Genomic DNA, 57,671 nt, shown 5'->3' with positions numbered 1-57,671 from the left:
GTGTGGATCAAAAACACGTCGAGCAAGACGGTCGCCGTCACCGGATGGACGCTCGCCGACACCTCCCGCCACCGCTACACCTTCCCCGCGTTCTCCATTCCCGCCGGGAAGACCATCACCATCCGCACGGGCTCGGGCAAGAGCGGCACCAGCACCCGCTACTGGGGAATGGGCAACTACGTGTGGAACAACGACAAGGACACCGCCTCCCTGCGCAACGCCGGCGGCAAGCTCATCGACTCCTGCTCGTACAACTCCACCAAGGTCAGCTACAAGATCTGCTGACGAGGCTCGCCCCGCAGGATGGGCGGAGATCAGCTCGGGGGCACGATTTTCAAAGCCTGCCGAAGCGCCTCCGCCTCCGCGGGGGTGAGCTCGGCGAGGAAGTGCACGAACGCCGCCGCCTGATTGTTGCTCGTCGCCAGCGCTCCGCGCATCAAACGCGCCGTGTACGCCTCGCGCGAGGCCACAGCCTCGTAACTGTAGGCGCGACCCTCCAACCGGCGGCGCAGCCAGCCCTTGCCGTGCAGGGTGTCCATCACCGTCATCACCGTGGTGTAGGCGATGTCGCGGCTCTTCCGGAGCTCGGTCAGCACCTCGCGTACGGACACAGGCCGGCCGATAGCCCAGACGCGGTCCATCACGGCCGCCTCGAGCTTGCCGAACTCGCGCACGTCTCCTCCGCCTTGGTCCTTCCTAGGTAACGTAGTAGGTCAGGCCCGGCCCGACAAAGCGGTCATCGATGCCGGACTCCTGTCACAGGCGTCGCGACGGTCGGTCAGGCGACGGGATCAGCGGGCGTCCCCCCAGCAGCTCTTACGACTTCACGGCCAGCCCCCATCACGATCACTAGTACGGGTAGTAGTAAGTGCTTAGGAAGGCATTGCGAGGCGATGCGGGAAGCGCGCGTATCCGTGGGTAACGTGTCCACTGTGACTACGGGCGGTGCGGCGCGCAGGCTCGCTCCATTGAGCGGGCTGCTCCTGCTTGCCGCCGTCCTGTGCGGTCTACTGGCCATGCACGGACTGCAGCCCTCACCTGGGCCCCTACCCACTCCGAGCGTTCTGGCCCTGCACTCCGCTCAGACCGGTGATTCGGCGATGCCGATGGCGGGGCCCCACGACCGGCACGGCGACGGACCCGGCTCTCCCCACCCGGGGCACGGTGGCGGCCAGGTCTGTCTCGCCCTCCTCCTGGCCGGGTCGGTCCTACTACTTTTCCTCGTCATGGTGGCTGCCGGCCGCATCTTCGCCCCGCCGATCCGGCTGTTCCTGCGGGCGCTCCTCCCCCGCGGCCCGACCGCCCGCCCCCGAGGGCCGACTCTCGCGCAACTCTGTGTGATCCGGGTGTAGAAGGCGCACTCGACGGTCTGCCTGCCGTCGAGCTCCAGCTACCTGCCTGCACCTACACACGGAGAGTGTTCATCCATGAAGCGTCTTGCCATTCCCGCCGCTCTGCTCTCGGCCGGTCTGCTCGTCAGTGCCTGCGGCTCCACGGACACCGCCACCGGCGACATGTCCGCCACTTCGTCGATGTCCGCGACGCCTGCCGAATCGCCGGCTCCTGCCACCAGCCCGGCCGCGGACCACAACAACCGGGACATCTGGTTCGCAAAGATGATGATCCCGCACCACCGCCAGGCCCTTGACATGGCGAAGCTGGCCGAGGACCGCGCCGGCAGCAGCAAGGTCAAGGAACTGGCCAAGCAGATCGAAGCCGCCCAGGATCCCGAGATCCAGACGATGACCGGCTGGCTCGAAAGCTGGGGCGTTCAGGCCCCCGGCGAGGACGGCATGCCGATGGACCATATGGACCACGGCATGCCCGGCATGATGTCCGGCGCGGACATGAAGAAGCTCGAAGGCCTCAAGGGCGCGGCTTTCGACAAGGCGTTCCTGACGATGATGATCCAGCACCACGAGGGCGCCATCACCATGGCCGAGGAGGAGCAGGAAGCCGGCGTCTACGAACCGGCCAAGCAGATGGCCGACTCCATCATCACCAGCCAGTCCGCGGAGATCAGCACCATGAAGAAGCTCCTGCGGTAGGACTCCCGGCGGGTGGGCGACGGGTCCCTGTCGCCCACCGCCGCCACCGCCGTCGGCGTCCCCGCCGTACTGGTGACACTCGGCGTGATGATGCCTGCCGCTTCCTTACTGAGAGTGCTCTGTCGTCCCTCAGCCGAATCCAGCGCATGGTCAGCCGCTGCGCGACCTCTCATCTGAGGAACGGGTAGCGCCGGACCAGCGCCGTGTTCCCCCACCACCTGCCGAATCCGAGGGTGTCCCCGGCGTTCACCAGGGCCAGTCCCACTATGACGAGTGCGTAGACGAGGCGATAGTCCATGAACGGGTTGTGCTCGGGCGGCAGCTCGGCCGCCCACATGAGAAGCAGCAGCAACCCGCCCGACACCGCCGTCAGGCGCAATCCGACCCCCAGGATCAGCGCCACGCCGACGCCCAGCAGGCCGAGCATGAACAGCCAGTCCGCCCACGCGTGCCCGGCCAGGGGAGAGAACACCGCACCCAGGGGCTTCCTCGCTGTGCCCTTGAGGTACCCCGTCGTCGGGCTCGCTCCCCCGACCCAGGCACGGTCGGCGGGAGTGCCGAACCCCCAGCCGAAGGTCTTGTCCAGGAACGCCCAGAGAAACACCCAGCCGATCGAGATCCGGACCAGCGCCCAGATGTAGTCGCTCGGACGAGTGGCCGCACCACCCGCACCGTGCTCGGCGACGTGACCGGCCGCGGCGCCGCCCCTGTGTCCAGAACCGGCCATCACCACCGCCCCTGAGGAGTGTTACCGAGGAGTCCCGCCTCCACAGCGGGGAGTGTCAGCTCGACGTGGGGCACTGCTTGCCGAGCTTGGACACTTGACCGGAGAAGGCCTTCGCGTGCTTCAGCTCGTCTTTCGCGGTGCCGTTGAGCACATCGGCCGCCTCGGTGTCACCGGCCGCCGAGGCCTGGCGGGCGTAATCGGGATACATCCGCGTACCCTCGTACGTCTCCCCCTTGATCGTCGCGCACAGGTTGGTCCCGGTGTCGCGGACCGCGCCGGCGAGATTCGCGTGCTCGGCGAAGTGCTCGGTGCGCTCGACGGCGGCCGTTCGGTGAAACAGCCGGGCCAGTCTCGGTTGCCCGGTCTCCCGTGCCTTGTCTCCGTACAGCGTGTATTTGGCGTAGGCGAAGGCCTCGCCCTTCATCGCCGTCCGCAGGTTCTCCAGCGTCCGGGAGGAGGAAACCTTGGGCGCACCGGCCTGGATTTCCACCGGCTTGGCCCGCACGTCGGTCGGGATCGTCGCCCCGGACGACGGGTCGGTGATGGCCTTCTGCGCCTGGAGGAACTTCTCTCGGTGCTTGGCCTCGTCCTGGCCGACTTCTGAGAAGACCCTGGCGGCCTCCTGGTCGCCGTCCGCCTTGGCCTGCTCGGCGAACTTCTTGTACATCGTCGTCGCCTCGTAGGACTCACCGCCGATGCTGTCGCGTAGGTTCGCCGCGTTGTCGCCGACCAGGCCGAGCAGCTTCGCCTGCTCGGTGAGGTGTTCACGCAGTTCCGTGTGCGCGGTGCGCCGGTACAGCGCGGCGACGTCGGGCAGGTTCTCCTTGTCGGCCTGCTTCGCGTACGCGCGGTAGGTGACGTTCGCCAACGCCTCACCCTTCATGGAATTGGTGACGTTGGTACGCGTGGACGGGTCTACATCGTCCGGATGAGGAGCGGACGCGGCCATCGCGCTCCCGGCTCCTACAGAGAGAAGGGCGACCGTGCCCGCGGTCGTAAGACAGGATCTCCAGCAGACGAGACCTCGGGTTCTCATGCGACCCCCCGATGTGCGTGCGGTGCGGCACAAGCAGAGTGGTTTCTTGCCCAGCCGCCGAAGTTCCGACGGATTGACGCATTCTCTGACCGTGGTACCCCCACGCTCCAGCCGAACCTCCCGAAGCACACTGGGCTAGGGCGGGATTGGGCAAAGTGGCAACGCCTCCGGCAGGGCCTGCGCCGGGGGTGATCGCCCGCGCACGGCGGACGGAAGCTCTACATCGCCGGCTACTTCGGCCTGATCCAGGCCAGAGCGACGGAGATCGCCATCAACCGCGGGACCAGCCTCATGGTGTGTGCCGATGCCTGCGAGTATTGCGCGGAACGCGTGTTCACCGCCCTGCATCGGACAAGGCAGGAGGCCCCATGACCTCGGCGGAGCAGACCTCGGCGAAGATTGCGCAGGCGGCACCGCGGCGGCAGATGTGGCCGCTGTACGCGGCGGGGTTCACCACCGCGTTCGGGGCTCACGGCATCGCCGCCAACCTTGGAGGCTTTTCCGAAAACGCGGTCACCTCGTTGATGGTGCTGGGGGGCCTGCTGGCCCTGTACGACGGAGCCGAGGTGCTGCTCAAGCCGTTGTTCGGCACGCTCGCGGACCGGGTCGGCGCCCGTCCGGTGCTGCTCGGCGGGCTGGCCGCCTTCGCCGTCGCATCGGCGGTGTACGCCCTGGCGGGCAGCCCTGCCTGGTTGTGGGCGGCCCGCCTGGGGCAGGGCGCCGCCGCGTCCGCGTTCTCCCCCGCGGCCTCCGCGCTGGTCGCCCGGCTGAATCCGGCGACCGGGCACGGCCGGGCGTTCGGCTCCTACGGCTTCTACAAGTCCATCGGCTACACCCTCGGCCCACTGCTTGGCGGGGCACTGGTGTGGGCGGAAGGACTGCGGGTGCTGTTCGGCGTGCTGGCTGTGCTGGGCGCTGCGGTCGCCATGTGGGGAGCGCTCACGGTGCCGGCCGTGCCCCCACTGCCCAAGGCCCGGCAGACGGTGCTGGACCTGGCCCGCCGGCTGGTCGACCCGGCCTTCCTGGCCCCGACGGCGGCGCTGGCCGCGGCGACCGCCGCGCTGTCGGCAGGGGTCGGCTTCCTTCCCGTTTCCGGCGCGGCGGCCGGGCTGGGCACGGTGGCCACCGGCGCCGCGGTGTCGGTGCTCGCCGGCTGCGCCGCCCTCGTCCAGCCCAGGGCCGGGCGTGCGCTGGACGCCGGGCGCATCACCTCGCGTGGCGGCATCACGGCAGGACTGCTGCTCACGGCGGCGGGCCTGGGATGCGCGCTGCTGCCGGGCCTGGCCGGTGTGCTGTGTGCCGCCGCGTTGATCGGTGCAGGAACCGGCCTGATCACTCCACTCGGCTTCGCCGTCCTGGCCGCCGCCGCCCCCGTCGAACGGCTCGGCCAGACCATGGGCGCCGCCGAACTGGGGCGCGAACTCGGCGACGCGGGCGGCCCGCTGCTGGTCGGTGCCGTCGCCACCCTCGCCACCCTCACTTACGGCTACGCCGCACTCGCCCTCCTGCTGGTCCTCGGCTCGGTGCTCATCCGTCTCGCGTCGCGCCGCAGTACGGCTACGGCGCAGTAGACGAATCGTGCTTGTGCTCATGCTCAGGGGACCGGGGGCTTCGCGGGTGCAGGTGGAGGGAGGTAGGCGGTGTAGCCGGTGCCTCGAAGCCGGTGGGCGGCCCAGGCGTGGGCGTAGCCGGGAGGTCCGGAGGGTGGTTTGGCGAGGGCTGCGGTGAGTTCGGTTGCGGCGCGGCGCAGCAGGGCGGCTTCGGTGATGTTGCGGTTGTTGCCGCTGACGTCTGCGGAGGCGCAGCCGGCGTAGTAGCCGATCGGCTGGGAGTGGCTGCCGGTGACCAGGCAGGGCGCGTGCAGGCCGAGGCGGCGCAGGTCCTCGGCGACTGCCTGGTAGCGGTCGGTGGTGGCTCGTGCGTCGGCGTCCATCTCCTGGAGAACCGTGTACTGCATTGTCAGGTGTACGACGAGCAGCGCGGCGAGGACGCCGGCGACGGCGGTACGCGCGGGGACCGGGCGGACGGCTCGCACCGTACGGCCGGCCAGGGTGGCGACGGGCAGGGCCAGCAGGGCGTAGACGGGAAGGAAGAAGCGTGGCGCGGAGTAGTCGATGAGGACGAGGTAGGGGACGCTCAGCGCGGCGGCGCAACCGGCGGACAGCACGGTCTCCGCCGTCCGCCCGGTGCGCAGGGCCACCACGCATGCCGTCAGCGCGAGCGCGGGAAGGGTCAGCCACCACAGCGTGAGTTCCGGGTGGGTCAGGGGGACGGCGCAGGGGCGGCACAACAGGGGTCCGTTGAGGCTGCGCCAGGCGTCTCCGCCGGCCCAGTGCAGGCCCATGCCGCCTTCGGTGGCGCTGGAGGCGTGCAGGCGGGCGCCGATGCCGCCCCATCGCACGTACGCCTCGGCGATCCACTGGGCGCCGCCCGCGGCGAGCCCGCCCGCGATGGCGAGGGCGGGGGCCGAGCGCCGCCAGGCGGGCACCATGCCGCAGGCGGCCAGCAGCGGCGCCGCGAGCCAGACGCCGTCGGAGAAGCGGAAAAGTGTGGCTGCCGCGACGGCGCCGCCCAGGCCGAGGAGCACCGCCCTGGACGCGCCGGGCTCATGGGCGCGCAGGAACCAGCCGACCGCCGCCACCGCTGACAGTGCCACCCACAGGTTGGGCATGGCCTGAGGCCCGTACAGGACGGTGGTCCACAGTCCTGCGAACAGCAGGGCGGCAAGCGTGGTCCGGCCGGGCCCGAGCAGCGGGCGCCAGACGCGGTACGCGGCATAGAGCGCGGCGGCCGACAGCAGCGCCAGCACGGTCCTGAGCACGGGGGCGGAACCGGTGACGGCCAGCACGGGGGCCGCCAGGAAGCTGATGCCCCGCGAACGCGGCGCGCTGAAGTAGGCGGCCGGATTGCGTGGGTCGACCTGGGACAGGTACACCGTCTCGTCCCAGCCGAGCCCGAGGTGCGGCGCGGCGAGAGCCAGCTGGGCCGCCGCGTAGCCGGCGGCCACCAGGGCCAGCCACGGGAACCGTACGCTCGGCCGGCCATGCGCCCCCTTCCACGGCCGGGCAGCGACCCGGGTGGTCATGCGTTGACCACTCCGGCGCCCAGCAGCGCGAACAGCAGCACCCCGACGACGATCCGGTAGATCACGAAGGCGTTGAACGAGTGCCGGGCGACGTACCGAAGCAGCCAGGCGATGGAGGCGTAGGCGACGACGAAGGACACCGCGGTGCCCACCACCAGTGGCGCCAGGCCGACCCCCGCGCCGACGGCGTCCTTGAGCTCATACAGACCGGCTCCCGTCAGGGCGGGGATCCCGAGAAGGAACGACAGCCGGGTGGCCGCGACCCGGTCCAGATCCAGGAGAAGTGCGGTGGACATCGTGGCTCCGGAGCGGGAGAAGCCGGGGAACAGCAGGGCGAGAATCTGAGAGGAGCCCACCAGCATGGCGTCCTTCAGACCGGTGTCGGCCTCGCCGCGCTTGTGACGGCCCATCCGGTCGGCGAGCCACATCACCGCGCTGCCGGCCGGCAGCGAGCCGGCCACCACCCACAGCGAGGCGAGCGGGCCCTCGATGAGCGGTTTGGCGGCAAGTCCCACGACCACGATCGGGATCGTGGCGTAGACGACCCACCAGGCGAAGGCGTAGTCGTGGTTCTGCCGCTCCGGGGGCCGGAACAGGCCGCGGAACCAGGCGGAGACGATACGGACGATGTCGGGAAAGAAGTAGACCAGCGCGGCGGCGATCGCCCCGACCTGGATCACCGCGGTGAAGGCGACCACCGCGGCGTCGCTCACAGGGACACTCATCAGGCCCTCGGCGATCTTCAGGTGGCCCGTGGAGGAGACCGGCAGGAACTCGGTCACCCCCTCGACGACACCGAGCACCACGGCCTGCAGGACACTGATATCACTCATCGGCGGTCCGACTCTTTCTCAAGGGCAGGGACAAGGTGAGACGGCTTGAGCTCACTCAGTGAGTGCCGTCGTGTCGCGGAGCTCGTGTGTATGCTGCCGGGCCCCGGGATGGCGGGGGCGTCAGCAGACAACGTCACGGGACGTGCTTGCGGATCGACTGCGTCCTGGGGCGGGTACGGCGGCGGGCCCGTAAGGCCTCCAGAGCGAGTGGCAGCAGGGAGACGGCAACGATCACGCCGATCATGGGCAACAGGTAGCGGTCGACGTTGGGAACGCCGGCCCCCAACGCGTATCCGGCGAGTACGAGGCCGACCGTCCACACGAGGCCGCCGAGAACCTGCCAGAGCGTGAAGGTGCGCACCGGCACGGCGACCACCCCGGCGAGCGGGTTGAGCACGGTTCGCACCAGGGGGATGAACCGGGCCAGGAAAACGGCCTTGCCGTGCCCGTACCGGGCGAGCAGGTCCTCGGCCCGTGCCGCGCCGCGTAGCAGGTGCGAGTTGCGGGTACGGCCCAGCAGAGCCGGGCCCACCCGGCGGCCGATCAGGTAGCCGGTCTGCGCGCCGAGCAGCGCCCCCAAGGCTGCGGCGGCCAGCACCGCGGGCAGGGAAAGGCGGACGCCGCCGACCGTGGTGGCGCACAGCAGACCCGCGGTGAACAGCAGCGAGTCTCCGGGCAGGAAGAACCCGATCAGCAGGCCGGTCTCGGCGAACAGCACCACGAACACGCCCGCGGCGCCGAATGCCGTCAGCAGCGAGGTGGCATCCAGCGGATTGAACGCCTGCGACATTCAGCGGTCCTTTCCTGGCCTGCCCCTGTCGGTCGGCGCAGGGCACATGGCACACTCGGAACACAGCGACTTTTACACCGCCGTAGAAGTTCTACACGACTGTAAAAGATGGGCAAGGGGAACGACAACCCATGAGCGCCACTCCACAAGGGCGAGGCCCCAAGCGCGCCAACGGCGAGCGGGAGGCCGAAATCCTCGACGTACTGCTGCGAGCGGACACCGCGCTGACCCCTGGGGAGGTCGCCGAGCGGCTCGGTGGCGAGTTGACCTACAGCACCGTGGTGACCATCCTCACCCGGTTGTACGCAAAGCAGCTGCTCGTCCGGCACCCGCGCGGCCGGGCCTACGCCTACGCCCCTGTCACGGACGAAGACGGGTTCGCCGCCCGCCGCATGCGCAGCGTTCTCGAGGAACGGCCCGACCGTCAGGCCGTGCTCAGCCGCTTCGCCGACGGCCTGTCCCCCTCTGACGCCGCCCTCCTGCGTCGGCTGCTCGGGCCCGAACAACACCACGGGCGGTAGAGCACCCCGATGCGCATCGCCGTCTACCTTCCGCTGCTGCTGTCGCTGCTGGCCCCGCTCAGCGCGCGAGTCCTATCAGAACGGTGCGAACCCCGCGTTGCCACCTGGCTGCTCACCGTCTCGGCACTGGTGCTGGGCGCGGCGAGCACCCTGTCGCTGGGCCTGCTTGCCATCACCGGACTGATCCGCATCCCCCTGCTGGCCAGCCTCGGGCACTGGTCCGTCAACACCGTCCAGCGGGACGATCCCACCCAGTTGTCGGTCGCTGTGGTCGCAGGCCTTCTGCTCGGCGGTGCCGTAATCGCCGCCGGCCGCATGCTGTGGACCCGCGCCCGCTCACTGGCCGCCGCGGCCCAGCAGGCCGCCTGCCTGCCCGCCCACGACGGCCTGGTCGTCATCGAGGACGAGACGCCTGACGCTTTCGCGGTGCCCGGACTGCCTGGACGCATCGTGGTGTCCACCGGCATGCTGCACCTGCTGGACGACGGCGAGCACGACATCCTGCTCGCCCATGAGCGCGCCCATCTCGAGGCGCATCACTACCTCTTCGTCGCCCTCGCCGCGCTGGGCGCCGCCGTCAACCCGCTTCTGCGCCCGCTCGCCACGGCCGTCACCTACACCGTCGAACGCTGGGCCGACGAACGCGCCGCCGCCGCGACCGGTGACCGCGCCCGGGTCGCCCACACCCTGGGCAAAGCCGCCCTGGCCGCCCCCCGCACCGCCGGGAAGCGTCCTCCGGGCTACGCCTTGGGCGTCTTCGGCCATGGCGCGTTGCCGCGGGGCGCAGGCCCCGTGCCCCGCCGGGTCGCCGCCTTGCTCGCGCCGCCCCTGCACCACCGTCCCGTAATCACCCTCGCCGCGGGCGCGGTCCTCGTCGCCGCCGGCTGCTCCATCGCCGAAGCCACTCACGACCTGCACCTGCTGCTGGAGCTCATCGGCGCCTGATGGTCCCGGCGGCGGCCCGCCGCCAGGCGGTGCCGCGTAGCAGGCGCAGCCCGTTGAGGCCGACGATGACGGTGGAGCCTTCGTGCCCGGCCACGCCGAGCGGCAGCGGCAGGTCGCCGAGCAGGTCCCAGGCCACCAGCGCGGCGATGAAGGTGGCGGCGATGGCGAGGTTGGCGATGACGAGGCGGCGGGCGCGGCGGGCGAGGGCGATCACGGTGGGAACGGTGTCGAGCTCGTCGCGGGTGACGACCGCGTCGGCGGCATCCAGGGTCAGGTCGGCACCGGTATGGCCCATGGCGATGCCGCTGTGCGCGGTGGCCAGTGCGGGGGCGTCGTTGACGCCGTCGCCGATCAGCGCAACCTGTGCCCCCTGCTGCTGCAGGTCGCGTACGGCGTCGACCTTGTGCTCGGGAAGCAGGCCGGCGCGGACGTCGGTGATGCCGGTCTGGGCGGCCAGCCGTGCGGCGGTGCGGGGGTTGTCCCCGGTCAGCAGCACCGGCGCGGCGTGGGTGAGGGCGGTCAGGCGGGCCACGGCGTCTGGTGCGCCGGGCCGGATGCGGTCGGCCAGTGCCAGCACCGCGGCTGGGCGGCCGTCCAGCAGCATCACCACCGCGGTGTGCCCGCCGTCTTCGAGCTCGGCCACCAAGGCGGTGGCCGGGCCGGCAACGGCGTGTCCCTCGGGGAGCAGGTGGGCGGGGCTACCGATCTGCACCAGGTGACCGGCGACGTGGGCGCGCACGCCCCGTCCGGGGACCGCCGTGAATCGTGCGGCCGGGGGCAGGTGCAGGCCCTTGTCGTGGGCCGCGGCGGTGACGGCCCGGCCCAGCGGGTGTTCCGAGCCGTCCTCGGCCGCGGCGGCGAGCGTGAGCAGCTCGTCCTCGCCGAGCGCGGTGCCGGGCAGGGCGCGGATGTGGGTCAGGTGGGGGCGGCCCTCGGTGAGGGTGCCGGTCTTGTCGAAGGCCACCTGGGTGACGTCGGCGAGTTGTTCCATGACCACGGCGGACTTGACGAGCACGCCGTGGCGTCCGGCGGTGGCGATGGCGGCCAGCAGCGGCGGCATGGTGGCCAGCACCACCGCGCACGGCGAGGCGACGATCATGAAGGTCATCGCCCGCAGCAGGCTGCCCTGCAGGTCCTGCCCCAGTGCGAGGGGTATCGCGAACAGCGCGAGGGTGGCGGCGACCATGACCATCGAGTAGCGCTGCTCGACCTTCTCGATGAACAGCTGCGTGCGTGCCTTGGTGGCGCTGGCCTGCTCGACCATGGCCACGATCCGGGCGATCACCGTCTCACCGGCCGGGCGCCCCACCCGTACCCGTAGCACCCCGGCGCCGTTGACGGTGCCGGCGAACACCTCGTCGCCGGCCTGCTTGTCCACAGGGAGGCTCTCGCCGGTGATGGATGCCTGGTCGACGTCGCTGGCCCCGTCGAGCACCTGGCCGTCGGCGCCGATGCGCTCCCCTGGCCGGACCACGATGAGGTCGCCGACGGCCAGATCGACAGTCTCGACGACCTGTTCCTGTCCCGCCGGGTCCAGCCGGGTCGCCGTGTCAGGCGCGAGGTTCAGCAGGGTGCGCACCGAGTCGGCGGTGCGTTTGGTCGCCACCGCCTCCAGCGCTCCTGAGGTGGCGAAGATGACGATCAGCAGCGCGCCGTCGAAGACCTGCCCGATCACGGCGGCGCCGATCGCCGCGGCGACCATGAGCAGGTCGACGTCCAGCGTCCGCTCACGCAGCGCCCGCAGCCCGGCCAGCCCCGGCTCCCACCCACCTGTGGCATAGCAGGCCAGACACAGCCCCCACCACAGCCAGGAGGGGCTCCCGGCCAGCTGGCAGACACCAGCGGCGGCGAACAGGACGGTCGCGGTGATCGCCCAGCGCACCTCGGGCAGTGATCCGGCCCCGGACCGCCACCAGGCCTGCGTACGGCTGGGTGCGGCCACGGCTCGGGGACCGGGGCGCGTTCTCAGGTCTGTCGTCACCCTTCCAGCCTATATGCGCACTCATGCAGGTACGCAAATAGTGGGGTTCGGGGCTATGCTGACGGCATGCACACCTCGCTGCCCGACTTCGAGATGCCGAACGAGGAACAGGTGCACCTGGCCGCCGAGTCGTTCCGGCTGCTGTCCGACCCCACCCGCATCAAGATCTTGTGGGCGTTACTGCAGGGCGAGTCGTCGGTGGCCTGCCTGGCCGAGCTCGCCGGCTCCGCCCCGACCGCGGTCAGCCAGCACCTGGCCAAACTGCGTCTGGCCGGGCTGGTCAAGGGCCGGCGTGAGGGGACCTTCGTCTACTACAGCGCCGCCGACGAGCACGTGCGCCGCCTGCTGGCCGAAGGGCTGTTCCACGCCGAACACATCGACCGCGGCGACCAGGACTCCGCCGCTACACCGACCGTAAGCGCCGCCTCCTGACGCTCGCGAGCGTGGCGACCGACAGTCCGCCTCGACTCCTCACCGTCTTCCCGCCCTCGCCCGTCGACGCGGGTCCATCGCCCGTGCTTTGGCTCACCGCCTGAAGGCGGTTTCCACACCCGGTGTCACCACAGCGCGAAACGCCGCGTCCATCTCGGCCGGCGTGGCGGTCAACTCGCCGTCGGCCCACTTGCGCAGCAGCGCCATGAACGCCCCGACGACGCAGGTGACCATCAGGTCGAGCGAGTCCGGTGGTGTGCTTCGCGAAGGGAACGCTGCCAGCAACTCGTCACGTACGACCGTGGCCAGGATTTGCTCTCCGCGCGCCATCACGGCGCTGCCCCCGCGCCGCCCGAGCAGCGCTCGCGCCAGCCGGCGCTGCTCATGAAGGTGCTCGAACATCGGCAGGCTGAAGGCGAACAGCGGGCCCGGCCTGGACGCGGGAGCGAGACGGAGAAGGCTGGAGAGCTCGTCGAGGTTGCTGAACAGCACATCCTGTTTGTCCGTGAAGTGCGCGTAGAAGGTCGAGCGGCCGACGTTGGCGCGGTTGATGAGATCAGTGACGGTCACCGCCTCATAGCCCTTCTCCAGAATCAGCTCCACCAATGCCTGCTGAACGGCCTTCCGAGTGCGCCGCACCCGGCGATCGGAACTCTCCCGCCGCGAGTTTCCGAACACGTCCCCCACCTCTGTCCAGTACGGCACAGCCCAACGAATTTGCTTGTTGACCATGCCGCGCCGACGAATCGATCATTTATAACCGAACACATTGTTTCGAAACAAGAAGGAGAAGCCCTATGGGCAGGGGAAAGTTGCTGCATAGTCACTCGAAACACAGTGACGGTGGTGGCACCATCAACTATCCGCGGGGTTATGAGGTTTTGGCCGAGCTCGGTTTCGCCGGGCGCCGTCGCAGCGTTTTCACCCGCCTGGCCGCGTTGTCCGGCGCGGGACCGAGCCATCGGATTCTGGACGTCGGCTGCGGCACCGGCTACCTGACCCGGATGTTGGCTCCTCTCGTGGGCCCCGAGGGGCGGGTGACCGGCGTTGACCCGTCACTTCCGATGATCGAGCACGCCCGCCGTCGCTCACCTGACAACTGCTCCTACCAGGTGGGCGAGGGGCAGGCGCTGCCCTTCCCCGACGCCTCGTTCGACATCGTGGTCTCCAGCTTCGCCGTTCACCACATGCCCGTCTCCGCCCGCGGCACCGCCATGAGGGAGATCTTCCGCGTCCTGCGGCCGGGCGGGCGACTGCTGATCGCCGAGTTCCGCCCGCCGGTCAACCCCCTCGCCGCCCGCCTCGTCGGGATACTGGCCGGTCCCGCGATGCGGCCCACCATGCCGGAACTGCTCGCCGATCTGGTCCCCGGTGCCGGTCTCCGCATCGAGAGCACAGGCACCGTGGGGCCGGTGCTGTACTACGTCAACGCCGTCCGTCCGCTCGAAACCCGTTCCTGAAATACCCCGCTGTTTCACCTGTCGGGCAGATCGTCCGCCGATGCACTGAGCACGGCTCCCGGCCTGGGCAAACCGACACTGGGTCGTCGGACAGGCAATCACCCTTCTCCACCGCTGACGGGCCGGCAGTGACGATTTGGGTCGTTCGGCTCTATCGGTCGTCAGGGCAGGGCGGTCGTATAGAGGGCAGCACTCTCATCGTCTCGTCATTGTGGAGGCGCGACATGCTGCGCTCTCTTGGTGCCGTGGGTGATCGGTGGCGTGAGCCGGTGTTCCTGGCAGCGACCGGTGGCGCTCTGGTCGGCGGAGGTGTGGCCTGGTTGGCCGGGGCAACGGCTGTCGCGGATGGGTTCTGGATGGCGGGAACCGCGGTGGCCATCGTCCCCGCGGTGGTGTGGGTGGTCGCTGCCTTGCGGAAGGGGCGGGCGGGCGTCGATGTGATCGCGGCGCTGGCGCTGGCCGGGACCCTGGCGGTCGGGGAATACCTGGCGGGGGCTTTGATCGCGGTGATGCTGGCCACCGGGCGCGCGCTGGACGCGGCGGCGGAGCGTCGGGCATCGCGTGACCTGCGCGCGCTGCTGGAGCGTGCGCCGCGCTCTGCTCGCCGCCGAAGCGGCGACGACGTGGTCGTCGTCGCCCTGGCGGATGTGCGGGCGAAAGATGTGGTGGTGGTCGGCCCGGGCGAGGTGGTGCCGGTGGACGGCCGGGTGCTCACCGGGCCGGCGATGCTGGATGAGGCCGCGCTGACCGGGGAGTCCACCCTGATCGAACGCGGTGTCGGCGAGGCGGTCCGCAGCGGGGTGGTCAACGCCGGCGGTGCGGTCGACATCGAGGCGACGGCTACCGCCGAGGACAGCACGTACGCGCAGATCGTCCGGCTGGCCGAGCAGGCAGGTGCGCAGCGGGCGCCGGTGGTGCGGCTGGCCGAGCGGTACGCCGCCTGGTTCCTGCCGCTGTCGCTGGGAGTCGCCGGGGCGGCGTATTTGATCAGCGGTTCTGCCGTGCGGGCGGTGGCGGTCTTGGTGGTGGCGACCCCGTGCCCGCTGCTGCTGGCCGCTCCGGTCGCGATCGTGTCGGGGTTGTCGCGGGCGGCGCGCCAGGGCGTCATCGTCCGCGACGGTGGGGCGCTGGAGCGGCTGGGGCGGGCTCGCACTCTGCTGCTGGACAAAACAGGCACATTGACTACGGGCCGTCCGCGGGTTCTGCAGGTCGCCGCCGCTCCCGGCCGGACACCGTCGCAGGTGCTGCAACTGGCCGCGTCACTCGACCAGATGTCGGCTCACGTGCTGGCCGAGGCGATCGTCGGGGAAGCGCGGGCCCGCGGCCTGGCGCTGTCGGCGCCGCGGGAGGTGACCGAGGAGCCCGGCCGCGGAGCGGCCGGCGTCGTGGACGGGCAGCGCGTGAGCGTGGGCAAGACCGCGATACCGCTCGAGGCACGTCCCGGCTGGGCTCGCGCGGCTGACAACCGGGCCGCTTTGGACGGCGCCGCCGTCGCCTGGCTCACCGTCGACGACGCGTTGAGTGGTGCGATCTTGCTGCTGGACCCGTTGCGTCACGACGCTCCCCGTACGCTGCGGCGGCTGCGCTCGGCGGGAATCGGCCGCCTGCTGATGCTGACGGGCGATCGCGCCGAGCCCGCCCGGGAGGTGGCCGCGGTGGTCGGGCTGGACGAGGTGCGGGCCGAGCAGTTACCCGCCGACAAGGTCGCCGCGGTCAGAGCGGAAACCTCACGGGCGGTGACGGTCATGGTCGGCGACGGCGTCAACGACGCCCCTGCGCTGTCGGCGGCCGACGTAGGGGTGGCGATGGGAGCGCGCGGGTCCACCGCCTCCTCCGAGGCCGCCGACGTGGTGCTGGTCACCGACCGGGTGGACCGGCTCGCCGACGCCATGGAGATCGCGGTGCGCACCCGGCGTATCGCCGTGCAGTCGGCCGCGGGCGGCATGGCCATGTCGCTGGCGGCCATGGTGGCCGCGTTGCTGGGCCGGCTGCCGCCCGCGGCCGGGGCGCTGCTGCAGGAGGCGATCGACGTGGTGGTCATCGTCAACGCGTTGCGTGCCGTGCTGCCCCAGCGCGGCGCCCGGCCGGTGCTGGAGCCGGCCACCGAGGATCTGATCCGCCGCTTCGCCGCCGAGCATGACGATCTCGCCGATGTGCTGGACGCCGTACGCGATGCCGCGAGCCTGCTGGCCGTCGAGCACGGGCCGCGCGTGCTGGGCGCCGTGCGGGAGGTCGACCGGTTGCTGACCGAGCGGCTGCTGCCGCACGAGTACGCCGAAGAGCATGAGCTCTACCCGGCGCTGGCCGCTCCCCTTGGCGGAGGAGAGGCGACCGCGACCATGAGCCGGGCCCACAGCGAGATCGATCGCCTGGCCCGCCGGATCGCCACGCACGTGAAGGTCGCCGATACCGCCGGCCGGTTGCGGCCCGAGCAACTGGAGGATCTACGAGCCTGCCTGTACGGGCTGCACTCGGTGCTGCGGCTGCATTTCGTCCAGGAAGAGGAGAACTACTTCTCCCTCGCCCCCTGACCGTCGGCGGCGCGAGGCATCAAGCCGTACCCGTAGAAAGACGGCGGGGCTGACCCGTCGCGGTGACGCCCCTTGCGCAGGAGCAGGTAGGCGATCGCCGCTGTGACGGCCGCGGCGCCGGCCAGCAGCGCGGCGATGCCCCAGGCGGTGTGGAACAGCGCGGGCGGGGCCTGCTGGATGAGCACGAAAGCGCCCATCACGAGGACGAACCAGCCGAATCCCGTGCGCAGGCGGTCGGCGTGGACGCGCCCCGCGAGCCATCCTCCGGCGAGACCGCCGGCGACGGCGGCCGCCGTGACGGGCAGGGCGATCGACCAGTCGACCGGGACGGTCTGCAGGTAACCGGCCAGCCCGGCGAACGACTTCATCGCGATCACCACCAGGGAGGTGGCGACGGCCGTGCCCATCGGCATGCCGCCAAGCAGCACGAGCGCGGGGACGACGAGGAACCCGCCGCCGGCCCCGACCAGCCCGGTGACCAGGCCGACGACGACGCCTTCGACGACGACGTGGAGGATCGGCAGCTCCTTGTGGGCCGGGGCGGCCTCGGGCGTCCCACGGCCGCGGATCATGGCCACAGCGGTGGCCACCATCATCAGCGCGAACCCCGCCAGCAGCGCCACCGCGGGCAGGTGCGGCCCGAGCAGGCCCCCGCCGTACGCGCCGGCCATCCCGGCCAGACCGAAGACCAGTCCGGTCTTCCACCGGATGCGGCCTGCACGGGCGTGGCCCGCGGCGCTGACGACGCTGGTCACGCCGACGACGAACAGGGACATGGCGATCGCGGCCTTCGCCGGGACGCCCGCGACGTAGACGAGCAGGGGGACGGTCAGGATCGATCCTCCGCCGCCGAACAGGCCCAGGGTCAGGCCGACGACGACGGCGCCGGCGAGGGTGAGAGCGGTCATGTCGTCGCCTCGGATCCTTCAGGCCGCGCTGCGGCCGGGGCGGCGGATACAGGCGAGGGCGGCGTCCACGTCGGCGCCCTCGCCGCGGTTGTACGGCAGGCGGGCGAGCAGCATGCCCATGGCGCAGGTGTCGGTCAGCCCGGCGAAGACCAGGCCCGCGCCGACGAAGGCGCCGGCGAAGCGCATTCCCGGCAGCCACAGGTCGGCCACGATGGACGCCAGCACGATGCCGCCCGCGACCAGGCGGACCTGGCGCTCCAGGCTCCACCGCTGCTTGCCGCGCACGACGGGGGCGCCGGAGGCGATCCATGCGTTCATCCCGCCGGTGAGCACGACCGCGTCGGGCAGTCCCGCGTCGCAGAGCTTCTTGTGCGCCTGGGTAGCCCGGCCGCCGGACTGGCAGATGAGCAGCATCGTGCCGCCGGCGTCGTCGACGATCCGCCGCAGGTGGGCGTCGACCTGGTCGAGCGGCAGGTTGATCGCGCCGCTGATGTGCGCGGTCTCGAACTCGGCGGGAGTCCGCACGTCCACGACCAGCACGTCCGGGTTGGAAGCGATCAGCGCGCGGGCCGTCGCGGTGTCGATGTTCGGGGATTCGGTGTTCACGGCTTCCTTCTCGTTTTCGCAGGTGGGGTGGTCAGGCAGCGCGGCGCGCCCGCAGTTCGGCGGTTACGTCGGGCACGCCCGCACCGTCGAGCACCGCCGGGATGTATCCCTCGCGGATGAGCAGGGTGGCGGCGATGGCCGCACGCCGGCCCGATCCGCAGGCCACGAGCACTGGATGGCCGCGGTCCAACTCGGCGGGCACGCCCTCGGTCACCAGATCGGCGAGGAATCGTTCGACGGCTCCTTCCAGGTGTGCGGCCGCGCGCTCGTTCGGCATGCGCACGTCCAGCACCTGGGCGCCGGGCTGGGCAGCTCGCGCGGTGAAGGTCGCCAGGTCCAGCCGTTCGAACGTCGCGGTCGCGGCCGGGCCGAGGTCCCGTACGACGCCGCGTACGGTGTCGATCCCGATTCGTGCGAGCTGGGTCACCGCCTCGGTCGCGTCCTGGCCGGGCTCGGCCACCAGCACGATCGGGGACCGGTACGGCAGCAGCCACCCGGCCCAGCTGCCGAAGTCGTCGCCGAGTTCGATGCCGATCGAGCCGGGCAGGAAGCCGTCCGCCTGCCTCTTGCGCGGGCGGACGTCGATCACCTGTGCGTCCTGGGGCAGGTCGCCGATGGCCAGTTCGGGTGCCGCGGTCGAGGGCATCGGCGGCACGCCGAGCGTGTTGGCGGGGCCCATGTACTGGTAGAAGGCCGGGATCGGCATGGGCGCGGCGAGCAGTTCGTCGGCCAGATGTTCGGCGTCCTCGACGGCGAGCAGGGGGTTGGACCTGATCTCCTCGCCGATCGTCGAGGTGTAGCGGCCCGCCCCGCTCGCGGAGCAGAACGACCCCTCGCCGTGCGTCGGGAACAGCCCGACCTCGGGGGGCAGCGCCGCCAGCCGGCGCAGCGAGCCGTGCTGCAGCCGGGCCAGGGTCCGGGCCCGGGCCGTGCCGAGCAGGTCGGGCCGGCCCGCCGAGGCCACCAGGAGGCTGCCGCCGGAGAACACCGCGACCGGCTCACCCTCGATGAGCACCACGTAGCTGGTGTGCTCGGGAGTGTGCCCCGGGGTGTGGATCGGTCGTAGGGACAGTCCGTCCCCGCCCTCGATGTCCTCCAGGTGGAAGGCAGGGGTGTGAGGGTAGGCGGGCGCGGCGGCGGCGGGCAGGACCAGCTCGGCTCCGGTGCGCAGAGCCGCCTGCTCGCCACCCGACACGTAGTCGTTGTGCAGGTGGGTCTCCACGACGAGACGCAGCTCCACGTCACGCTCGGCCGCCGCCCGCAGGAACCGGTCGATGTCGCGCTGGGGGTCGACGAGCACCCCCTTGCCCTCGTGAGTCAGCAGGTAGGTCTGGTCACCGAGACCCGCAGTGCGGAAGGACACGATCTCCACAAGGAACACCTCTCTTCTAGATACCCCGGGGGGTATGTGACTAGCAAAAAAAGAGACCAGTGGTCAGGCGCCTGCGGCGCGCACCACCTGGCCGCCTGCGGACCTGCAGCCCGAGGCCCCACCGGACACCGAGTACGCGTCGCCGACGGCGCGGGATCGGCAGCACCGAACATACCCCGGGGGGTATCTGCGGGACGTGAAAAGGCGAACCTTCCCGGAAGGGCCGCCTATGCCAGGGCCAGAAACAGCTTCTCCAGCTCGGCCACACTCATCGGAGCCTCCTCGCCCCGCTCCTGCGCAGCCTGACAGTGCCGCAGTCCGGTGGCGACCAGTTTGAACCCGGCCCGATCGAGCGCCTTGGAAACCGCGGCCAGCTGGGTCAGCACCTTGGCGCAATCCTCGCCGGCCTCGATCATCGCGATCACTCCCGCGAGCTGACCATGTGCTCGCCGCAGCCGCGTCACCGCGTCGCCGACCATCGCCTCGTTCATCTGCACGCCTCGTTTATACCCCCGGGGGTACTCCTCGAGCAAGTCGGTGAGCCTCGGCGCAGGAGCGTCACGGCCAGGCGCTCGCGAGGCTGTCCGCCAAGCTCACCACGGACTGAAGCGCTCCGGGTCGGGTGGAGACCCTACGGGCCGGCTCCAGCCACGGGCTTGGGCCGGTGTTGAGCGTAGTAGCGGTCTCGTGACCCCCGCCGTCGTACGTCTCGTGGTAGGGGAACTCGTTGACGTAGCGCCGCCGGCCCAGGGGGGTCAGGTCGAGGTAGTGGTAGGTGCTCAGCATGACCTCCGCGCCCCGGCAGTACGTCGAGTAGGTGTGGAAGACGCTGTCCTCGTCGCGGACGAAGACGCTGATCCCCTGGGCGTCGCCGTGTCGGTGACGGCGTCCTGCGCCCGCATGGCGTCCTTCTCCTGCTCCAGCAGCTTCAGCCGCGCCGCCGGCCACTCGTCGCGTGACGCCGTCCGTGGGAGAGTCATCGTCTTCTCCTGCTCTGAATGTTTCATGACCGGAACAGGCGGTAGGAGCCGACCAGCCGCCGCGTCGGCACGTGTCTCGTAACGCACCACGACTGTCTCGCTCATCTGGACGACACTCCTCATCCGCCTGAAGTCACACCGGGAAGCGGCCGCGCCGTTCTCCGGTCGTCTACAGGTACAGAGGCGCCGCGTCGAAGAAATTCATCGGCCGGACCCGAATGATGTCGATCCGTCGGCCGTGGCATGCGGCCGTCACCCGTCGAATGGGCATCGGGCACCGGTGCGGCCTCAAGCGCAGTCGCGGACAACCACGCGACCGATCTCGGTCAGGTCGCTGTCGATCGTGGTGAGCAGGGACGGGCGGCGAGGGTCATGGTGTCCCGGTTGTCGTAGCCGACGACCGCGACCTGCTCGGGGACCGAGATGCCGCGTCCGCGAAACGTGGCCCTCGCTTTTGATGATCGTACGGCCCGGCTCCGGCGCACGCAATCCTTTGCTCTCCACCTCCGCTGCGGCCATGGTCCCACCGCTTTCCTGAATTGGGCAATCGTGTGCGGAGGAAAACTCGCCTGGCTAACAGTCTTGACGGCCAGACAAGTTCACCGTACGTTTCCGGCTCGGAAAACCTTTGCGCACAGTTGCCAAATCCGGCTTGTGTGCGCTGCGTCGTCGTGACCACCGCACAGGCACCGATCTGGGGAATCCCATGTCCAGCGAGTCTTCCGCTTCCTCCGCGACCGGCGCGGTCGAGGACCGAGGCCATGGCTACCCGGCCGCCGGTATCCGTGGACGCGGTCCCCGGCCGACGACCCCCGCGGTCCGCTCGGCACAACCACCCCCCAACCACTCCTCAGGAGAGACGCAGTGAAGACGACCAAACCCAGAGCCGGGCAGGCCGCTGCCCTGCTCACCTCGCTCGCACTCACCGCAGCCGGCGCGACCATCGCCGCCGCTCCCGCCCACGCCACCGCGAGTGCCTCGACCACCCTGGTGGTCAGCGCGAACCAGCCCTTCCGCCCGGTGACATATGTGGCCAGCGGCTCGCTGTACGGCCTGGCGGACGCGACGACGCCATCGGACAGCCTGGCCCAGGCCATCAAGCCGAACACCTTCGTCCAGAAGCCCCAGGGCGGCAAGCAGCAGCCGACGGGTGACATCCTGACCGTCGCCCCGAAGGCGGCCAGGGCCGGCGCGAAGGTCGTGAACCGGCTGTCCGACGTCTACGCGGGCTGGCCCTACCAGTTCAGCTGGAGCAACTGGTTCAGCCTGGTCGACCAGCAGATCGCGCAAACCAAGGCGTCGGGCATCACCAACCTGGCCGCCTACGAGCTGTGGAACGAGTCGGACAACACCTGGAACTCGTCCAACGGCACGTACGAGGACTTCTGGACCAGGACCTACCGTGAGGTGCGGGCCAAGGACCCGACGACCCCGATCCAGGGGCCGAGCTTCTCGGACAACATCAGCGACATGGACAACTTCCTGAGGAACGCGGTCGCGACCAACACCGTCCCGGACATCATCGCCTGGCACGAACTGACCAGGGCCTCGAAGATCGCCGGTGACGTCGCCACGGTCGTCAACCTCGAGAAGAAGTACGGCATCACCCCGCGCCCGATCGCCATCGAGGAGTACGCCTCGCCGTCCGAGGTCGGCATCCCCGGCGCCCTCGTCAGTTACATCGCCAAGTTCGAGCGGCTGGGCGTCCACGACGCCGAGCTGGCGTTCTGGAACCAGTCCGGCACGCTCGGCGACCTGCTCACCGGCCGGGGCGGCTCGCCCAACGGCGCCTACTGGCTCTACAAGTGGTACGCCGACATGAGCGGCAACATGGTGACGACCACCCCGCCCGCGCAGACCGGCATCGACGGCGCCGCGGCGATGAACAGCGCGGGCAACCAGCTCAGCGTCATCTTCGGAGGCAGCTCCGGCGACAGCGCCGTGGTGATCAACGGGCTCGGCTCCTTCGGCGGCACCGCCCACGTGAAGCTGGAGTACACCCCCTCCCCCGGCCGTACGGTGGCCGTCTCCGGGCCCTCCACGCTGAGCGAGTCGAACTACACCGTGAGCAACGGCTCCATCACCGTGCCCGTCTCGGCGATGAACTCCACCTACGGCTACCACCTGGTCGTCACCCCGGGAAGCGGCAGCGGCAACCCCGGTACCTCCCTGGCCGGCACCTACCAGATCAAGAACGTGAACAGCGGCCTCGCCCTGGACACGCAGAACTCCGGCACCGCCCAGGGCACCCTGGTCGACCAGGCCACTCCCTCATCCGGCAACACCCAGACCTGGACCCTCGCCGACAGCGGCTCCGGCCTCTACAAGATCGTCAACAGGGCCAGCGGGCTGGTCCTCGGCATCACCAACATGAGCACCAGCAACGGCGGGACCGCCCTGATCTGGGGCGACAGCGGCACCGCCGACCACCTGTGGTCGTTCATCTCGGACGGGAACGGCCACTACAAGATCCGCAACTACAACAGCGGTCTGCTGCTCGGCGTCAACGGCATGAGCAAGTCCTCCGGCGCCCAGGTCCTCCAGTGGGAAGACAACGGCACCGCCGACCACCTCTGGACTCTCACGGCGCGTTAGGGCCCGTACGGAGCTGAGATCACGCGGTTGCGCATTCAGCTCCGTCGGAGCCGCCGACGCCGGTAGATCACCTCGTCGTGGCGCGTGGTGACCCACTGATGACGAGTGGTCCGGGATCGAGCCCCACCTGCCCCTGGGCGAGCGGGGCCCGATCCCGGACCTGCGACGGCAGTGCCTCACCCCTCCGGCGACGAGCACGGCGTGGACGGCACGGACACCGTGGCCGTCTGGCGCAGCAGCTGCTCGATGAGCCGCTCCTTGGCCAGGGCGAGGTGGCGCCGGTACGTGCCGTAGGGCACCCCCAGCCGTCGGGCGGCCGCCTTATGGGTGCGCGAAGCCGAGATGTACGTGGCGGTGAGAGCCTCGTGGGCCTTGACGCCTGCAGGATCGACCTGCAGCGCGTCGAGAGCGGTCGTGATCGCGCTGCGCAGGTCCGCAACGGGGTCGGCCGAACCCTGCCGCACGAGGCGCGAGTGCAACAGGACGCTGGTCGCGAACTCCCGGGGAGCGCGCCACGTGCGCAGCGCTTCCACCACGCCCTCCTCGAACGCGGCGCGCGGCAGGTCGTCGCCGAGCTCGTCAGCCGAGCCACCGGCGGACGGAACTCCGGCCAGCGCGGCTACAGGCGCGTACAGCCCGGCATTGGCGAGGTAGCGCCTCCACCGCTGGGCGTCCTCGAAGACGGTGAAGGTGATCGCGCGTCCGCGGGTCCTCATCTCGTCCGCGATGGTGCGCCGGCTGATCAGGTCCATGGGGGGCGAGGGCCGCTGGTGCCAGCCGGGCTGCACCGCGAAGCGGCGGATGGCCAGGTGCTCGCCCTGTCCCAGGGGAGCGGCCGCCTCCACGTAATCCCAGAGCGCCGCGATCACCGGGTCCGCGGCCCGGTCCTCGGGCAGCGGTGCCTCCAGTCGCAGGATGGCCATGAACGCGACGGGCGCGGAGGAGCCCGCGTAGCGGTAGACGCGGAAGGCCCGCGGCTGGCGGTGCAGCCTGATGAGGTCGTCGACCACACCACCACCGAGGTGACCGCGGCGGTTTCGGAGCCGGTCGACGTCGTGCTCAACCTCGCGCCGGTCGACCCGGCGCAGCTGGCCGCGCTGGTCACCCTGGTCCGTCCGGGCGGTGTCGTCGTGAACACGACGGTGTGGATGCCCGCGCCCGGCGACGAGGAGCGCGGTGTGCGCGGCGTCGACGTCTTCGTCCGCACCGACACCGAACAGCTGTCGCGGCTGGTGGCGCTGGTCGACCGCGGCGAGCTGCGCGTCGACGTCGCCCAGCGGGTGCCGCTGGCCGAGCTGCCGGCAGTCCACGCCCAGGCCGCCACGGGCGCACTGTCCGGCAAGGTCATCGGCCTTCCGCCCGCCGCCTGACGCCCTCGACACCAGGTCCAGCAACAACAGCCCACTTCCTGCGGCGGGTGCTCCCAGCTGATGCCGGGAGCGGCCTCTACATGCGGGTCCGCGCGTACGCATGCAGTGCGTCGCGGACGAACGTCGCCCCCGCGGTGTCGTCGTACATGGCGGCGAAGCGGGGGTCGTCGACGTACATGTCCCCCAGGCATTTCACCATCTCGATCGAGCGCTCCCGGTCGCCCTCGGCCGTGGGGGTACCCGGGATCTGGCTCAGCCACCGGACGTGCCGGGCAGCCAGTGACTGCGCGTGTTCCGATGTCGGAGACACCCCGGCCTTCACGGCGGCGACCCATGCGGCGACGAGGTCTTCGGCGGCCTGCTTCCAGGCCCGCTGCTGGTCAAGGGTCTTGCCGTGCCACCAGGCGTTGCTCACTTGGAACGCGCGCTCGCCCCAGCGTGAGATCACCTCGTCCTTGTAGCGGTCGTTGAACCCCGCCACCATGACGTCCATCCGCGGTTCCACCCCCGCCTGCAAGGCCTCGAGCGTGTGACGCACAGACCGGATCTGCCGTTCGATGCGGTCCCGTTCCTCTTCCAGTGCGGCGATGTGGGCGCGGAGCCCGTCACACGTGTCCACCTCGTCGGCCAGGACCTCGGCGATGGCCGACAATCCCATGCCAAGCTGGCGCATGAGCAGGATCCGCTGTAGCCGGGCGACCGCGGAGGGGTTGTAGTAGCGGTACCCGTTCGCGCCGACCCGGGACGGGGTCAGGAGCCCGACGCGGTCGTAGTGACGCAGGGTGCGGCTGGTGATGCCTGCTCTCGTCGCGAGTTCCTGGATCGTCCACTCCATCGCTCCAGTGTCACCCGCGGCGGAGCGTGGCGGCGATGACCTCCGAGCTCCCGGCGTGCAGGGCCTGCGCCGCCGTCTGCCCGGTCGCCGCCAGGTAGGTGTCGACCAGCCGGTTGCCCGCGGCGTACCCGGCGCCCATGGGCAGTCCCACCGGGGTGAGGCCGAAGCGCTCGGCGCTGGGGTCGCCGTGCACCCAGGCAGTGAAGTTCTGCATACCTGTCACGTCGAGCCCGGTGAGCACCTTGCCGAAGATCTCGTCGTCGTGCAGGTGCGGCACGCCGATGCGGGTGGGGCCGAGCTCGTCGCCGTAGAGCTGGCGGGCGAAGGCGTCGGCCAGGCCCTCGGAGACGATGTGCTCGCCGACCGTGACGGTCATCGGGTCCCACACAACCCCGCCCGGGCCGAACCGCAGATTGTGGTGGAGTTCGTGCACGGCGGTGGCCTCCAGCCGCTCCACGTTCTCTGGGAAGGGCCAGAACGTGATCACGATGTGGCCCGAGATGCCGCCGAACCCGGTCACTCCTCGGCAGGGACCCATGAAGTGCTCGTCACCCGGATCGCCGAGCACGAACAGCACGGTGATGTCCGGGGACGCCAGCCCCGGCGTCGCCTCCAGCAGTACGGCGAGAGCGTCGTCGAGGGCGCGTCGCATCCGCTCCCAGGCTCCGGCCGCAGCCAGGGTCTCGAGCGCCTCGAGGCAACGCTCCTCGTAGCGGTCGACGGGGAACCCGGACGCTTCGAGGTGCATGGCCACCAGGTCGACCTCGCCGGGGTGGTAGCGGTACATGCCCCTGGTCGGCTCCAGCATCGAACGCAACAGGTCGACGCGGTCAGCGACCGGGGCCAGCAGGATCCGCCTCATGGCGGAGTAGGTGTCGAGAACAGTGATCGACATGGCCCCGATGCTAGAAGTTGACGCAGCGTCAACGTCAAACCAGCGGCGCTCTTCGTCGAAGTACGGCCGGCACGCCGTCACCCAGTCCCGTCATGACCGGCGGTTCGCCGCTGCGATGGCCCCCCGCCGTCAACGCCCCGGCACCCCGGCCGCCGAAGGGCCGGGGTGCCGGGCTCCCCCGGGAGGCGGAAGGGGCCCATCCGCTCCTCACCATCCCGAGGAGGAGGCGAACTCGCGGTAGCGGCCGGAGTGGAAGAGCAGCGGCTCCCCTCCTGACCGCTGGTGGTGCTCCACCTCGCCGACGAAGATGTGGTGATCGCCGCCGGCGTGGACGGTCACCGTACGGCAGGAGAAGGTGGCCAGGGTTCCGGCGAGCATGGGCAGCCCGGTGGGGGTGGCGAGCACGTCCACCCCGGCGAACTTGTCCGGCGCCGGCGTCGCGAACCGCCGCGACAGCTCGTCCTGGCCGGCGGCCAGGATGTTGACCGCGAAACGCCCCGCGCGAAGGAAGACGGGCGCGCTGGGAGCGCGGTCCGACAGGCACCACAGCACCAGCGGCGGATCGAGCGAGACCGAGCTGAAGGAGTTCACCGTCACCCCTGCCCGCTCCCCGTTCGGGGTCGCGGTGGTGACGACCGCGACCCCGGTGGCGAACTGCCCCAACGCCTCGCGCAGCGATCTCATGACGCGACCCGGTCGAGGTAGGCCTGGGCCTTGTCGGCGTCCATGAACCACTCGGCGTAGTCGGCGGGGTCGTCGAAGCCGTTGACGAAGCGGGAGGCGATCTCCGGCACCTGGCCGGCTGCGCCCAGAAGCGCCAGGTGGTGCGGTTCTGCCGGGGCCAGCAGCGCGTTGGTCCAGCGGGTGACGTGCTGGGCCTGCGCCCAGAAGCGATCGAAGGTCTGCCGCATCCAGGCCGCGTCGAACGGCTGCTCGCCGCGCTCCAGGATGGCCTGGAGGTAGGTGGCGGCGCACTTGGCGGCGTTGTTGCTGCCCTGCCCGGTGATCGGGTCGTTGAGCACCACCACGTCGGCGACCCCGAGCACCGGTGCGCCCGACGGCAGGACGGCGACCGGGCGGCGCACGGTGGGGCTGAAGCGCCCGGTCAGCACCCCGTTGGCGTCGGTGAGCTCGATCCCGGAGCAGCGTTCCGCCTCCCAGGGGAAGAAGCTCTCCAGGATCCGGCGGCTGCGCGCCAGGTGCTCGGCGGGGCCGCGCACATCGCCCCAGCAGTCCATCGGCCCGCCCGGCACACCTTCGAACACCATGATCTCGCACGGGCCGCTGTGCGTCAGAGCGGGAAAGACGAAGTACTCGCCGACGCCGGGCAGCAGGTTGAAGCTGACCGCGGAGTGCTCGGGCCGGGGGGTGAGGCCGTTGACGTAGGTGACCGCCAGCGCCCGCTGCGGGGTGCTGTACGTCGAGCGCGCCGCGTCCCGCTCGAACAGCGAGGCGATCTCCCCCTTCCCCGCGGCGACCAGGATCAGGTCGTGCTGGGCCGCGTAGGTCTCCAGATCCTCCGGAGTGGCGTCGTGGATGACGAGCTTGCCGCCGAGCCGCTCGACCTCGTCCAGCCAGGCCGGCATCTTCACCCGCTGGTCGACCGAGAGGGCGGGAGTCCTCAGCCGGGCCGCCCAGCCGAGAGCCTTGCCACCCGCGGGGCTCGGGACGGATAACTCGATGCCCTCGATGGGCGGGCAGACGTCCGCCCACCAGTCCAGGCCGAGCGCGCGCTCGTGTGCCCGGGCGGTGCCGAACATGCACTGGCCCGACATCACCCGGCCGTCGCGAATCGATTCCGGGGTGCGGTTGGAGACCACGGTGACGTCGTAGCCGTTCTGCAGCAGGCCGATGGCCAGGTGCAGACCCGCCTGACCGGCACCGACGACGAGGATTCTGCGCATGAGGGTGTTTCCTTTCGCTGAAAAGTTGCGGTTTCAGCGAAACTACGGCCGAAGCGGCCCGGTGATCCATCCGCTCAGCGCGGGTTCCGTCCATCTGGCGCGGGATCCGCCTCAGCCGCGTCTCAGGGTCTCGGACGGGTGCCGGCCGTACTTCTGGCGATAGAGCGCGGCGAACCGGCCCTGGTGGAGGAAGCCCCAGCGGGCGGCGACGCTCGTGACGGTGTAGCGGGCCGGATCCCCGGCGGCGAGCTCCTCGTGCACCTTGGTCAGCCGTACCTCCCTGAGCTGCGCCATCGGCGTGCGGCCCACGTGGACGCGGAAGCCCTCCTGGAGCGAGCGGCCGCTGACCGCCACGGCCCGCGCGACGTCCTCGGTGCTGATCGGGAGGTGGGCGTGCTGCTCGATGAACTCCAGCGCCCGGCGCACCACCTTGGGAAGCACGGGCGGCCGAGGCGCCGCCAGCCGGTCCCGGTAGTTGGAGGGCTGCATCGTGAGCAGGGAGGTGAGCAGCGCGTTCTCCAGGTGGGCGACGGCCAGCGGCTGCGCGGTCAGCCCGTCGTCGTGCTCGGCCTCGCGGACGATCAGGTCGGCCATCGCCCGCCAGGCGCGCGTCCACCCCGCGGTCAGGTCCACGCCCAGGTCGAAGACGACCGGCCGGTCGAGCGGCTCACCGAGCATCTGCTCCAGCGAGCGTTCGACCGCCGTGCGCTCGAACTTCACGATCAGCTTGGGGGTGCCCGCGGCCCACCGCATGTCGAGATGCTGCGTCGGAGAGGGGAGGGCGGCCGTCGTCGGAGTCGAGACGATCTCCTGGCTCCCGCTGCGGATCAGGCTGCGCCCGGCCAGCGGGATCATCACCAGGAAGAAGGTGCCGAGGTCGCCGGGTTCGATCCGGACATCGGCCCCGTAGTCGAGGTAGCTGATCCGGACCGAGCCGAGCCCGACGGAGTTGAACCGGGCCGACAGCAGGGACGCCGCACCGGTCAGGTCCAGCCGATGCGGGCAGAAGATCCTCGCCACCTCCTCACGGACCTCGTCGAGGTCGGTGCTGGCGAAGACGGGTCTGTTGCCGAGCAGCACTTCCATCGCTCTCCCCCACTCCGACGATCTCTCAATCGGATAATCGCGGGAGGCTTCTCGGCGTTCCATGCAAATGACGCGTTCCGCGGGAAATTCCTATTGAGACCAGGCGGCGTACGTATTTGTTCGCGGTTCTCCGTAAACCGCCCCGGCGTCGGTGGAGACCATTGATTCCAGCGGGTTCGCTGGGGTGGCGTTGAGCGATGGAGGAGTTCAGGCGGGTGGTGGTGAACCACTCGGCGCACCTCGAGATCTTGTCCGAGGTGCGGTTCGTGCTGGTCGACCACGTCGGCACGCGACAGACCGGCTTGCGGGCGATGCCGGGCACGGCCACGCCCCAGTCGCTACGCGAACGCGACGTGGCCGTGCCTTACATCGCCGGGCTGACCAGTCCTGTCTGATAAGCGATGACGACCAGTTGCGCACGGTCGCGCGCACCCAGTTTCGCCATCGCACGGCTGACGTGGGTGCGCGCGGTGGCCGGGCTGAGAAACAACTCGGCGCCGATCTCGTGGTTGCTCAGTCCCCGCCCCACCAGGGCCAGCACTTCGCGCTCGCGCTCGGTCAGCACCGCGAGCCGGTCCTCCCCGGCGCGAGCGGCTGTTCGTAGCGCGGTGAACTGGCCGATGAGGCGTCGGGTGATCCGCGGCGCGAGCAGCGCGTCTCCGGCGGCGACCACCCGGATGGCGTGCAGGAGCTCGGCCGGCCCGGCGTCCTTGAGCAGGAAGCCGCTCGCGCCGGCTTGCAACGCGTCGAAGACGTACTCGTCGGTGTCGTAGGTGGTGAGGATGAGGACTCGGACCTGCTCCAACCCGTGCGTCTCGGCGATCCGGGCGGTGGCTTGAATCCCGTCCAGCTTGGGCATGCGGATGTCCATGACGACGACGTCGGGGCGGGCGGCGCGGGCCCGTTCGACGGCTTCGGCACCGTTGGTGGCTTCCCCCACCACCGTGATGTCGTCCTCGAGGTCGAGCAGGACCTTGAACCCGGATCGCACGAGACCCTCGTCATCGGCGAGCAGCACCTTGATCTGGGCGTTGGTCGACGGTGAGGCGGCCGCCGCGTTCATAAGCGCGGCCCGGTCGGCGCGAGGGGCAGTCGTGCCTTGACTTCGAACCCGCCACCCGGAAGCGGCCCGGCGTCGAGTTCTCCGCCCAGCAGCCGGCAGCGCTCGCGCATGCCGACGATGCCGCGGCCGGGCTTGGCCGAGCCTCCGGTGCCGCTCGGATGCCGGGCCGGTAGGCGCGGATCCGCGGAGTCATGACCGGGGGCGGCGCGGCGGCCCTCATCGGTTACGCGGATCTCCAAGGCCTCGACCCCGGGGTTCAGCGCTACCGTCACCCGGGTCGGACCGACGTGGCGGACCACGTTGGTGATCGATTCCTGAACGATTCGGTAGGCGGCACTGCCCACCGCGCTGGGCAACGGCGCCGCGGGCGAGGCATCCTCGACCTTGAGGTCGAGTCCCGCCTCGCGTGCCTTGGCGGCCAGTTCGTCGATCTGCCCCAGCCCGGGGTACGGCACCCGCCCCTCGTTGTCGTCACCGTCGTCGTGACGGAGTACCCCGAGGACGGCCCGCATCTCCTGCAGCGCCCGGGAACTGGTCTGCTCGATGGCGCGCAGCGCCTCGCGCGCCACTTCCGGCCGTTTGTCGAGCACATGCGCGGTGACACCGGACTGGACGTTGATGATCGCTATGGCGTGCGCGACGGTGTCGTGGACCTCGCGCGCGATCCGGAGCCGTTCGGCGTCCACACGCGCCCGCGCTTCCTCCTCGCGAGTCCGTTCAGCCAACTCAGCGCGCTCCTGGGCCTCGGCCGCGATGACCTGTCGGGACCGGACGGACTCGCCAAGGGCCGCGCTCATGACCGACGCGCCGATCCGGAAGAACACCCAGCCGATGGCCGCGCGTGGCTCGATGTCGGCCGCAGCGACCAGCCAGCCGATGGCGAGCACCGAGGTGCCCACGCCGGCGATCACCAGCGACCGGCGCCCGTCCCCGTAGGCGGCGAGGGTGTACAGGGCGACGAAGAGCCCGAGCCAGCCGGGCCCGTCCGGGAAGTCGAGGCCGTAGTACACGAAGCTGGCGAGCGCGGCCGTGACGAACACCGGCACCGGCCACCGGCGGCGGACGGCGACGACCACGCCACTCACGATCAGCAGGACATATCCCAGGTTTCCGAAGTCGGTAAGGGGACGCTGTACCACCTCGCCGGCATTGCGGACTATCGTGCCCTGAACCTGCATCACGGTGATGAACAGCGCGAGCAACACGTCCTGCGCCGGCACCGGCAGGCGCAACGACACCACGCGGCGTTCCATGCCGCGATCCTACGGTTCCCTGTGTGCGGGACAGCTCCGCCCAGACGCGCGACCGCCCTACCGCCGGGAGCGTACCTGGGTGCGAGTCGTCTACGCAGAACTGCGTAGACACTGCCGTCCGCTGTCGGAGGCCCCGGCCGCCTCGACGGCGCGACGATCGATTCCGTGACACCCCTCCCCGGCGGTCTGCACCGGCGCCTCAGCCGGCATAGGCCGAGTCACCGTCCTGCACACGCTGCGGGCGCCCGTCATCCGACCGAGAGGATCCTCAATGTCCGTCCTGTTTGTGCTTGCCGTACAGGCGGCCTCGCCGGTCTGTACGACGCCGGCAGAATGTGCGGGCCAGGGTGTCGATACTTTCCTCGGGACCCCTGAGCGAATCTGGGCCAGTGTGGCCGCACTGGTGGCGCTGGGCGGCGTGGTCATCGGCTGGCTGGCGCTGCGCTCCGTCCGTCGTATCGACAACGGCGGGAGGAGGGAAGCTATCGTGGCCCTGGTGGCGGGGCTGACCGGCGGGCTCAACGGCGCTGTGAAACTGGCTGTCGCCGACGGTGGTCTCGGCACCGGCAACGGAGTGTTCGGGGCGGCCATGGCCCTGGTGCTTGGGCTGGCCGGTGCGGTCCTCGGCGGGCTGGCTCTGGCCTGCTCACGCCGCATGCAGCTGAGCGGCTGACCGCCGCGAATACAAGCGCGCGATCAAGGCCCCTGATGACCGTACACACCTCGGTCGTCGCACGGCGGCCGCTTCTCGTGATCTTGTGCGCAGTACGGCTGCCCCTACTAAGCACGCGCTGCGACGACTGTTGACCGATGGCAGCATCGACTCGGCTTTCATTTCCGGCACGCAGGACCGAACGACATCACGCGCCTTTCCACAGGACCGTTCCGCGGAGGGGCACGAAGGTCGTCCTCGCCCCCTGTCAATGCGATTTCGTGTAACCCCTCCCAGGCGCTCGGCACCGGCACCTCGACCGGCATGGGCGATTCACCGCGCTGCACACGCCGCCGACGCCCGTCATCCAACCGAAAGGATCCTCATGTCCCTCCGTCACCTGCCGGCCACCGCCGCAGCCGCACTGCTTGGAATCGTGGGGCTCGCCACACCGGCAGCCGCGCACGTTCTGGTCCAGCCCGTCGGTGCTTACACCTTGACCGCCGGGCGTCTCTGGTCCCTGGTGGCCGCGCTGGTGGGGCTGGCCGGCGTCGTCATCGGCGGGCTGGCTCTGGCCCGCTCCGCCGGTCGTATCGGCACCGGCACCGGGAGAAGAGGGGCCATCGTGGCCCTGGCTGCGGGGCTGTCCTGCACGGTCATCGGCGGGCTGGTCGTGGCCGCCGCCGACGGTGGTCCCGGCACCGGCTACGGAATAGTCGGGGGCTACGTGGACCTGGTGGTCGGGCTGATCGCCATGGTCCTCGGTGGGCTGGCTCTGGCCCGCTCCCGCCGCACCGCCTGACCCGGCGCCGGGCCAGTGCCCGTGTCGTTCTCCAACGGCCCGCCTGGTTCGTGCTTGATCCTGGACGTGCCGCATAAGGAGGTCTGCCGTAGCAGGCGCGCAGCGCACCCTTCTCAGCGACGAGTGAGGGTCGACCCCACGGAATCAGCGCCAGAGTGAGTATCGAAAGGCCGTCGCACAGCCCGTCTGGGTGCGACTGGATGTTTCAATCGTCATGCGGCGATCCCCGAGGACGCCGAGGTGCCGCGCATCGGTCCATACGGCTCGCGAAGTCGGCGAGGTAGTCCAACCGCCAGCGGCTGACGGTCTTCGCTCCGGGCCAGACACCCTCGGCGGCCGCCGGACCCTGGTCGTCGCACCACCAGTTGCGGTGGGTTGTCGACGGGTACTTCCAACGCTCCTCAGGCGGCGGTGCGGCGGTGAACCCACCCGTCAGACCTTCGAGGGCGGAGTGTGTGCTCTGAACGACGATGGACATCGGGCGCGCGTCCCTCGGAGAGTAGCGGAACCGAAGCGCAGCGCCTTCGTCGACGCCTGTCGGGAAGGGACCGCCCAGGCGGTTGTCGACGACGAACCGCGTCGTGTCCGACGCGCCGTACCCCACCGGTTTCGAGATCACCCACTCGACGACGCCGTAGGCCTCGACGACGTCGGCTGTGGTGGTGAGGCGATCGAAGATGGTCTTGCGGCCGTCCCAGACGGGGACGTACCGGCCGCCCCAGCCAGGGTGTCCGGGGTTGCCGTCTCCGTTGAGATGCCACGTCACAGATGGGGTGTCTCCCATCTTGACGCCGCTGAGTAGACCGGCGAAGAAGCTGCCGAGAGCTCCATGTCCGTCCACGTGCTTCTCGACGAAAGTGGTGTTGCTCCACTCGCCGGTCTGGTCGCCGCCGGTGAAGAATCCGCGGTAGGTCGAGTTCGACTCGATCATCCAAAGGTCGGGGTGGTGTGTCTCGATGTAGTCGTAGGCGTTGACGGACCACAACTTGTTCGGGCCGCCGATGAAGTACACCCGCAGCTTGGGCAGGATGTCAGGAGCGTCGTGCAGTGCCTGGGCCAGGTCGTCGATACCACCCCAGACCAGCACGTTCAGGGGGCGGGGATCACGCCTGCGCGCGCAGCGGGTGATCCATTGCGAGCCCTCGGTCGATGTGCCCACCCCACTGGGGCCGGCCGATTCGAGCGCTCCCTGCTTGCTCAGTGACCGCAGCGCTTCGGGCCTGGGGTAGTGGGGCGACCACGTCCGGAGGTTGCCGAAGTCGCTGTCGTAGAGATCGATCACCCGCAGGATGTCCGCCTTGCGTCCCGCGCCGAACGGCGAGGAGACGATGCCCTCCAAATCGAAGCGATCGGCAGCGACCAGAAGGTGGACCATGGACTGAAAGTCGTCGGGATCGGTCCCCCCGATGTCGGTGGACACCAGCAATCGGGGGCGCCCGGGGCCACGAGACGGTCGCAGGCCCTCCTGGGCAGCGCCCGCATGAGCCGGGCCTGCCATGCCCAGGAGGCCGGCCGAGGTGACCGCGGCCCCGTACAGGAGCCGGCGCCGAGTAATACTCACATAACCTCCGAATTAGCGTCTGATCGATTCACCGCAGAGTGAGTTCAAGGCCGCAAGGCATGCCACGAGAACCGTTGACCGATTCCGGCCGAGCCTCGGAGAACCTGAACGCCGCGTACCCAAGCGCCGCCCTCATTGCGGCTCCAGCGGAGCCCCCGCTCCGCTGGTATTCCGCCGTCTTACGTCAGGAGCCGATCGCGAAGTCCTTCACCTTGCCGGCGTTGTCCTTGTTGACCAGTACGCAGTCGACGGACTGCTTCTCCGGCTGACCGGCGCTCCCGGTCTTGATGTACTTGTCGGCCTGGTCGACCGCCATCTGTGCGATCTGGCTGGCCGGCTGCAGCACGGTGGCCTTGACGCCGTCCTTGAGAATGGAGTCGACCACGTCGGGGCTGCCGTCGAACCCGACGACGATGACGTCGGTCTTCTCGGCGGCCTTGAGCGCGGCGTACGCACCGAGCGCCATGGTGTCGTTGCCCGCGATGATCCCCTTGATATCGGGGTGGGCCTGCAGGATCGTCTGCGTGATGTTGAGCGCGGTCGTCTGGTCCCAGTTGGCCGCCTGCTGCGCGACCATCTTCATGCCGCTGTACTGGTCGAGGATGCTGTGGTAGCCCTGCGACCGGACGCCCGCGTTGGTGTCGGTGGGCTTACCGGTGAGCTCGGCGTACTTGCCGCTGTTGTTCATCAGCTTGGCGAACTCCTGGCCGCCGAGGGCCGCACCCTGCGCGTTGTTGGCGACGATCTGCGCGACGGCCACACCGGTCTTGTTGATCTCCCGGTCGATCAGAAAGCTGGGGATGCCGGCGTCCTTGGCCTTCTGGATCGCCGCCACGGACGCGTCCGCGCCGGCGTTGTCGAGGATGATGGCGGCCGCCTTGCGGGAGATCGCCGTGTCGATCTCCTGGCTCTGCTTGGTCGGATCGTCGTCGTGGCTGAGGACCAGCGTCTCGTACCCGAGCTTCTTGGCTTCAGCCGCCGCCGCGTCCTGCTCCGCCTTGAAGAACACGTTGTCCGGAGACGGCGTGATGATGACGATGAGCTTGGATCCGGCGGCGCCCGAACTGGAGCTGGGAGCGCCGGATGCGCTCGAGTCGCCCTTCGAACTGCCGCAGCCCGTGAGAGCCAGCAGTGCGACGGCGGCCAACGCGGCCACCGCGCGCCGTGGTGGTGCAGATAAAGGTGTCATCCCGTCGACTTCCCTTCGGATGGATATTCGGTTTCGCGGCCGAATCCGCGCAGCCTGGTATGGCCGGCCGTCGGCCGACGTCTGGGAGGTGGAACCGGTGGGTGCCCGGGCGGGGTTATCGCGAGGCCACCCGGGCCTGGACACGCTGTTGTGCCTGTTCCATCACAACAGCCAGGACGATGACGCTTCCCTTCACGACGAGCTGCCAGAAGGCCGAGACACCGACGAGCACGAGGCCGTCGCTGAGGAATCCGATGACGAAGGCGCCCATGACAGTGCCGACGATGGTGCCCTTGCCACCGAACAGTGAGGTGCCGCCGAGTACGGCCGCGGCGATCGCGTTGAGTTCGTAGGTCGTCGCGGTGTCGGGGTACGCCGCGCCGAGTTCGGACGTGAGAAGCAGTCCGGCCAGCGCGGCGCAGGCACCGGAGATCATGTACGTCGCGGCCTTGATCCGGTTGGTCCGTATGCCGGCGAGGACGGCCGCGCGCTCGTTGCCGCCTACGGCGTAGACGCGCCGGCCGAAGGCGGTGCGGTTGGTGACGAGAACGGCCGCGGCCGCGACCACCACCATGATCCACACTGCCGCTGGAAGGCCGAGCCAGCTGTCGACGCCGATGATCGAGAAGCCGGTGTTGCCGCGTGACGGGCGCCCGGCCAGATCGGGAAAAGTGCCGCCGTTGCTGCGCAGATCGGCGAAGCCACGCGCGACGTAGAGCATGCCGAGGGTGGCGATGAACGGTGCCACGCGTAGCCGGGTTATGAGCAGACCGTTGACCGCGCCCACGCCGGTACCGACCAGGATGCCGATGAGGATGACCATCACGGCCGAGAAGTAGACGGTGATTCCCGGCAGCCGCAGTCCCTCGTACAGCAGACCGCCGACGATCATGCCGGCCAGTCCCGCGATCGAGCCGACCGACAGGTCGATCCCGCCGGTGAGGATGACGAACGTGACGCCGATGGCCAGGATCGCGTTGATGGACACGTGCTTGGTCATCAGGGTGAGGTTGCTCTGGCTGAGGTAATGCGGGGACAGTGTGTTGAAGATGACGATCAGCAGCACCAGGACGATGGCGGTGCGCCCGCGCAGCAGTAGAAGCAGCAGGGCACGCGGTGACCACCGCGACGCGTCCCGCGGCTCGGCCGGTGTCGACGTGGGTGTCGTCTCACCCTTGACAGTGGCGGTCACGCTTGCCCTCCGAGTGCCTTCTCCGACGCGGCTGCCGCGACGAGTTCCTTTTCACTGACCCGGCCCGCCTCGAACTCGCCCGTGATCCGCCCCTTGGCCATGACCAGGATGCGGTCGGCCATGGCCATCACCTCGGCGAGTTCCGATGAGGCGAACAGGACGCCCAGCCCTCGCCCGGCGAGATCGCTGATGACCCGTGAGATCTCGGCCTTGGCACCGACGTCGACACCGCGGGTCGGCTCGTCCAGCAGCAGCACGGTCGGCTCGGTGAGCAGCGCACGCGCCAGCACCACCTTCTGCTGGTTGCCTCCGCTCAGCGCGGTGACCTCGGCGTCCAGGGCCGGTGTCTTGATACGCAGGTCCGCCACCTGCTCGCGGGCACAGGACTTCTCCCGCCGGGGCGAGAGCAACCAGCGCCGGCTGAGGGCGGTCAGGCTGGACAGCAGGACGTTGTCCTTCACCGACAGCGTCTGCACCAGACCTTCGCGCTGGCGATCCTCGGGTACGAGCGCCAGCCCTGCGGCCAGACGAGCGGGCACGTTCGCCTCGGCGCACAACCGGCCGCGCACCCGGATCTCGCCCGCGCCGGCCCGGCGGGAGCCCATCAGGCATTCCATGAGCTCCGTACGCCCGGCGCCCATCAGCCCGTACACCCCGACGACCTCCCCCTGGCGCACCTCGAGGGAGACGGAGTCGAGGACGGGGCCGGCCGGGCCAGGCGCGGTCAGGTCGGTTACCGACAGCAGCGCCTCGCCGACCTCGGCGCTGTTGTGCGCGAACAGCCCTTCCTGACTGCGCCCCACCATCTGCCGCACGATCCAGCCGGTGTCGGTCTCGGTCATCGGCGCGTGCGCGACCAGTCCCCCGTCACGCAGCACCGTGACGTGGTCGCCGATCCGGCGGAACTCTTCGAGACGGTGCGAGATGTAGATGACGGTCACGCCGTCCCGCCTCAGGTCGTCCATCACTTCGAAGAGGGTGTCGACCTCCTGGTTGCTCAGCGCGGACGTCGGCTCGTCCATGATGAGGACGCGGACGTCCTCGGCGAGCACGCGCCCGATCTCGACCAGTTGCTGCTGGCCGATCGGCAGCGCGCCGACCGGCGTGGCAGGGTCCACGCGCAGGCCCAGGCGGGCCAGGACCGCGGCGGCCTGTGCCCTTTCCGCCGCGAAGTCGACCATGCGAAGCGCCCCGCGCGGCTCGCGGCCGGCGAAGATGTTCTCCGCGATGCTCAGGTTGGGGAAGAGGCTCAGCTCCTGATGGATGATGCCGATGCCGTGACTCATCGCGTCCCGCGGCGACCTGAAGGAGACCTCCTCCCCGTCGAGCAGGATCGTGCCGGAGGTCGGCGACTCCGCGCCGGCCAGGATCTTCATGAGGGTCGACTTGCCCGCGCCGTTCTCCCCCACCAGCACGTTCACCTTGCCCTCGTAGGCCGTGAACGTCACGTTCCGCAGCGCGCGCACGCCGCCGTAGGACTTGCTGATGTCCCGCGCCACCAGGATGGGCCGGTCGTCCGGGGGCGTCACGACAACTCCAGCCGCACCGGCGTCACCACGATGTTCTTCGGGTCCAGCAACTGGAACGCGCCGGCGAAGCCGACCGTCCTGCCCTCCGCGCTGCCGAGGTCTACGGGAGCCACGACCTTCTGGCGCACCTCGGTGTTGAGCGCGGTCGCCGCGCCGGCGTAGTCGACCTGGTTGGTGAACTGACCGAAGCCGATGAACCCCACCGCGTCGCGCAGGGCGGTGCCGAGGAAGACCGGGCCGATCGCGATGTTCAGGTCGGCCTTTCCGTCCGGCGGGTTCAGGTCCACCTGGAGCTGACCCGCGCCGGTGGACCTCGCCACCGACAGCACCTTCCCGGCGCCCTTGATCATGACGGCGTACGGGCTTCCCGCGCCGGTCTGCCGCCCGAACTTCTTTCCGGCCTCGGCGGGGTCCGCCTTGACGGCCTTGAGAACCGTCTCCGCCTCGACGGCCTTGGCGAGCACGGTCGGGACTACTTTCGCCGACCAGATTCCGGCCGCGTACGCCGTGGCGTCGAAGGCGCCGTCCTGGGCACCCGTACGAGACCCGGACTTTTCGACCACATAGACGCCGGGCACCCGGGCGCAGCCGGCCACGGCCACGGTGACGACGAGTGCGGCCACCAGCCCGAGCGCCGACGACCGGGGTATGCCGTCACACCGCTTGTCTCGACTGTCCCGACCGACCATTGAATTTCCATTCACTTACGATTGAAGATGCGTATAGTGTCGCTCTGTGTTGCCGCCAGGTCAACCACTCGTAGACGTCGTGACCTGGTCGTTAAATCGAGGTAACGGCGCTGGTCAGCCGGTGGTTTCGTCCGGCTGGCGCAGACGGGCCCTGGCCACCGCCAGGTGCCAGGAGGCGATCCGCCCCGTTGGTCCGGCGCCGTCGGCACACGGCGTGAAGACGTCACGGTCCCTGGGCAGTTCGCGGAGGTCGTCGTCGCTCCAGACACCCGCCGTCCGGCCGGCGAGGTGTGCCGCCCCCAGCGCCGAGAGGTCCGGGGTCCGCGCCCGCCACACCGGCGTCCGGCTGAGGTCGGCCTGCAGTTGCATCAGCATGCTGTTGGCACTGCCGCCGCCGTCGGCAAGCAGGCAGCGCACCGGGCCCACGCCTCGGGCCACGGCGTCCACCACGTCGTTGACCTGCAGGGCGATCGACTCTATGGCGGCGCGGGCGAGCTGCTCCGGAGTGGCGCCCAGGGCGAGCCCGCTGATGGTGGCCGTGGCGTGCTCGTCCCACCAGGGAGCGGCAAGCCCGCCGAAGGCCGGCACGATGTCCACGCCCGCGCTGCTCGCGCCCTCCGCCATGACGACCAGATCGTCTGGAGTCGTCCGCAGCAGCGTCGCCAGCCACGCCAGCACCGCGCCGGTGGCCCTGATGTTGCCCTCCACCGCGTACGCGGCCGCGCCGTCGTCCCACGCGATGGTCAGGCACATCCCCTGCGGGACCTCGTCGAGGCCGTCGACGAGTCCCATCACCGAGGACCCGGTCCCGTACGTCGCCTTGACCAGCCCGGGTGTGACAGCGCCGTGCGCCAGGAGGGCCGCGTGCGAATCCCCCAGCACACCGGCCAGCGGTACCGACGGCGGCAGCCCGGGCAGGTTCCGGATCTCGCCGAAGGGCCCGTCCGACCGTGTCAGGGTGGGCAGCACCTCGGGCGGCACGCCGAACAGGTCCAGCAGCTCGTCGCTCCAGGCCCGCCGGCGGACGTCGAGCAGCTGGGTGCGCGCGGCGTTGCCCATCTCGATGCGGTGCGAACCGGTCAGCTGCCAGATCAGCCAGGAGTCGACGGTGCCCAGGCACAGCTCACCGCGCCCGGACCGCCGCCGGTCCGGGTCGTAGTGGTCCAGCAGCCACCGGGCCTTGAGCGCGCTGAACATCGGATCGAGCGGCAGCCCGCTGATGCCGCGCACCAGTTCGCCGGCACCGCTCGCCCGCACCCGCCGGCACGCGTCGACGGTCCGCTGGTCCTGCCAGCCGAGCATCGGCCCGACCGGGAGCCCGGTGGCGCGCTCCCACAGCATCAGGGACTCACGTTGGTTGCTGATCCCGACGGCGGCGACGGCGGCCGGGTCATGACCGGCCAGGCACCGGGCGACGCCGTCGCGCACGCTCGCCCAGATGTCCATCGGAGACTGCTGGACCCAGCCGGGGTGCGGGTACTCGATGCCCACCGGGATCGAGGCACGAGCCACGACATATCCGGCGGCATCCACGAGCAGGCACTTGGTGGCACTCGTGCCCTGGTCGATCGCCAGGATCAGCGGGTCACCCACGGTGGTGACCCGTGAGATCCCGCGCGGCGGCGGCGATGCCCTCCGCGGTCAGTCCGAAGTGCTCGAGGAGGAACTCCGTCTCGCCGGTGGGCGCGAACACCCCCGGCACACCCAGCAGCCTCATCGGCACCGGTGCGTGCTGGACCACGAACTCCGCGACCGCTCCGCCCAGCCCGCCGTAGACGGTCGCCTCTTCGGCCGTGACGATCCCGCGCGTCTGCGTGGCCGCGGCGAGGACGGCCGCCTCGTCCAGCGGCTTGATGGTCGCCATGTTCAGCACGCGGGCGCGGATGCCGGAGGCGCGCAGCCGGGCGGCCGCCTCGACGGCACGCGAAACGAGCGTGCCGGCGGCCACGATCGTGACGTCGTCGCCCTCCACGAGCGTGCCGGCGCGGCCGATCTGGAACGGCTCCCCGTCCGGCATCACCTGGGGCACCTTGAAGCGGCCGATACGCAGGAAGACCGGACCGGCGTGGTCGAGGGCCCACCGCACCGCACCGCGGGTCTGGACCGGATCGGCGGGAACCACGATGGTCATGCCGGCGATGGCCCTCAGCCAGGCGAGGTCTTCGATCGAGTGGTGGGTCGGCCCCAGCGGGCCGTAGGCCATGCCGGGGCTCATCCCGCACAGCACGACGTGGGCGTTGCTGTAGGCGAGGTCCGCCTTGATCTGCTCCAGCGCCCGTCCGGTCAGGAACGGCGAGGCGCCGCAGACGAACGGCACGTACCCGCCCCCGGCCAGACCGGCCGCGACGCCGACCATGTCCTGTTCCGCGATGCCGACGTTGATCAGGCGATCGGGGAACTCCTCGGCGAACCCCCCGAGATTGCTGGAGCCGACGGAGTCGTTGCACACGGCCACGATCCGCTCGTCGTCGCGTGCCAGCGCGCGCAGTTCGTCGGCGAAGGCGACACGGCAGTCGAAGGTCTCTCCCGTGGTCACGGCGCCGCTCACTGGGCCAGTTCCAGGAGTGCGGCTTCGGTCTGCTGCGGCGAGGGCACCTTGTGGTGCCACTCCACTCGGTCTTCCATGAAAGAGACGCCCTTGCCCTTCACCGTGTTCGCGATGACACACGTCGGCCGCCCGGTGGACTCGGGCGCCAGGGCCGACAGCAGCGCCAAGTGATCATGACCGTCCACCTCGCTCACCTGCCAGCCGAAGCTGCGCCACTTGTCCGCCAGCGGTTCCAGCCGGTTGGTCGCCTCCGTACGCGCACCCTGCTGTAGCCGGTTACGGTCCACCACGGCGATCAGATTGTCCAGCCCCCGGTGGCCGGCGGCCATCGCCGCCTCCCAGTTGCTGCCCTCCTGCAACTCGCCGTCGCCGAGCACGACGTACACCCGCCGGGACGATCCGGCGAGACGCCCGGCGATGGCCGCGCCCACACCGACCGGCAGGCCATGGCCGAGCGGGCCGGTGTTGGTCTCCACACCCGGCACCTTGGTGCGATCCGGGTGCCCGTTCAGCGGCGAGAGCGGCGCCATGAACGTTCCAAGCGCCGACGGCGGGAAGAACCCGCTGTGCGCGAGCGTGGTGTACAGAGCGGCGGCGCAGTGGCCCTTGCTCAAGATGAACCGATCCCGGTCCGGCCAGTCGGGCCACTCGGGGTCGACCCGCAGCACCGCCGCGTACAGGCAGGTCAGGATGTCGAGCACGGACAGATCGCCGCCCACGTGGCCCATGCCGGCCGTACGGATCGTCCGCAGGACGGCCGCACGCGAGCTGTCCGACGCCGCGCGCAGCGCCTGGGCCTGAGCCTGGGGATCCGAGGTCTCGATGAGGCGTCGCAATGCCCGCCACCGCTTGACCTGTTCCCTGTCCACTTGGAGCATCGAATACCTATTCAGTAGTGAATTGATTCTCAGGCTCATCTTGGCGTCACGCCGAAGCACAGTCAACAGTGAATGGAAATTCAGCTACGATGAGGGCGTGAGGGGTCCCCACTCCCGGTCGCCAAAGGAGTCCCGTGCCCAGCGAACGCAGCAACCTGCGAGAGCCCGTCATCGGTGGTCTGGCGCCCGGTCAGCTACGACTGCTGACCAAGGTCGCCCGCTTGTATCACGAACACGGCATGCGTCAGCCGCAGATCGCCGAGCAGCTGCACATCTCCCAACCCCGGGTGTCCCGCCTGCTGAAGCAGGCCGTCGAGCTGGGCATCGTCCGCACGACGGTGGTGACCCCGGCCGGCGTGCATGCCGAGCTGGAGGAGCAGATCGAGCGCCGCTTCGGCCTGCGGGACGTGGTGGTGGCCGACCCCGGTCACCCCTCGCCGAGCGAGCAGTCCACCCTGCAGGCCATCGGCGCGGCCGCCGCCGTATACCTGGAGACCACGCTCACCGGCGGCGACCGCATCGGCATCTCGTCCTGGAGTTCGACGCTGCTGGCCACCGTCGACGCCATGCGCCCTCGGCCCACTCCGGTCGCCGACCAGGTCGTGCAGATCATAGGAGGGGTCGGCAACAGCACGTCGCAGGTCTACGCCACTCGCATCGCCGACCGGCTGGCCGTCCTCACCGGTGCCGAGGCGGTCTTCCTCCCCGCTCCCGGGCTGGCCGCGTCGCCCGCGGCGCGCGAGGCGCTGATGGCCGACCCGCACATCAGCGACGTCCTCGCCACGTACGACGGCCTGACGATGGTGCTCGCCGGTGTGGGCAGTCTCGAGCCCTCACCGCTCCTGGTGGAAAGCGGCAACGCGATCGCCGACGCCGAGCAGGAGGCGTTGCGCAAGCTCGGTGCGGTCGGCGACATCTGTCTGCGCTTCTTCGACGAGAAGGGCGAGCTCGTCAAGTCCGCACTGGACGACCGGGTGCTGGGCATCGACGCCGAGACACTGCGATCGATACCGCGCCGGGTCGCGATCGCGGGCGGCACCCGCAAGTACACCTCGATCCGTGCGGCGCTGCGCGGCGGCTGGGTCGACGTCCTGGTCACCGACCTCGGCGTGGCACGCCGCCTCGCCGAGGAGCCCGACGGTCAGTAGTGCTCTGACGCAACCTCTTCCCGGCCGTGCGATCCGCGTCGGCCGGGACTCACGCCCTGCCGGGGTCGCCTGCCGACGCGGCGGGATCCGGAAGGATCACCGCGGCCCGACCCTCGGCCGTGCGTTCCGAACACACCCTTGCGTCCGCACGGTGGAGGCACCGGCTGGGGAGGGGCGAGCGCGGTCACCTGCAGCCTGACGACGCTCGCCCATCCGTTCGATGTTCCCGGTCCTCACCCGAACAGCGCACGCCGCACGATGCGCTGGGCGGCCAGGGCGTCATGGCTCGCCCGCGCCTCCGCCAGCTCCTCCACCGGCAACCGCCGGGCCCGCTCGCGCAGCAGGTCGATGGCGTCCAGGCTGTCCCTCACCGCCACGACCGGGTCTTCACGGTACGGGAACAGGTCGAGCTTGAGGGGCGCGTCCCAGCCCAGTTGCTCGACGGTGTGCAGGAATTCGAGCGTCTCGATGACATGCAGCGCCCCGACGGTCAGGTCGTCGTCCCACTCACGGTAGTTGTCGCACAGCTCGACGTCGACAAGCCGGCCACGTGCGTGCGCGAGCGTCAGCGCCTCGGCCGGGTTCTCCTTCGCGAACAACGAGTGCCCGAAGTCGATCACCAGGCCCACGTTGTCGACGCGCATGTCCTCGATCGCCAGCAGGCTGGCCGCCGCCGTGCTCCAGAACAGCCGGGTGCGCGGCTCCTTCAGCTTGTACTCGATGCCGAACCGGACGTCGGGATGAGCGGCCGCCACACTGCCGATGCCCTCCAGGCTCCAGCGCCGCAACTGTGCGTAGTCCACCTGGAAGGGGTAGTCGTAGCCGTCCTGACCCGGCCAGAACTTCACATAGTCGGCGCCAAGCCGCTTGGCCACCTCCACCGACTCGTGCGCCAGATCGACGGCCTCGGCGCGCACCTTGGCATCGGGGTGCGTGAACGACCCGCGGGCGAAGCTCCGGCCATAGATCACCGGCGTGATCGTGCGGGCGTGCAGGCCGTGCTTGTCCAGCGCCCCCTGCACGTCGTGGTCGGTGATGTCCGGCGAGGACCACGGATAGTTCAGGTCCACCCCCGATAGGCGACCCGTGCTGCCCGCTGCCTCGATCGCGTCGATCGTGCTGACCGTCGGCCCGTAGCCGTCGGTCGCGTACCGGTCCAGGATCTGACCGAACACCCAGATACCCGCTGTGTAAGCCACGCGAGGTCCTCCTTAAATATAAATTCAGGGTCGAATAAACTCCAGCATCCGGCATGCCGGCAAGCCGCGTCAAGCGTGGGAGTGCCGCGACCGGGACTGGCCACGGCCACCACGCGATCGACGAAGGTCGTCACGTGGTGGCCGTCTCCATGCGATCTCAAGCAGGAAGATCGCTGTGTGTCACCGGAGTGCCGCCGGCCGGTCTAGCCGAAGTTGACGACGAGGTGGCCGTCCGAGGCGAAGGACCAATGCATGGCGCCCCGGTAGGAGGAGCACCGGGACCCGTTCGAGCCGGTCCAGAACTGGTTGGAGCCGTCGGCGTTGCCGACGATCGAGTCGTTGGGGCTGCTGCTGTTGAAGCGGCACGAGGTGTTGTCGCGGAACGTCGAGCTTCCGGCGCCCCAGTAGAAGTTGCGGTTCTTGTTGTCGATGCTGACGTTGTCCGACACCGTCATCGAGCCGGGGTTCTTGTTGTAGGTGAACCCGGTCGCGCCGTTCTGGTAGGCGATGTTGCCCCGGACGGTGTGGTTGACGGCGATGTTCTCCCCGCCGAGCTTGAAACCGTTGCGGTCGCCGTTGGTGTTCTGGGTGCCGTTGGTGAGGGTGCCGTTGCCGTAGGACAGGGAGTTCTCGATGGTGACCGGGCCGATGGCTCCGGTCTCCGCCTTGGTGTAGAGGTCCCAGCCGTCGTCGATGTTGTTGTGGGACACGTCGTAGCGGAAGACGTTGCCGGAGCCGGAGGTGAGCTTGGCGGCGAAACCGTCGGCGTTCTCACCGCTGGGGTCGACGTTGTCGTACGACTCGGAGCTCACGATGAGGTTGTTGGACGGCCAGTTGGAGTTGCTGGATCCGCTCCGGCCGAGCTGGAGGCCCGTGTCGGCGTTCTGGCGGGTCACCACGCGCTCGATGACGTTGTTGCTGCCGCCCATGTAGATGCCGTTGTCACCGGCCTTCTGGACGACGATGCCGTAGACGTGCCAGTACGACCCGTTCAGGACGAGCCCGCGCTGACCCACGGCCTCAGCCGAGAAGTCCAGGATCGGGGTCTCGCCGGGGTAGGCGGACAGGGTCTTGCGGGCGCCCGAGGTGCCGCTGTTGCTCACCTGGACAGTGATCGTCTCGGAGTACTTGTACGTCCCGCCGAGCATGTAGATCGTCCCACCGGCGGCGACGCGGGTGAGCGCCGTTTCGAGCGTCGTCGGGTTCGACTTCGTTCCGGCCGCGCTCGAGCTGCCGCTCGGCGACACGTAGATCGCGCCGTTCGTCGGTGTGGTCGTGGGCGTAGGGGTGGAGGTCGGGCTCTTGGTGGGCGTAGCCGTAGGGGTGGACGTCGGGGTCTTGGTCGGGGTGGCGGTGGGGGTCGAGGTGGTGGTGGAGCCGGTGCAGGTGACGCCGTTGAGCTTGAAGGTCGTCGGCTTGGGGTTGGAGGTCGTCCAGGTGCCGTTGAAGCCGATGCCCACGGACGCCCCGGTGGCGATGGCGGCGTCGTAGTCCACGTTCTTGGCCGTGACGTTCTGCCCGCTCTGGCTGTAGGTGGCCGACCAGCCTTGGCCGACCTTCTGACCGGAGTCGGGGAAGGTCCAGGTGAGGGTCCAGCCGTTGATGGCGCTGCCCAGGTTCTGGATCGTGATGTTGGCGGTGAAACCGCCCTGCCAGTCGCTGGTGGTGTACGTGACCGCACATCCGGTCGCGGCCTGGGCCGGGGCCGCGACCGCGAACGCCGCCGCGGCGAGGGGGACGGCGGCCGTCGCGGCGGCCAGGCGGGCCACACGGGCCCGGCGGGTGATCGGACGCATCGAATGCTCCTCAGGGGTGATGGGGGTTGTCGTCAGGGAGGCCGTGGTGGCCCCCCGGCTGGGGGTGAGGTCTTGGTCGGAGGCCGATGACGGAGGCGGCGTGTGCCGGTCTTACCGGAACGGGACCTGTCCTGCCGCGAGCGCCGCGCTCGGTGCTACCGGGGCCCGGCGCAGCGAGTGACGATCGCGGGCACGTCCTGGGCGTCGTCCATGGCGTAGCTGTAGGGAGGATTGGTGAAGGGAGTGACACCACCACCGATGCCCCCGGCTCCGGCGTCCTTCTTCCCGGTGGTGTTGTCGTAGACGTTGCCCCGGGCGGTGATGTACGACGGACGTTCGTACATCAACTGGTGAGGGTTCTTCACGCCCTTGAAGTAGTTGTTCTCGATCAGGACCGAAGCGAGCGCTCCCACACCGATGGCGTACGTGTTCCCACTGGCCGTGTAGTAGCTGTTGTAGACGTGGCCCTTGCCGAAGAGCATCCGCGGCATGCGCTGGTCGACCAGATCGGCGAACCAGTTGTGGTGATAGGTGGCGTTCTCCTTGCCCAGGTCCGTGGCGTCGTGGTCGGCGCCGGCGCTGACCAGGCTGGCGAAGCGGTGCGTGTGGCCGGGATCGGTGTACCAGAACTTCACCCAGGACACCGTCATGTAGTCCGAGCCCTTGGTGAGATCCATGAGGCCGTCGCCGGCGTCCCAGACGTTCAGGTGATCGAACCAAAGGTGATGTGCGCCTCGCGCGGCGATCGTGTCGGCCGGGCTGCCACCCTGCCCGGCTCCCTGGATGTTCAGGTTGCGGACGATGATGTTCCTGTTGCCGGCTGCGATGTCGATGCCACCACGGATGGTCGCGTTCTTGTCGGCGCCGATCAGCGTCTTGTCGCTGACGATTTCCACGGGAGAGGAACCGGTGCTGATCGTCCCGGAGATCTTCAGGACCCGCGGCGTGGAGTCTGCGGCGTACTTTCTCAGGTCCGCCAACGTGGTGATGGTCTGCGGAGTCGCGTTGCCGCCGCCCGTCGTCGTGCCGGCACCGCTTCCCGCGACGCTCGCCCAACCCACCAGTCTGTCGTCACAGTCACCGGCCGTAGGGGGGACCGTGGGCGTGGGCGAGGAGGTGGGCGTGGCGGTCGGGGTGGAGGTGGGACCGCTGGTCGGGGTGGTGGTGGAGCCGGTGCAGGCGACGCCGTTCAGGCTGAACGAGGCCGGCTTGGGGTTGGAGCCCGACCACGTGCCGTTGAAGCCGATGGACACCGACGCGCCGGTGGCGATGGCCGCGTTGTAATCCACGCTCATGGCCGTGACGTTCTGCCCGCTCTGTCTGTAGGTGGCCGACCAGCCGTTGGTCACTTTCTGGCTGCCGGCGGGGAAGGCGAACCCGAGGGTCCAGCCGTTGATCGCGCCACCCAGGTTCTGGATCGTGATGGTGGCGGTGAACCCGCCCTGCCAGTCACTGGTGGTGTAGGTCACCGCGCAACCGGTCGCGGCCTGGGCCGGGACCGCGACGGCCAACGCCGGCGCGGCGAGGGTGATCGCCGCCGCGGCAGCGGCCAAGCGGGCCATACGAGCCCTGCGGGTGATCGGACGCATCGAATTCTCGGTGGGGATAGCTGCCATGCGGCCAACTCCTTTCTCGTCGGCAGGGCGGCGCGGCTCCTGACGCTTCGCGGGCACGGACGCTCCGGGACGGACCCGTATCGAGCGAGCGGCGTCATCGCCGGTCGTCGCGGTTGCCGTCCGCATGCGTGCTCTCGACATCAGCTGGAGTCCGACTGGATCGAGGGTGGGCGGCCGCCAGCCCGGACCGGCGGCCGCCTCGGCTCGTGCAGGTTGTTCAGTTGACGTGGAGAACGACTCGGCGGTACGAGGCCAGAGAAGGACTGCCGTTGTCGGCGGCGCGCAGGACGATGTGGATGTCCTTGCCCGCCGCGGCAGAGGGCACTTGGACGGTGGCCGTCTGGGAGGTGGCACCGGTGATGCTCACCGCACCGGCATAGCCCGCGCCGGTGTCCTGCGACCAGCCATAGCTGATGCTGTTGCCATCGGGGTCGCCGGAGCCCGCGGCGCTGACCGAGACAGTGGCGCCCGCGCTGACGTTGACCACGACCGGCGCATACCCGGAGTTACCGGTGACGACCAGGCGCGGGTTCCTGTTGCCGGTGCCGTTGGTTGCCCAGCCGATGCGCGAGATGAAGTCGTTGACGGTGTCCTGCAGGTGGCTGTCGACCGCGGCCCGGCTCTTGTTGGCCGCGTCGCCGGAGTTGTCGAGGTAGGCCTGGGTCTGGCCGTCAGGACCGGTGCCGTAGACGAACCGGCCGCCGAAGCTCGCCTGACTCGGGTCCTGCGGGTCGTTCAGGCCCGGCCAGAGGTACAACCAGCTCGGCGTGTCACCTTCGACGATGTACTTCCAGGTGGGATACATGCCGCCGAGCGCGCCGTGGCCCTGGATCTTGGAGGTGTACTGCGACCAGTACGTACTCTTGATCTTCGAGCCGTACTCCCCCCATGCGGATTCCGACCAGATGTAGAAGAGGTTCTTGAAGTTCTTGCGCATCCAGAACTGGGCGCTGTTCGCGTAACCCTCTCCGTCGTAACCGCGGTCCTGGTCCGTGATGGCATGTACGCGGATCTTGGACAGGAACGTGTTGAACTGATCGGCCGACCGCGTCTTGCGGACGTCCCAGACGGCCTGCGCCAGCGTGTTGCCGCCGCCCCAGAAGGTGACCCACACCGGCCGCGGATCCGAGTCGTCCACAACCTTGATCACTTGCTGGCTCCCCGGTGAGGACTTGCCGTCACCCACGGCGTCCATGCCGCGGTCGGGCTGTCCCTCCTTGACGAGGCTGCGCAGATACGCCGGGCTGGGCCAGTAGCCGATCGGCTGCCGGCTCTCGTCGGCCATGAACCCCGTCTGCCCACTGCGCTTCATCAGCTTGGGAAGATCACGCTCGTAGGCGTCGATGACGTCATTGAGGTGGTAGGTCTGCAGTGGGCTGCTGCCATCAAGGCTCCATCCGGTGGTCGAGATGAGGCCCTCGATCTCGAACATGTCGGCGCTGGACAGCAGGTGGATGAACGACTCCATGTCGTCCGGTTCCCAGTTCGCCGACGTGATGTCGGTCATCACGATCACCCTCGGCTTCAGATCCCCGCCGGGCGGCGGGATGGTCGGCGTCGGGCTGGGGCTGGGGCTGGGGCTGGGTGACGGGGAGGGTGTGGTCGTCGTGGCGGAGAACTTCAGCCAGTCGAGGTTGACGTTGCCGTTGACGAAGACGAGTTTGACGTCCTTGACGCCGTTTTGCGCGGGAAGGGTGAGGGATTTGGTCTGGTAGGTGTCCCAGCCGCCGGTGCCGCCGACGGTCAGGGTGGCGGTGTTGACGCCGCCCACCCATACCTGGATCGCGGTGTTGCCGCCGCCGTTGGCCACGCTCATCTGGACCGTGGTGGTGCCGGAGTGCAGGTCCACGTTGTTGTACTGCGTCCAGGCGCCGGCTGCGACGTAGCACAGCACGCCGCTGCACACCTGCAGGGAACCACCCGAGCTGTCGTAGCTTTCGGCCTGGATGGTGGACCACCCGTCACGTGCGGCGGGAGAACCACTCGGGCTGGGGCTGGGGCTGGGGCTGGGGCTGGGGCTGCGGGTCGGGCTGGGGGTGGGGCTGGCAGTCGGGCTGGGCGTGGGGCTGGTGGTCACCGAGCCGGTGCAGGTGACTCCGTTGAGGGTGAACGCCGCTGGTGGGGGGTTGGTGGTGTTGTTCCACGTGCCGTTGAAGCCCACCTGGGCCGTCGCGCCGGTGCCCAGGCCGCCGTTGAAGGAGGCGTTGGTGACCGTGACGTCGGCGCCGGACTGGCTGACGGCGCCGTTCCACAGCTGGCTGATCGTCTGCCCGGCGGCGAAGGAGAACTTCAGCGTCCAGTTCGATATCGGGTCGCCGAGGTTCTTGACGTCGATGTTGGCTCCGAACCCGCCGGACCACTGGCTGGTGACCGTGTAGGTCACCTGGCAACCGGCCGCGGCACTGGCCTGAGGGGCGGCCGCGACCACCGCGCCGCAGGCCAGCGCGGCAAACGCCGTCACCGCGACCACACCGCGCCGTAGACGCGAGCGCGCGGCCCCTAACCGGGGAACGAATCTCATGCGGCTGACTCCTTTCTCGTCACCACCGCGGCGCGGCACGTGACACTTTCCGGACAGTCGGAAGCACCGGCACGGACCCGCATCGAGCGATAGACGAGATAGCCGATCACCGACATCGCCGCGAATACGAGCGATAGGCGTCACCTGGCTCCGCTGCCGTAATCGACCGTCATCATCACACGGAACCAATCCCATCTCAAGAAGAATTCAGTAATGAATATATATTCATTACTACGATATGGAAGCAGGCCTGGTAAGCACCTGCACGTATCGCCGCACCTTACCGCGCCTGGTCAGGACCAGGTCACAGCCCACGCGAGGGGGCAGTCACATGTGCTTCGGTGGGAATGGCGGCGCGTTCGTCCGCGCGCCTACCAGTGCCGCCGACTATCGGGGACCGCCTCGACTTCACACCGACCGTCATGCGTGCAAAAAATGCATGCATAAGTGACCCCGGATCGGGCGGAAGAACGGTGCCGACATTTTCGCCGATGCGGCTGTGCCCGGCAGGACGAATTTTCGTTCCCACTGTGCGACGGATTGATAGTGGTGCGGCCTCACCCCACGCGAAGAGGGAGTCCCAGCACGGCTCGAACCCTAGCCCGCCCCGTTCGGGTTCGCCACTCATAGACCCACCACTAAGGCATCTGCCCACGTCAAACCTTCGCCCCCCGTGAAACTTTCGCATGCACGGTCGGTTTGGGTCACCGTGTTGTTCGCCTCGGCTCGGCACCGTGATCGGCAGGGCCCAGTCGGGGTAGCACATTGGCCGCCGACGACGGGACTTCGACATAAGCCGGCGGGTTCGGCGTACGCACGTGCGAGGGAGCCGGGGAACTGTGTTCCCCGGCTCCCGGTCAGTCACTAGACGATGGTGAAGATGAGCCGCTGGTACGAGGTGAGGGCGGGCGTTCCGTTGTCCTTCACCTCCAGGATGATGTGGATCTGCTTGCCCCGCTCGTTGGGCACCACGAAGCTGGCGGCGTTCTTCGACGTGGCGTTGTTGAGGGACACCTTCGCCGAGACCGAGTCGGCGTCGCTGTACTCCCACCACTGGTAGCCGAGCCCGTTTCCGTCGGGGTCGGTCGACGGTGAGGCGTCGAGCGAGATCACCTGACCGGGCGACACGTTCCTCCGCAGGCTCCCGTTCACCTTTGCGTTCGGCTGGTGGTTGGCGCCGCTGTAGGAGGAGGCGACGTCCCAGTCCATTCGGGCCGCGAAGTCGTTCTGGGCTGCCGGGACCCAGCGCCAGTACATCTTGTTGCGGTCTCCGTCATCGGAGATGGTGGAGTCGGTGAGGTGGTTGGGCTTGCCGGCCGGGTCGTCGAAGATCGACCGGCCGCCCCAGCCGCCGAGCGTGTAGTCCTCGTCGGCGTCCAGGCCGTTGGCGATCTCGTGGAGGAAGGAGGGGGTGTCGCCCTCGCTCACGAAGCTCTGGGGATACATGGCGCCGAGCGGGCCGTGGCCGGTCTTGACGTTGGTGTCCAGCCAGGAGCTGGTCATGTAGGCCTTGACGTAGTCCGGGCTCGGCCCCGACAGGCTCTGGTAGTCCCAGACGTTGTCCCAGCGGTACGCCTCGTTGATGTAGGCCTCGTGGATGTTGTCCTCGATCCACTGACCGCCGCCGTCCTGATACCAGATGCAGTAGATGCGCACCTTGGAGACGGCCCGCTTGAAGTCGGCGGCAGAGTAGTAGGTCTTCAGCCGCCACAGCGCCGAGGCGACGGTGTTGGCGCCGCCCCACACCGTGATGTGCACCGGACGAGGGTCGTTGTCGAGCAGCGTGTTGATGATCAGCTGTTCACCCGGGGTGTTCTTGGTCGCCATATTGGGTGGCGCGACGTTGAGATCGGCGGAGTTCTCGTTGCCGACCCGAACTACGCCCTGCAGATAGCTCGCGTCCGGATAGTTGGGGTTGTGGCGCCTCAGGTTCGGCAGCACCTTCGCATAGTTCGCGAGCTCCGCTTCGATCCACTTGTCCTTGCTGTGGCCGCTCTTCTGGTACTTGGAGTTGGTCTGCACGATGCCCGCGACGTCGAAGTCGGAGGTGTAGTGCAAGAACCTGATCATGGTGCTGCGATCGTCGACCTCGCCGTCGGTCATCGCGATGACCCGCGGCTTCCCTTCACCGCCTGGGTCCTGGGTGGGGGTGGTGGAAACGGTCGGACTGGGACTGGGACTGGGACTGCGGGTCGGGCTGACGCTCGGGCTCGGGCTGGTGGTCACGGAACCCGTGCAGGTGACTCCGTTGAGCGTGAACGCCGTGGGCGCCGGGTTGCTCTTGTCGTCCCACGTCCCGTTGAAGCCCAGCTGGGTCGTCGCGCCGGCGCCCAGGCCGCCGTTGTAGGAGACGTTGGTGACGGTCACGTTGCCGCCGGACTGGCTGACGGTGCCGTTCCAGATCTGGCTGATCGTCTGGCCCGCCGTGAAGGAGAACTTCAGAGCCCAGCTGGATAACGGGTCGCCGAGGTTCCTGATGTCGATGTTGGCGCCGAAGCCTCCGGACCACTGGCTGGTGATCGTGTAGGTCACCTGGCAACCGGCCGCGGCACTGGCCTGAGGGGCGGCCGCGACGGCCGCGCCGGAGGCAAGCGCAAGCGCCGTCACCGCGACCACACCGCGGCGTAGGCGTGAGCGTACGGCCCCCAATCGGGGAATGGGTGTCATGCGGCTGACTCCTTTCTCGTCACGGCCGCGGCGCGGCACGTGACACTTTCCGGGCAGCTGAATGTGCCGACGCGGACCCGTATCGAGCGATAGGCGAAAAGGCCGGTCGCCGCGATTGTTGTCGCCGGCCGGATGGGAGCTCGGCGTCATCTGGTCCCGCCGTAATCGACCGTCATCTTCACACGGACCCGACTTTTACTCAAGAAGAATTCATGGGCGAATACATATTCGCCCATGGTCGTGCAGTGGACTGGCAGGCGTCCACTGCCCTGTCTCGCCGAGCCCCCATCCGCCCCTGGTCAGCAGCCCATGGAGGTGAGTGGTGCGCCGATGCCGATCTTGTCGCCGCGCCTAGCGGTTCACGTCGGCGCACACCCATCGTCGCCGCACCGGATAAGCATCCGTAGGCATTGCGTGGATAGGCAGGCACGGACCATGCAGAATAAGCCGGCACCACACCAATACGAGCGCTCTCCCCGACACGAGTTCCCACTGCCGCGCGGTCGCCGAATTCACGGCGGCACCGTCCAAGACGGGAGCCGGCGGATGCGCCCCGCCCCGGTCAGCACTTCCTTTCGGCCTACAAATCCGGTGCGCGGCAGGCAGGCTCGGCGTGCGGTGCGACAGCGACCCGGCGCGGCCTCTCCTCCCGCCGGGTGCAGGAGCACCGCTGCGCACGCCGGGACCGTACCCATCCCTTCCGCGATCCGGCCAGTCGCAGACTCCGGCGATCCGCCGTCTCCACACGTCGGACCCTTGCACCCCCTTGAAACTTTCGCCCAGACGACCACCGTGTGCCGATGAGCGGGAGAGCCCGTCTCCACCAAGGTGTGCCCTCGGAACACGGCCGAGATCATCGGCCAGGGCCATGTGCATGACAGGACGGCAGGCGGTCATCGGACTGCGCGACGACGGGCAGCCTTGACGGTCCCTCCGTGACACATGGATACTGCCGGAGCGTCAAATCTCTATTCCTTGCTGAATAGAGATTCAAGAAAGGAACTGCCGTGTCCCTCTCCGGCCCCTTCGTTCCCCGGCACCGGCATCGCATTCGCATGTTGACCTGTGGGATCGCCGCCCTGCAAGGTGTCCTCACTATGACCACTGCGCTCCCCGCGGCGGCCAAGCCCGCCGAGTCCTCCTGGGAAGGGAACCGGCCCAGAACGGTCGTCACCACCGACATGGAGAGCGACGACTACGCCTCACTCATCCGGTACCTGCTCTACACCAACGACGTCGACACTCAGGGGATCGTCTACAGCAGCAGCAAGTACCACTGGTCAGGGGACGGCCAGGGCACCCTCTTCTTCCTGCCCGGCCGCGAGTACACGACGCCGCAGGCGTCCTGGCGATGGACCGGAAGTCGCACCATCCAGGACCAGGCCCTGCGCGCGTACGCCGAGGTCTACCCCAACCTGCGGCGACACGACCCCCGCTATCCCACGCCCCACGCGCTGCTGTCCAAGGTCAAGATCGGCAACATCGATTTCGAAGGCGAGATGGCGAAGGACACCGAGGGCTCCGATCTGATCCGCAACCTACTGCTGGACCACGATCCCCGGCCGCTGTATCTGCAGGCGTGGGGCGGCACCAACACCATCGCCCGTGCCCTCAAGTCGATCGAGGACCGGTTCGCCGGCACCAAGCAGTGGCCCCGCGTCAAGGCCGCGGTCTCGGCGAAGGCGGTGATCCTGGCCAGCGGCTTCCAGGACGAGACCTACGCGAAGTACATCGCACCCGTCTGGCCGAGCGTCCGCGTGCAGAACATGGAAGCCGGATACGCCACCTGGGGCTTCAACTGTGAGTGGGGGCAGGGCAACATCCGCGGTCTACCCGCCGACCGGGTCTACTTCAGCGGTGAGTGGATCAAGCAGAATATCCAGATCGGGCCGCTGGGCTCGCTCTATCGGTCATGGCTGGACGGACAGTCGATGCCCGGCGACCCACTCGACATCTTCGGCGACTCCGAACGCGCCCCGAGCGGCTGGTGCAAGCCGCTGGCACCGTACGACTTCCTCTCCGAGGGCGACAACGTCGCCTTCAATCCCCTGCTCGACACCGGGATCCAGGCTCCGGAGAACCCGGCGCTCGGCGGCTGGGGCGGCCGGGCGACCCAGACGACCACCAGCCCGAACCTGTGGACCCTGGCGCGGACGGAGAAGGACGACACCGGCGCCGACGTCGAGAACTACACGACGCTGCGATGGGCCGGGGCCGCGCAGAACGACTTCGCGGCCCGCATGCGGTGGACCCTGACCCCCGACTATCGCGACGCCAACCACCCGCCCACCGTCAAGATCGTTGGTAGTGGGACGGTCCGGGCACGCCCCGGCTCCGTCGTCACGCTCACCGGCCTGGCCAGAGACCCCGACCATGATCGTGTGACGCTTCGCTGGTGGCAGTACCAGGAAGAAGGCACATATCCCGGCATTGTCACGATCACGGACCACGGCCAGGGTCGGGCCTCCGTCACCATCCCGGACGCCGAGCCGGGCCAGACCATCTCGATCATCCTCCAAGGCACCGACGACGGCGAGTTCCCCCTCACCCGCTACGACCGCGTGTTGATCCAGGTCTTCTGACCGGTTGAGTCGCACTGGGGTCTCGTGAAGGCCGAAAGCGATCGTCGGCTGACGAGCAATTGTCAAATCCTGTGTATCGATGAGTGTGGTCGGACTTCCCAGGTCGGCCGTTGGAGCTGATCGTTGTACACGATGATGTCGGCGTGGTCGGTTGGGCGGGCTGTGGCGAAGTAGAGCTGTTGGGAGGGGATATAGCGGTTGCGCCAGGACCGTTCGATTTCGGCGGTGTCGGCGGTGGATCCGGCCGGCGCTGTGCCTCGGTCCCGGGCGCGATCTACCGTCTGCTCGAATGGGACGGACACGAAGATGCGCAGGTCCCACCGGTCGATGAGTTCTGGGCGCAGGAGGAAGACGCCGTCGAAGAGCAGTACGGCGTCTGCGGGGGCGGTCGTGGCCGGCGGGGACGATGGAGTGTCGGTGTCTCTGTCGTAGACCGCGTGTTGGAACCTTCGGTCTCCGCCTGGGCCCAGCGGATCGAGCAAAACCCGGCACAGCGCGGCGTGGTCGTGGGCGTCGAAGTAGCAGCCTTCGGCCGAGTACTGGCCGCGTCGGTAGCGCTGTGCACGGGGGAAGAGGAAGTCGTCGATGGTCGCACGGATGACGTCGCGGTCCTGCGCGCGCAGGACGACGGCGAGCTCGTCGGCCAGCGTGGTCTTGCCGGCGGCGGGCGGCCCGTCAATGGCGACCCGCAGCGGGTGCGCGGTCGAGACGGACCTGATCGCCTCGGCCAGCCGACTGATGAGCTCGCCGCGGGTGCCTTGGTCCATTGCTGCCTCTCTCACGGTGTCTCTGTTTTAGCACCGCACGTCAGGCTGCGGTCGCCGGCTCGCGTTCGACGAGGACGCCTCGTTCGAAGCGGGCTCCGGCGCGGACGAGGGCGACGAGGTGGGGTGCGTTGACCGCGCGCCAGCGGGCCTGGGCGGACTCGATGAGTTTGAAGGCCATGGCCAGGCCGGCGGCTCGGGACCCGGGCCCTTTGGTGACCTTGGTGCGGTGCCGGACCGTGGCGCAGGTGGACTCGATCGGGTTGGTGGTGCGCAGATGCTGCCAGTGCTCGGCGGGGTAGGCGTAGAACTCGATCAGCGCGGGCAGCTCATCGGTCACCTTCGACGACCTTGGGGTACTTGGCGCCGTAGGCGGCCTCGAACGCCTTCACCGCGGCCAGGGCGTGGGTCTCCTCCTCGGCGTTCCAGATCTCGGCCAGGTGCTTCTTGGCCGCGGGGTGCGCCGATTTCGGCAGCGCCGAGAGCACGTTCGCGATCTTGTGAAGCCGTCAAGAAATAAGCCGTTGCTTTCTGATCTTGGGCTCGTTGGTGTGGTATGGCCATCTCCACCGAGGTCCGCGAGCAACTCGAGCTGAGATTCATGGTGTTGCTGCCGCATCTGAACGAGCGTCAACAGCGGCTGATGTTGGCGGCCGAGGCACGGCTGCTCGGACACGGAGGTGTGCGGGCGGTCGCCCGGGCGGCGGGAGTCAGCGAGACGACGGTCCGGTCAGGCATTTGCGAACTGGAGGAAGGCCACGACCCCTGGCCTTTAGACCGCGTCCGACGGCCAGGCGGAGGCCGCAAGCCGGTGACCGAACACAGTCCGGGACTGTTACCAGCACTGCTGGCATTGGTCGAGCCGGATGAGCGAGGCGATCCGGAATCACCGCTCCGCTGGACCACCAAGTCACTGCGGAAGTTGGCCGAGGAACTGAGCCGGCAAGGACACCGAGTCTCCGCCCCGACGGTAGGCAGGCTGCTGAAGGAGCAGGGCTTCAGCCTGCAGGCCAACGTCAAGACGCTGGAGGGCGCGCAGCATCCCGACCGGGACGTGCAGTTTCGCTATATCAACGACCGAG

Annotated in this window: 51 protein-coding genes and 2 pseudogenes (1 of these 53 running past the window's edge); 17 read left to right on the top strand and 36 right to left on the bottom strand. The window is 69.3% G+C overall.

The features are described 5' to 3' along the window. Positions 1-285, top strand: the 3' portion of a protein-coding gene (locus QSK36_RS40905; RefSeq protein WP_285786140.1) for a lamin tail domain-containing protein. 162 nt of this gene lie to the left of the window's left edge; only the last 285 of its 447 coding nucleotides appear in the window; its start codon lies off the left edge, out of view; it ends in the stop codon at positions 283-285. A gap of 29 nt (positions 286-314) precedes the next feature. On the opposite strand, the gene QSK36_RS40900 is transcribed toward QSK36_RS40905, so the two are convergent. Next, complete coding sequence (locus QSK36_RS40900) at positions 315-674, bottom strand: BlaI/MecI/CopY family transcriptional regulator (protein WP_285786139.1); 360 nt, start codon at positions 672-674, stop codon at positions 315-317. Positions 675-932: 258 nt separating this feature from the next. Here QSK36_RS40900 and QSK36_RS40895 point away from each other — a divergent pair, with 258 nt between their 5' ends. Both QSK36_RS40895 and QSK36_RS40890 read left to right on the top strand, forming a co-directional pair. Next, positions 933-1,352 carry a DUF6153 family protein gene (locus QSK36_RS40895; RefSeq protein ID WP_285786138.1) on the top strand — a complete coding sequence of 140 codons (420 nt, stop codon included), beginning with the start codon at positions 933-935 and terminating at the stop codon, positions 1,350-1,352. A gap of 75 nt (positions 1,353-1,427) precedes the next feature. Beyond that, positions 1,428-2,048: a DUF305 domain-containing protein gene (locus QSK36_RS40890; protein ID WP_285786137.1), complete on the top strand. Its 621-nt coding sequence runs from the start codon at positions 1,428-1,430 to the stop codon at positions 2,046-2,048. Positions 2,049-2,217: 169 nt separating this feature from the next. Here QSK36_RS40890 and QSK36_RS40885 read toward each other — a convergent pair whose 3' ends face one another. Then, complete coding sequence (locus tag QSK36_RS40885) at positions 2,218-2,775, bottom strand: DoxX family membrane protein (RefSeq protein WP_183541917.1); 558 nt, start codon at positions 2,773-2,775, stop codon at positions 2,218-2,220. 55 nt (positions 2,776-2,830) lie between these two features. Further along, positions 2,831-3,724: a rubrerythrin family protein gene (locus QSK36_RS40880; RefSeq protein WP_285786136.1), complete on the bottom strand. Its 894-nt coding sequence runs from the start codon at positions 3,722-3,724 to the stop codon at positions 2,831-2,833. Positions 3,725-4,179: 455 nt separating this feature from the next. Between QSK36_RS40880 and QSK36_RS40875 the strand changes: the two genes are divergently transcribed. Further along, entirely contained in the window at positions 4,180-5,382 is a 1,203-nt protein-coding gene (locus QSK36_RS40875) for an MFS transporter (RefSeq protein WP_285786135.1), read from the top strand. Between the two features lie 23 nt (positions 5,383-5,405). Here QSK36_RS40875 and QSK36_RS40870 read toward each other — a convergent pair whose 3' ends face one another. The 3 genes from QSK36_RS40870 to QSK36_RS40860 form a co-directional block, all read right to left on the bottom strand. Next, positions 5,406-6,896, bottom strand: a complete 1,491-nt coding sequence (locus QSK36_RS40870) for a hypothetical protein (RefSeq protein ID WP_285786134.1) — start codon at positions 6,894-6,896, stop codon at positions 5,406-5,408. Then, entirely contained in the window at positions 6,893-7,729 is an 837-nt protein-coding gene (locus QSK36_RS40865) for an undecaprenyl-diphosphate phosphatase (protein ID WP_285786133.1), read from the bottom strand. Before QSK36_RS40865 ends, QSK36_RS40870 begins: the two co-directional genes overlap by 4 nt. Before the next feature lie 133 nt (positions 7,730-7,862). Further along, positions 7,863-8,519, bottom strand: coding sequence for a DedA family protein (locus QSK36_RS40860; protein WP_285786132.1), 657 nt, complete (start codon positions 8,517-8,519; stop codon positions 7,863-7,865). A gap of 131 nt (positions 8,520-8,650) precedes the next feature. Between QSK36_RS40860 and QSK36_RS40855 the strand changes: the two genes are divergently transcribed. Both QSK36_RS40855 and QSK36_RS40850 read left to right on the top strand, forming a co-directional pair. Then, positions 8,651-9,040, top strand: coding sequence for a BlaI/MecI/CopY family transcriptional regulator (locus tag QSK36_RS40855; protein WP_285786131.1), 390 nt, complete (start codon positions 8,651-8,653; stop codon positions 9,038-9,040). Between the two features lie 9 nt (positions 9,041-9,049). Then, complete coding sequence (locus QSK36_RS40850; RefSeq protein WP_285786130.1) at positions 9,050-9,985, top strand: M56 family metallopeptidase; 936 nt, start codon at positions 9,050-9,052, stop codon at positions 9,983-9,985. Here the strand turns inward: QSK36_RS40850 and QSK36_RS40845 are convergent. Further along, a complete protein-coding gene (locus QSK36_RS40845) occupies positions 9,972-11,966 on the bottom strand; it encodes a heavy metal translocating P-type ATPase (RefSeq protein ID WP_285786129.1) in 1,995 nt (664 codons plus the stop codon). The two genes, QSK36_RS40850 and QSK36_RS40845, sit on opposite strands and share 14 nt — an antisense overlap. Positions 11,967-12,032: 66 nt before the next feature. Here QSK36_RS40845 and QSK36_RS40840 point away from each other — a divergent pair, with 66 nt between their 5' ends. Beyond that, positions 12,033-12,398: an ArsR/SmtB family transcription factor gene (locus QSK36_RS40840; protein ID WP_285786128.1), complete on the top strand. Its 366-nt coding sequence runs from the start codon at positions 12,033-12,035 to the stop codon at positions 12,396-12,398. A 93-nt stretch (positions 12,399-12,491) separates the two neighbouring features. Here QSK36_RS40840 and QSK36_RS40835 read toward each other — a convergent pair whose 3' ends face one another. Next, complete coding sequence (locus QSK36_RS40835) at positions 12,492-13,076, bottom strand: TetR/AcrR family transcriptional regulator (protein ID WP_285786127.1); 585 nt, start codon at positions 13,074-13,076, stop codon at positions 12,492-12,494. A 203-nt stretch (positions 13,077-13,279) separates the two neighbouring features. On the opposite strand from QSK36_RS40835, the gene QSK36_RS40830 reads away from it, so the two are divergent. Together QSK36_RS40830 and QSK36_RS40825 are read left to right on the top strand one after the other, a co-directional pair. Next, a complete protein-coding gene (locus tag QSK36_RS40830; protein WP_285786126.1) occupies positions 13,280-13,858 on the top strand; it encodes a class I SAM-dependent methyltransferase in 579 nt (192 codons plus the stop codon). A 356-nt stretch (positions 13,859-14,214) separates the two neighbouring features. Continuing rightward, entirely contained in the window at positions 14,215-16,389 is a 2,175-nt protein-coding gene (locus QSK36_RS40825; RefSeq protein WP_285786125.1) for a heavy metal translocating P-type ATPase, read from the top strand. On the opposite strand, the gene QSK36_RS40820 is transcribed toward QSK36_RS40825, so the two are convergent. From QSK36_RS40820 to QSK36_RS40800, 5 genes and pseudogenes are all read right to left on the bottom strand, one after another. Beyond that, positions 16,368-17,297, bottom strand: coding sequence for a sulfite exporter TauE/SafE family protein (locus QSK36_RS40820; RefSeq protein WP_285786124.1), 930 nt, complete (start codon positions 17,295-17,297; stop codon positions 16,368-16,370). The two genes, QSK36_RS40825 and QSK36_RS40820, sit on opposite strands and share 22 nt — an antisense overlap. Before the next feature lie 18 nt (positions 17,298-17,315). Further along, a complete protein-coding gene (locus tag QSK36_RS40815; protein WP_240808887.1) occupies positions 17,316-17,903 on the bottom strand; it encodes a rhodanese-like domain-containing protein in 588 nt (195 codons plus the stop codon). A 31-nt stretch (positions 17,904-17,934) separates the two neighbouring features. Beyond that, positions 17,935-19,275: an MBL fold metallo-hydrolase gene (locus QSK36_RS40810; RefSeq protein ID WP_285786123.1), complete on the bottom strand. Its 1,341-nt coding sequence runs from the start codon at positions 19,273-19,275 to the stop codon at positions 17,935-17,937. A gap of 227 nt (positions 19,276-19,502) precedes the next feature. After that, positions 19,503-19,766, bottom strand: coding sequence for a metal-sensitive transcriptional regulator (locus tag QSK36_RS40805; protein WP_183542257.1), 264 nt, complete (start codon positions 19,764-19,766; stop codon positions 19,503-19,505). 67 nt (positions 19,767-19,833) lie between these two features. Then, a pseudogene (locus QSK36_RS40800) lies at positions 19,834-20,322 on the bottom strand (DUF899 family protein); the annotation flags it as partial. A gap of 797 nt (positions 20,323-21,119) precedes the next feature. Here QSK36_RS40800 and QSK36_RS40795 point away from each other — a divergent pair. Further along, entirely contained in the window at positions 21,120-22,850 is a 1,731-nt protein-coding gene (locus QSK36_RS40795; protein ID WP_285786122.1) for an RICIN domain-containing protein, read from the top strand. Positions 22,851-23,026: 176 nt separating this feature from the next. On the opposite strand, the gene QSK36_RS40790 is transcribed toward QSK36_RS40795, so the two are convergent. Continuing rightward, positions 23,027-23,860, bottom strand: coding sequence for a hypothetical protein (locus QSK36_RS40790; protein WP_285786121.1), 834 nt, complete (start codon positions 23,858-23,860; stop codon positions 23,027-23,029). Between QSK36_RS40790 and QSK36_RS40785 the strand changes: the two genes are divergently transcribed. Next, on the top strand, positions 23,834-24,220 hold the full coding sequence (locus QSK36_RS40785; RefSeq protein WP_285786120.1) for a zinc-binding dehydrogenase: 387 nt from the start codon (positions 23,834-23,836) through the stop codon (positions 24,218-24,220). The two genes, QSK36_RS40790 and QSK36_RS40785, sit on opposite strands and share 27 nt — an antisense overlap. Positions 24,221-24,296: 76 nt before the next feature. On the opposite strand, the gene QSK36_RS40780 is transcribed toward QSK36_RS40785, so the two are convergent. The 5 genes from QSK36_RS40780 to QSK36_RS40760 all read right to left on the bottom strand — a co-directional run bounded on the left by QSK36_RS40780 (position 24,297) and on the right by QSK36_RS40760 (position 28,940). Beyond that, positions 24,297-25,055 (bottom strand): MerR family transcriptional regulator, encoded by a 759-nt coding sequence (locus QSK36_RS40780; protein WP_285786119.1) that lies wholly within the window; start codon positions 25,053-25,055, stop codon positions 24,297-24,299. Positions 25,056-25,065: 10 nt separating this feature from the next. Then, positions 25,066-25,950, bottom strand: a complete 885-nt coding sequence (locus QSK36_RS40775; protein ID WP_285786118.1) for a DUF2268 domain-containing putative Zn-dependent protease — start codon at positions 25,948-25,950, stop codon at positions 25,066-25,068. A 207-nt stretch (positions 25,951-26,157) separates the two neighbouring features. Beyond that, positions 26,158-26,634: a flavin reductase family protein gene (locus QSK36_RS40770; protein ID WP_183541898.1), complete on the bottom strand. Its 477-nt coding sequence runs from the start codon at positions 26,632-26,634 to the stop codon at positions 26,158-26,160. Further along, a complete protein-coding gene (locus QSK36_RS40765) occupies positions 26,631-27,854 on the bottom strand; it encodes a styrene monooxygenase/indole monooxygenase family protein (RefSeq protein WP_285786117.1) in 1,224 nt (407 codons plus the stop codon). The genes QSK36_RS40770 and QSK36_RS40765 overlap by 4 nt, the downstream gene beginning before the upstream one ends. A 111-nt stretch (positions 27,855-27,965) precedes the next feature. Beyond that, positions 27,966-28,940, bottom strand: a complete 975-nt coding sequence (locus tag QSK36_RS40760) for an AraC family transcriptional regulator (protein WP_182903979.1) — start codon at positions 28,938-28,940, stop codon at positions 27,966-27,968. A 197-nt stretch (positions 28,941-29,137) separates the two neighbouring features. Here QSK36_RS40760 and QSK36_RS40755 point away from each other — a divergent pair, with 197 nt between their 5' ends. After that, the gene (locus QSK36_RS40755; RefSeq protein WP_183541892.1) at positions 29,138-29,335 is read left to right on the top strand and encodes a hypothetical protein; all 198 of its coding nucleotides are present in this window, start codon (positions 29,138-29,140) and stop codon (positions 29,333-29,335) included. Here the strand turns inward: QSK36_RS40755 and QSK36_RS40750 are convergent. Both QSK36_RS40750 and QSK36_RS40745 read right to left on the bottom strand, forming a co-directional pair. Beyond that, on the bottom strand, positions 29,305-30,003 hold the full coding sequence (locus tag QSK36_RS40750) for a response regulator (RefSeq protein WP_285786116.1): 699 nt from the start codon (positions 30,001-30,003) through the stop codon (positions 29,305-29,307). The genes QSK36_RS40755 and QSK36_RS40750 overlap by 31 nt on opposite strands. After that, a complete protein-coding gene (locus tag QSK36_RS40745; RefSeq protein ID WP_285786115.1) occupies positions 30,000-31,256 on the bottom strand; it encodes a sensor histidine kinase in 1,257 nt (418 codons plus the stop codon). The genes QSK36_RS40750 and QSK36_RS40745 overlap by 4 nt, the downstream gene beginning before the upstream one ends. Positions 31,257-31,527: 271 nt before the next feature. On the opposite strand from QSK36_RS40745, the gene QSK36_RS40740 reads away from it, so the two are divergent. Beyond that, complete coding sequence (locus QSK36_RS40740; protein ID WP_285786114.1) at positions 31,528-31,929, top strand: DUF6223 family protein; 402 nt, start codon at positions 31,528-31,530, stop codon at positions 31,927-31,929. Positions 31,930-32,293: 364 nt separating this feature from the next. Beyond that, the gene (locus QSK36_RS40735) at positions 32,294-32,710 is read left to right on the top strand and encodes a DUF6223 family protein (protein WP_285786113.1); all 417 of its coding nucleotides are present in this window, start codon (positions 32,294-32,296) and stop codon (positions 32,708-32,710) included. Between the two features lie 205 nt (positions 32,711-32,915). Here QSK36_RS40735 and QSK36_RS40730 read toward each other — a convergent pair whose 3' ends face one another. From QSK36_RS40730 to QSK36_RS40695, 8 genes are all read right to left on the bottom strand, one after another. After that, on the bottom strand, positions 32,916-34,130 hold the full coding sequence (locus tag QSK36_RS40730; protein WP_285786112.1) for a DUF1593 domain-containing protein: 1,215 nt from the start codon (positions 34,128-34,130) through the stop codon (positions 32,916-32,918). Positions 34,131-34,455: 325 nt separating this feature from the next. Continuing rightward, positions 34,456-35,427, bottom strand: coding sequence for a D-ribose ABC transporter substrate-binding protein (locus QSK36_RS40725; RefSeq protein ID WP_285786111.1), 972 nt, complete (start codon positions 35,425-35,427; stop codon positions 34,456-34,458). A gap of 148 nt (positions 35,428-35,575) precedes the next feature. Continuing rightward, positions 35,576-36,652, bottom strand: coding sequence for an ABC transporter permease (locus QSK36_RS40720; protein WP_285786110.1), 1,077 nt, complete (start codon positions 36,650-36,652; stop codon positions 35,576-35,578). Beyond that, positions 36,649-38,181: a sugar ABC transporter ATP-binding protein gene (locus QSK36_RS40715; protein WP_285786109.1), complete on the bottom strand. Its 1,533-nt coding sequence runs from the start codon at positions 38,179-38,181 to the stop codon at positions 36,649-36,651. The genes QSK36_RS40720 and QSK36_RS40715 overlap by 4 nt, the downstream gene beginning before the upstream one ends. Next, on the bottom strand, positions 38,178-38,870 hold the full coding sequence (locus tag QSK36_RS40710) for a DUF2291 domain-containing protein (protein ID WP_285786108.1): 693 nt from the start codon (positions 38,868-38,870) through the stop codon (positions 38,178-38,180). Before QSK36_RS40710 ends, QSK36_RS40715 begins: the two co-directional genes overlap by 4 nt. Positions 38,871-38,984: 114 nt before the next feature. Then, positions 38,985-40,463 carry an FGGY family carbohydrate kinase gene (locus QSK36_RS40705; protein ID WP_285786107.1) on the bottom strand — a complete coding sequence of 493 codons (1,479 nt, stop codon included), beginning with the start codon at positions 40,461-40,463 and terminating at the stop codon, positions 38,985-38,987. After that, entirely contained in the window at positions 40,456-41,406 is a 951-nt protein-coding gene (locus tag QSK36_RS40700) for a transketolase family protein (RefSeq protein ID WP_285786106.1), read from the bottom strand. Before QSK36_RS40700 ends, QSK36_RS40705 begins: the two co-directional genes overlap by 8 nt. A gap of 8 nt (positions 41,407-41,414) precedes the next feature. Continuing rightward, positions 41,415-42,296 carry a transketolase gene (locus QSK36_RS40695; RefSeq protein WP_285786105.1) on the bottom strand — a complete coding sequence of 294 codons (882 nt, stop codon included), beginning with the start codon at positions 42,294-42,296 and terminating at the stop codon, positions 41,415-41,417. A 134-nt stretch (positions 42,297-42,430) separates the two neighbouring features. On the opposite strand from QSK36_RS40695, the gene QSK36_RS40690 reads away from it, so the two are divergent. Then, positions 42,431-43,444 carry a sugar-binding transcriptional regulator gene (locus QSK36_RS40690; protein WP_285786104.1) on the top strand — a complete coding sequence of 338 codons (1,014 nt, stop codon included), beginning with the start codon at positions 42,431-42,433 and terminating at the stop codon, positions 43,442-43,444. Between the two features lie 233 nt (positions 43,445-43,677). Here the strand turns inward: QSK36_RS40690 and QSK36_RS40685 are convergent, their stop codons facing one another. From QSK36_RS40685 to QSK36_RS40665, 5 genes are all read right to left on the bottom strand, one after another. Beyond that, on the bottom strand, positions 43,678-44,643 hold the full coding sequence (locus QSK36_RS40685; protein ID WP_285786103.1) for a sugar phosphate isomerase/epimerase family protein: 966 nt from the start codon (positions 44,641-44,643) through the stop codon (positions 43,678-43,680). Positions 44,644-44,846: 203 nt separating this feature from the next. Then, entirely contained in the window at positions 44,847-46,439 is a 1,593-nt protein-coding gene (locus tag QSK36_RS40680) for a cellulose-binding domain-containing protein (RefSeq protein WP_285786102.1), read from the bottom strand. Between the two features lie 155 nt (positions 46,440-46,594). Beyond that, complete coding sequence (locus QSK36_RS40675) at positions 46,595-48,055, bottom strand: cellulose binding domain-containing protein (protein WP_285786101.1); 1,461 nt, start codon at positions 48,053-48,055, stop codon at positions 46,595-46,597. 217 nt (positions 48,056-48,272) lie between these two features. Further along, on the bottom strand, positions 48,273-50,576 hold the full coding sequence (locus tag QSK36_RS40670) for a nucleoside hydrolase-like domain-containing protein (RefSeq protein WP_285786100.1): 2,304 nt from the start codon (positions 50,574-50,576) through the stop codon (positions 48,273-48,275). Positions 50,577-51,440: 864 nt separating this feature from the next. Continuing rightward, entirely contained in the window at positions 51,441-53,243 is a 1,803-nt protein-coding gene (locus QSK36_RS40665; RefSeq protein WP_285786099.1) for a nucleoside hydrolase-like domain-containing protein, read from the bottom strand. A 1,097-nt stretch (positions 53,244-54,340) separates the two neighbouring features. Here QSK36_RS40665 and QSK36_RS40660 point away from each other — a divergent pair. Further along, positions 54,341-55,825, top strand: a complete 1,485-nt coding sequence (locus QSK36_RS40660; RefSeq protein WP_285786098.1) for a DUF1593 domain-containing protein — start codon at positions 54,341-54,343, stop codon at positions 55,823-55,825. Between the two features lie 62 nt (positions 55,826-55,887). On the opposite strand, the gene QSK36_RS40655 is transcribed toward QSK36_RS40660, so the two are convergent. Together QSK36_RS40655 and QSK36_RS40650 are read right to left on the bottom strand one after the other, a co-directional pair. Continuing rightward, a complete protein-coding gene (locus tag QSK36_RS40655; RefSeq protein WP_183541853.1) occupies positions 55,888-56,592 on the bottom strand; it encodes a cytidylate kinase family protein in 705 nt (234 codons plus the stop codon). A 40-nt stretch (positions 56,593-56,632) separates the two neighbouring features. Continuing rightward, positions 56,633-57,092: pseudogene (locus tag QSK36_RS40650) on the bottom strand (transposase); the annotation flags it as partial. Between the two features lie 53 nt (positions 57,093-57,145). Here QSK36_RS40650 and QSK36_RS40645 point away from each other — a divergent pair. Continuing rightward, positions 57,146-57,671: ISAzo13-like element transposase-related protein (locus QSK36_RS40645; protein ID WP_502883450.1), on the top strand; the 526-nt coding region annotated here is incomplete at its 3' end.

The organism is Microbispora sp. NBRC 16548, from assembly GCF_030268985.1.
In the GTDB taxonomy this organism is placed as follows: domain Bacteria; phylum Actinomycetota; class Actinomycetes; order Streptosporangiales; family Streptosporangiaceae; genus Microbispora; species Microbispora catharanthi.
Note: the sequence above shows the minus strand (reverse complement) of the source record. Positions and strands in the feature narration are given on the sequence as shown.

Coding starts and splice junctions, on each gene's coding strand:
- QSK36_RS40890 (WP_285786137.1), top strand. CDS start 1,428: ATGAAGCGTCTTGCCATTCCCGCCGCTCTGCTCTCGGCCGGTCTGCTC.
- QSK36_RS40885 (WP_183541917.1), bottom strand. CDS start 2,775: ATGGCCGGTTCTGGACACAGGGGCGGCGCCGCGGCCGGTCACGTCGCC.
- QSK36_RS40880 (WP_285786136.1), bottom strand. CDS start 3,724: ATGGCCGCGTCCGCTCCTCATCCGGACGATGTAGACCCGTCCACGCGT.
- QSK36_RS40875 (WP_285786135.1), top strand. CDS start 4,180: ATGACCTCGGCGGAGCAGACCTCGGCGAAGATTGCGCAGGCGGCACCG.
- QSK36_RS40870 (WP_285786134.1), bottom strand. CDS start 6,896: ATGACCACCCGGGTCGCTGCCCGGCCGTGGAAGGGGGCGCATGGCCGG.
- QSK36_RS40865 (WP_285786133.1), bottom strand. CDS start 7,729: ATGAGTGATATCAGTGTCCTGCAGGCCGTGGTGCTCGGTGTCGTCGAG.
- QSK36_RS40860 (WP_285786132.1), bottom strand. CDS start 8,519: ATGTCGCAGGCGTTCAATCCGCTGGATGCCACCTCGCTGCTGACGGCA.
- QSK36_RS40855 (WP_285786131.1), top strand. CDS start 8,651: ATGAGCGCCACTCCACAAGGGCGAGGCCCCAAGCGCGCCAACGGCGAG.
- QSK36_RS40850 (WP_285786130.1), top strand. CDS start 9,050: ATGCGCATCGCCGTCTACCTTCCGCTGCTGCTGTCGCTGCTGGCCCCG.
- QSK36_RS40840 (WP_285786128.1), top strand. CDS start 12,033: ATGCACACCTCGCTGCCCGACTTCGAGATGCCGAACGAGGAACAGGTG.
- QSK36_RS40825 (WP_285786125.1), top strand. CDS start 14,215: ATGGCGGGAACCGCGGTGGCCATCGTCCCCGCGGTGGTGTGGGTGGTC.
- QSK36_RS40820 (WP_285786124.1), bottom strand. CDS start 17,297: ATGACCGCTCTCACCCTCGCCGGCGCCGTCGTCGTCGGCCTGACCCTG.
- QSK36_RS40805 (WP_183542257.1), bottom strand. CDS start 19,766: ATGAACGAGGCGATGGTCGGCGACGCGGTGACGCGGCTGCGGCGAGCA.
- QSK36_RS40780 (WP_285786119.1), bottom strand. CDS start 25,055: ATGGAGTGGACGATCCAGGAACTCGCGACGAGAGCAGGCATCACCAGC.
- QSK36_RS40775 (WP_285786118.1), bottom strand. CDS start 25,950: ATGTCGATCACTGTTCTCGACACCTACTCCGCCATGAGGCGGATCCTG.
- QSK36_RS40770 (WP_183541898.1), bottom strand. CDS start 26,634: ATGAGATCGCTGCGCGAGGCGTTGGGGCAGTTCGCCACCGGGGTCGCG.
- QSK36_RS40765 (WP_285786117.1), bottom strand. CDS start 27,854: ATGCGCAGAATCCTCGTCGTCGGTGCCGGTCAGGCGGGTCTGCACCTG.
- QSK36_RS40760 (WP_182903979.1), bottom strand. CDS start 28,940: ATGGAAGTGCTGCTCGGCAACAGACCCGTCTTCGCCAGCACCGACCTC.
- QSK36_RS40755 (WP_183541892.1), top strand. CDS start 29,138: ATGGAGGAGTTCAGGCGGGTGGTGGTGAACCACTCGGCGCACCTCGAG.
- QSK36_RS40750 (WP_285786116.1), bottom strand. CDS start 30,003: ATGAACGCGGCGGCCGCCTCACCGTCGACCAACGCCCAGATCAAGGTG.
- QSK36_RS40745 (WP_285786115.1), bottom strand. CDS start 31,256: ATGGAACGCCGCGTGGTGTCGTTGCGCCTGCCGGTGCCGGCGCAGGAC.
- QSK36_RS40740 (WP_285786114.1), top strand. CDS start 31,528: ATGTCCGTCCTGTTTGTGCTTGCCGTACAGGCGGCCTCGCCGGTCTGT.
- QSK36_RS40735 (WP_285786113.1), top strand. CDS start 32,294: ATGTCCCTCCGTCACCTGCCGGCCACCGCCGCAGCCGCACTGCTTGGA.
- QSK36_RS40710 (WP_285786108.1), bottom strand. CDS start 38,870: ATGGTCGGTCGGGACAGTCGAGACAAGCGGTGTGACGGCATACCCCGG.
- QSK36_RS40695 (WP_285786105.1), bottom strand. CDS start 42,296: ATGCTCCAAGTGGACAGGGAACAGGTCAAGCGGTGGCGGGCATTGCGA.
- QSK36_RS40680 (WP_285786102.1), bottom strand. CDS start 46,439: ATGCGTCCGATCACCCGCCGGGCCCGTGTGGCCCGCCTGGCCGCCGCG.
- QSK36_RS40675 (WP_285786101.1), bottom strand. CDS start 48,055: ATGGCAGCTATCCCCACCGAGAATTCGATGCGTCCGATCACCCGCAGG.
- QSK36_RS40670 (WP_285786100.1), bottom strand. CDS start 50,576: ATGAGATTCGTTCCCCGGTTAGGGGCCGCGCGCTCGCGTCTACGGCGC.
- QSK36_RS40665 (WP_285786099.1), bottom strand. CDS start 53,243: ATGACACCCATTCCCCGATTGGGGGCCGTACGCTCACGCCTACGCCGC.
- QSK36_RS40660 (WP_285786098.1), top strand. CDS start 54,341: ATGACCACTGCGCTCCCCGCGGCGGCCAAGCCCGCCGAGTCCTCCTGG.
- QSK36_RS40655 (WP_183541853.1), bottom strand. CDS start 56,592: ATGGACCAAGGCACCCGCGGCGAGCTCATCAGTCGGCTGGCCGAGGCG.